This is a genomic window from Micromonospora sp. NPDC003241 (assembly GCF_053589795.1).
In genome coordinates this window covers 68,915-126,585 of the sequence record NZ_JBSFSO010000014.1, presented here as the reverse complement: position 1 = coordinate 126,585, position 57,671 = coordinate 68,915, and the positions used below count along the sequence as shown (strand labels likewise).

The following is a 57,671-nucleotide window of genomic DNA, read 5'->3' as shown; positions in this document are numbered from 1 at the left end:
ACGGGGACGGCGTGATCGACGGATTGGACATCACCGCGATGGCCCAGATCTGGTGCGACACGTACGGCGTCGCGCCGTACTCGCCGGGCTGGCGGCGGATCCACGGCGCGGCGGCCCGGATGTGGCGCGGGATGCGCGGCAGCGACGGGCCCGACGGTGAGAAGCGGGTCACGGTCTCCGAGTGGGTGGCGTGGGCCGACAAGCCGGAGTTCCCGGAGTTCGTGACGAACGCGGCGGTGCCGTTCAGCCTGGCCGTGTTCGACGTGGCCGACGCGGACCGGGACGGGCGCATCAACCACGCGGAGATGTTCGCGGCGCAGAGCAAGAGCGGCATGCGCTCGGAGGACACGCAGCGGATCTTCGACCGGCTCGACACCGACCGGGACGGCTACCTCACCAGCGAGGAGTACGGCCGGGCGGCGCACGAGTTCTACCTCAGCGCCGACCCGGACGCGCCGGGCAACGTGATCGCCGGGGAGCTCTGAGCGGCCGGACGCCCGGCCGCCGGTCCGTGTGGGCCGGTGGCCGGGCGTCAGCCGTTCAGCGGGTACGGCGGCGCGCGGTCATCGGCAGCGCGTCGACGGGCATGGTCATGGCCGGCACGGGCTTCGGCTCGTGGCCGGGCACCGGCTCCAGCCGCCAGCGGGCGGCGATGCTGGCCAGCGAGACGATCATCTCGGTCCAGGCGAACTGGTCGCCGATGCAGCCGTGCACGCCGGTGGCGAACGGCATGAACGCGCCGCGGGGCAGCACCCGGGCCCGTTCCGGCAGCCAACGGTCCGGGTCGAAGCGCCCGGGCTCGGGATAGATGCGCGGGTTGTGGTGCACGGCGTGGAAGCTGTAGAGCACGTCCGAGCCGGCCGGGATCAGGTAGCCGCCCAGTTCGGCGTCGCGGGCGGTGATCCGGTTGTTGAACAGGCCCTGGGTGCGCAGCCGCAGCGTCTCGGAGAGCACCTGGCGGGTGTACTCCAGCGCCGACACGTCGGCGTAGCCGGCGGCCCGTCCGTCGAGCACCCGGTCGACCTCGGCGTGCAGCCGCCGCTGCACCTCGGGGTCCGCGCCGACGTGGTGCAGCGCCCAGCAGAGCGTGTTGGCGATGGTGTTGCTGCCGGCGATGAAGAACGTCATCACCTCGTCGTGGACCTGCTCGTCGCTCATTGCGGGCCGACCGTCCTCGTCGTGGGCGAAGAGCATCATCGACAGCAGGTCGCCGTGCTCGGTGCCGGCCGCGCGGTACTCGGCGATGACCCGGCGGATGGTGGACCGCAGGTATTCGGCCGCGGCGTCGTAGTCGCGGTTGGCCCGGGTGGGCAGGCGGGTCAGCACGCCCGTCACGTCGGTGATCCGGCGGAACAGTCCGCCCAGCACGGTGGTGGTCGCGGCCATGAACCGGGCGCGGTCCAGGCGCCGGTCACCGGCGAAGACGACTTCGACGACATTGGTGAGGGCCAGCTCGTCCATCTCCTTCTCGACCGCGAGACGCTGGCCGTCGCGCCAGGAGTCGAGCTTGCCGGCGACCGTCCGGCTCATCAGCTCGGTGTAGTGGATGACCTTGTTGCGGTGAAAGGCGGGCTGGATGAGCGCCCGCTGCCGGCGGTGGAACTCGCCCTCGGAGATGCCCAGGCCGTTGCCGAACATGGACCGGAAGCGGTCGGTCATCGGGCCGCCCCGGACGAAGGTGTCGCCGTCGCGCAGCAGCTCCCGCATCAGGGTCGGGTCGTTGACCACGTACGCCGGGCGCTTGCCGAGCGCGATGGTGACGACCGGCTCCCCGGACTGGAGTTTGAGCAGAAACTCGGCGGGTCGTCGTTTCATCTGCAGGCCGTGCCCGAGCACGGGCAGACGGCCGGGCGCCGACGCGGGTGTGCGCAAAGTGGTGGTCATGGTGCGTTCCCTCGGTGTCGGGCCGCGCGGCTCGCCGCGCCGGCGGTGCCGGGCCGGCCCGTCGTGCGGCGGCGGCCCGGTCGGGATCAGCGGGAGAGCAGCGCGCCGGTGGACGCGGGCCGCTCGGCGGCGTGCCAGACCCGCGACGAACCGATGGTCTGGCCGTTGGCCAGGTCCTGCAGGGTGATCTGGACCCGCCAGGGGTCGAACTGGAGAACCTCGAAGCCGGCGTCGGCGGGGCCGTCGGGCCAGACCGCGTACGGGTCGAAGCCACGCTGGGTCGCCGCGGCGGCGACCATGTCCCAGACGTGGCGTTTGGTGTCGCCCGGCTCCAGCCAGGTGGCGCGGCAGTCGACGAAGACGGCGTCGTGCGCGGGGGTCCAGTAGCTGCATGAAACGTACGGGCTGCGGGCCAGGTGGGCGGTCTTGACCGGGGTGCGGGTGGTGCTGACCCAGCCGGTCGGGCCGGCGTCGCCGATCTCCCAGGAGACGTGCATGATCCGGCTGCGCGGCCGGCCGCGTCCATCCACAGTGGCAACCGCGCACCAGCCGATCTCTGTGGTGAGCCGCAGGAAGTCGTCACGGAGGTCGGCGAAGTCGCCGACCGGGGTGCTGAACGTGGAAGGCTCCATGCCGCGATGGTAGATCCCCGCGAGCACAGTTTGCTATATGATTATCAATTCTTGCGGTGCCCCTTTCGGAGCGTCACCAGGCCCTCAGGATCCGGTCTCCTGTCCCGACCAGCCGGTGCCGCCGGTGCCGACCTGCACCAACCCGCACGGCATCGCGCTGCGCGAGGACCTGCAACCGCAATCGCGGAGACCGTACGCGGCGCGCCCGGACCGCCGGGCTCACGCCGGAGCGGCCAGCCGGGGCACCACCTCGGCCGGGGACGGCAGCGCCGCGATCTCGGCCCGCACCTCGCCGGTCACCCGGCCCAGCTCCACGTCGGTGAGCAGCCGGCCGATCGCGGCGCCGTCCAGCTCGTCCACCGAGTCCAGCACGTGCGCCAGCCCTCGGGCGCGCAGCAGCTCGCCGGTGACCAGTTCGTCCGGCGAGCCGGGCAGCACCAGCTGGCGGACGCCGAGCGCGGCGCAGGTCAGCGTCGTGCCGTCCCCACCGTGGTGGATCGCGGCGGCGCAGCCGCGCAGCAACTGGTTCAGCGGCACCCAGCCGGTGGTACGCACGTTCGGCGGCAGGTCGGCCGGAGCGGCCGACTCCCCGATCGCCAGCACGAACTCGGCGTCCAGCCCGGGAGCGGCGGCGAGCACCCGCGCGATGCCGGCGACGAACCGGTCCGGCCCGCCGAGCGTGCCGAAGGTGACAGCGATCCGGGGCCGGGCGACCGGCTCCCGCAACCACTCGGGCAGGACCCCGCCGCCGTTGTACGGCACGTACCGCATGGAGATCTCGGCCGGCCCGCCCTCGACCAGGCTGGGCGGTGCGATGTCGACGGTCCGGATGCCCTCGGGCAGCGTCACCCCGTGCCGGCGCATCGCCACCGCGCCGGGCAGCTCGCGCAGCAGGTCAGGGGTGAACCGGGCCAGCCCGAGGCTGTGCGCCACCGCCGGCACTTTCAGCCGGGCGGCGACGACCGGGCCGACCGCGAAGATCGGGTCGTACACGACCAGGTCCGGCTGGACCCATTCGCCGAGCGCGACGTGGGCGTCGACGAACGGGTCCCAGGCCGCGACGATGTACGGCTTGCGTTCCTCCATCTCACCGATCGGGTCGGCGCCGATGGGCTCGAAGAGGCGCGGCACGTCTCGGACGAACTGCGCCTGCATGTCCGAGGTGGTCCGCCCAGGCACAGCGTCCAGGACCGGCAGCCCGGCCCGGGCCACCGCCAGCGCGTCACCGGCGGTGACGAAGACGACCTCGTGCCCGGCTGCACGGAACGCCCACCCGAGCGGTACCAGCGGGAACGCGTGGCCGATGGCCGGGCCCGGCATGAACAGTACGCGCATGACTCCTGCCCTCCCTATCACCCAGGCGGTACGGCCGACGCCGTACCGCCGACCCGGTGACGCCGGTCGCGTCACCTGTCGATTCGCCGCCCGGACCGGCGCTACGACGCCCGTTGACGCGGCGGCACACCGCCGCCGGCTCCCCGTCGCCGCAGTGCCGGCGCAGCTCGTCGTGCCAGACGTCGGTGACCGCCGTGCGCAGGTCGCGGCGGGGCCGCCGGCCGAGCGTCGCCGCGCGGGCAGCCCCGGCCCGAACACGTTCACCAGGCGCAGTACCACCGCGTCGACGTCACCGGCGTCGACCGCCGCCAGCACGGCGCGAGTCGCGGCGAGCTTCGCCCGGCCGTACGCGGTGTCCGGCGCGGGCGTACGGCGCGGATCGGCCGGCTGCGGGCCGAATTCCCGCTCCGAGCCGAGATGGACCAGCCGGGTGCAGCGCTCGGCCGTCCGGCCCGGGTCCGGTCCCCAACTGCTGCCGGTGGAGTCGACCACGGCGACCGGGTCCTCGGCGTCCAGGAGCCACGCCAGCGTGCCCGGGTCGGTGCCGCCGAGGTCGAGCGCGGTGAACCGGTGCCGAAGCGGGCTGGCCGGGGCGCGGCGGGCCACAGGGAGCACGTCGCGGCCGGCGAAGGCGTCCGCGACGTGACGGCCGACGAATCCGGTGCCGCCCAGCACGACCGCGCGTGGCCGGCCGCCGGTCACCGGGCACCCGCCGGCCGGGCGATCCACAGACCCCACCGGAACGGCGACGCCGTGACGTGCGCGGCGGCGAGCCCGGCCCGGGCGAACGCGGCGGCGAAGTGCTCCGGCCGGAACAGCGTCAGCTCGGTCGTCGCGGTGTCGTGCCGGATGCCCGCCTCCGGGTCGGCGTACGCCTGGTGCACAGTCATCCGGATCCGGTCGCGTGCGCCGTCGAGCCACGTCGAGTGGGACAGCCGGACCACCACCCGGTCCTGCTCCTGCACCATGTCGCGGGCCACGTAGCCGGGGACGAACGTCTCCGGCGTGTACCAGGGCTCGACCGCCAGCACGCCGTCCGGCGTCAGGTGGGCGGCCAGCCGTGCCACGGTCCGGTCCAGTTCGTCGGCGCCGCGCAGGTGCGGCACCGCGAAGAGACAGACCACCACGTCGAAGGTGGCGGCCAGGTCCAGCTCGCGCATGTCGCCCTCGTGCAGGGCCACGCCCAGCACCCGGGCGCCGGCCCGGGCGAGCATCTCCGTGGACAGGTCCACGCCGGTCACCGGCGCGAAGTGGGTCCGCAGGTGTTCCAGGTGCAGCCCGGTTCCGCAGGCCACGTCGAGCAGCGAGGCGGCGGCCGGGTTCCGGCGCCGGACCATCCGGGCGAGCGTGGCGGCCTCGGCGGTGTGGTCGCGGCCCCGGTGCCGTATCACCAGGTCGTAGATCTCCGGGAATCCGGCGCGGTAGAAGCCTCGCGCCACCGATGCCGTCACCGTACGCGCACGGTGGGCACGTAGTGGATCCACCAGCCTCCGGCGGCCCGGAAGCCGGTCTCCTTCGCCATGATCTCGTCGGCGTGGTTCCAGGCGAAGAGCACCGCGTAGTCCGGGTACGGGTCGGAGAAGGCGTCGGGCGGGCGGACCGGGATGTGCGCGCCCGGGGTCAGCCGGCCCTGCTTGGCCGGGGTGGTGTCGCAGACGTACGAGATCAGCTCCGGCCCGAGTCCGCAGTAGTTGGTGACGGTGGCGCTCTTCGCGGTGGCCCCGTAGGCGGCGACTGTCCAGCCTTCCTCCTTGAGCGAGCGCAGCAGCGCCACCAGATCGGCCCGGTTACGCGCGACGGCGGCGGCGAACCGGCGCAGCGCCTCCACCCCGGTCACGCCCTGCTCCCGTTCCTGGCGCAGCAGGTCGGCGACGGACGGGGACGGGGTACGCGCCCCGGCGTGGGCAAGCGTGTAGCGCACCTCGCCGCCGTGCACGGGCAGCCGGCGTACGTCGACCAACTCCAGCCCGAAGCGGGCTGCGGCGGCCTTCACCGAGTGGGCGGTGAAGTAGTAGAAATGCTCGTCGTAGATCTGGTCGAAGGCGGTCCGGGCGAGGATGTCGCCGAGGTACGGGTCCTCGAAGACGAAGACGCCGCCGGGGGCGAGCAGCAGCCGCGCGCCGCGCAGCACCGAGTCCAGGTAGGGCAGGTGGCAGATCGTGTTGGCGGCGTAGATGACATCGGCCGTCCCGTCGGCGGCGAGCACGTCGGCGGCGGTTCTCTCCTCGAAGAAGTCGGTACGCACCCGTACGCCCTGCCGGCGGGCGAGTTCGGCCACGCCGGTGGACGGCTCGAAGCCGAGGTGGCGTACGCCGGCCGCAGCCACGGTCCGCAGCATCACCCCATCGTTGCTACCCAGCTCGACGCAGAACGCGCCGGGCCGGGTCAGCTCGGTGGCGAGCAGTTCCCGCCCGGTGCCGGTGAAGTGCGCGCGCATCACCGACGACAGCGACGAGCGGTACGGGTAGTCGTGGTGGAACATCCGCTCGCGCGGCACCTCCTCGACGAGCTGGACCATCGTGCAGGCGGCGCACCGGCCCACCGCAAGGCGGTAGAAGAACTCGTCGTCGAGGTCGGCCGGGCGGGGGAACGCGTCGGAGAGGGGTTGGCGGCCGAGGTCGAGCATCTCGGTCACCGGGCCGCCGCAGATCCGGCAGCCGGTGACGGCGGGGGCGGTCATCTGCCTTCTCCTTCCGGGCGCCGGTGTGCCGCCGGGCGGGTCAGCGCGGCTTGTGGGTGGCGATGACGACGCAGCCGACCTTGGTGCGCAGGACGTCCAGCACGGCCGGCATCTCGGCGAGGAAGGCGTCGATCCTCTCGGCACCGTGCGCGGCGGCGAGCGTGTCGCGGCGCTGCTGCACCCGCTCGTGGTACGCGGGGAACGATCGGCTGATCTTGTCGCCGCAGCTGAGGAACTCGTCAACCACGAATCCGGCGTCGCGGACCAGGTCGAACGCGGCCATCGGCGGGCCGGGCGGAGCGAGGGTGAAATCGGTGAGGATCTGCCGGTCCCGCTCGGTGAGCGGGGCATCCTCGGCGAGGTCGGTGAGCACGAGCCGGCCGCCGGGCTTGAGCACGCGGCGGATCTCGGCGAGCCACTGCCGGCGGTCCTGCGCGTGCACCAGGGACTCAAAGGCGAGCACCTTGTCGAAGGAGGCGTCCGGGTAGCTCAGCGCGGCGGCGTCGCCGAGCTCGAAGCGGACCTGGCCGCGCAGCCCCGACTCGTTGACCCGTTCCCGGGCCCGCTTGAGGTGCTCGGCGCTGTTGGTGATGCCGGTGATGTCGGCGTCGCTGCGCTGGCCGAGCCGGATGGCCGGCTCACCGGCGCCGCAGCCGACGTCCAGCAGCCGCTCGCCGGGGCGCAGCCCGAGGCGGTCACCGACGATGTCGGTGAACCGGTTGATGGCCTCCAGGAAGGGCGTGCGGTCGTCGTCGTCCTCCCACCACCCGAAGTGAATGTTCCCGCCAAGCACCTCGACGGCCCAGGCGCCGTCGTCGTAGATCTCCGCTACCTCGTCGATTTCGGTCAGCTCGCGTGTGGACACGTCCGCTCCTCCACTCTCGGCGACACGTCGCTACTTGAGAATGATATAGATATCAACCGACGGGTGTCCATGCGACGATCACCTGGCACGGAACGCGCGTGACGGGCGGACCAAGAAGCGTGACCGAGGCGAAACGTCCTGCTACTATGTGTTTGTGAACACAATGTCGCGTACGGCTGGCTTGTCCGCACAGCAGACCGACACTCTCGCCATCGAGATCACTCGATTGTGCAAATCCTACGGCGAGGTACGCGCGCTCGACGGGATCGATCTGCGCGTGTCGGCCGGAAGCGTGTTCGGTGTGCTCGGCCCCAACGGCGCCGGAAAGACGACAATCGTCCGCACCCTCGCCACGCTCGTCCCGCCCGACAGCGGCGAGGTCCGCGTGCTCGGCCACGACGTGGTGCGCGAGGCCGGGGCGATCCGCGACCGGATCGGGCTGACCGGGCAATACTCCTCAGTCGACGAGGAACTGTCCGGCCGGGACAATCTCGTCCTGCTCTCCCGGCTGCGCGGCTTCTCCTGGAGCGCGGCCCGCCGCCGCGCCGAGGAACTGCTCGCCACGTTCGGCCTGGAGAAGGCGGCGGCCCGGCTGGTCCGGACCTACTCCGGCGGCATGCGCCGGCGGCTCGACATCGCCAGCAGCATGATCGTGACACCCGACCTGATGTTCCTCGACGAGCCGACCACCGGGCTCGACCCGCACAGCCGCAACCAGGTGTGGGAACTCGTCCGGGGCATGGTCGGCGAGGGCGCCACCGTCCTGCTCACCACGCAGTATCTCGACGAGGCCGACCAACTCGCCGACCGGATCGCGGTCGTCGACCATGGCCGGGTCATCGCCGAGGGCACGCCGGTGGAGCTGAAACGGTCGATCGGCGCGAGCGTGCTGCGGGTGCGGTTGCGCGACGCCGGGCAGCGGGAGACGGCCGAGCGGATGCTGGCGGAGGCGCTGGGCACGGCGGTGCACGCCGGCTCCGACCGGATGGAGCTGACCGCGCAGGTCGCGGCCGAGGAGGAGGCGACCCGGGCGCTGGCCGCCCTCACCGGGGCCGGCGTCGGCCTGGCCGAGTACGCCTTCGGTCACGCCACTCTGGACCAGGTGTTCCTCGCCCTCACCGGGCATCGGGCGGACGGCTCGCGGACCGAGACGGAGGAGGCGGCGTGAGTAGCATGGTGGAGGCCGGCACCGGCCGTGGCGCCACGACGCCAGCCGCGGCGCGACCGGCGCGTCCCGGCGCGCTGTCGTCCACGCTGACCTTCGCGTGGCGGGCGGTGCAGAAGGTACGCCGCGACCCGACGCAGATCCTCGAGGCACTCGGCGTGCCGGTCATGTTCACGCTCGTCTTCGGCTTCCTGTTCGGCGGCGCCCTGGCCGGTTCGACGTCGAGCTACATGCAGTTCTACATCCCGGGCATCGTGGTGTTCACCGGAATCATGATCAGCATGCGGATCGGCGCGGTGGTCAACCTGGACAACTCCCGGGAGGTGACCGACCGCTTCCGCGCGCTCGCCATCTGGCGGCCCGCCGCGATCGTCGGCACCCTGCTCGGCAACAACGTGCTCTACGTCGTCGGCTGCGCGGTCGCCGTGGCGGTCGGGCTCGCGGTCGGCTTCCGGCCCGACGGCGGCGTGCTCGGCGTCCTCGCCACGATCCTGATCACTCTGGTGTTCGTCTTCTCCTTCTCCTGGGTGTACGTCGTCTTCGGGCTCGCCCTGAAGTCACCGACCGCCGCGCTGAGCGCGTGCCAGGCGATCGTCTTCCCGGTGTCGTTCGTCAGCAACTTCTTCGTGCCGCAGGAGACGCTCCCCGGCTGGCTGCAGGCGGTGGTCAACCTGAACCCGTTCGCGTTGACGGTCACCGCCGCGCGCAGCCTGGCCCACGGCACGGCGACCGCCGGTGAGGTCGGCGCGGCGCTGGCCGGCTGCGCGGCACTCGTGACGATCTTCGCGCCGCTCTCCATGTTCCTGTACCGCCGGCGGGCCTGACCCCGCCACCGTTTGTACGCAGTGCCGATGACACGAGAAGGGAACACGGCTACCCCGTGGACAGCGACCGTTTGACTCAACCGCCTGCCGTCACCGCGCAGATGCTCATCCGCAGGCCCGCCGCCGAGGTCTTCCAGGCGTTCGTGGACCCGGCGGTGACCACGAAGTTCTGGTTCACCAGGAGCAGCGGCCGACTCGAACCCGGCGCCACCGTCACCTGGGACTGGGAGATGTACGGCGTCTCCACCGTCGTCACGGTCAAGGACGTCGAGGAGAACAGCCGCATCCTGGCCGAGTGGGACCCGGAGTCCCCCACCCAGCTCGAATGGCGGTTCCTGCCGGGCGAGGGTGACACGACGCTGGTCCGGGTCACCGAGACCGGCTTCGCCGGCAGCGCCGACCAGGCCGTGGCGAAGGCGATCGACTCCATGGGCGGGTTCACCATGGTGCTCTGCGCCTGCAAGGCGCTGCTGGAGCAGGGTGTGCTGCTCAACGCGGTCGGCGACGCCCACCCGAGCGGCTTCGGCGACTGAGGGCCGACGCGGCGGGCGGACCGGGAGCGGCCGGGTCCGCCCGCTCAGCCGGCGTCCAGCAGTCCGCGCAGGCAGGCGATCAAGCTGCGGGCCGAGACGTTCACGTAGTTGCTGTGCCGCAGCAGTTCCGAGAGCTGGTGCAGCGTCACCCAGCGGTACTGGTCGCTCTCCAGGTCCGCGTCGTCGGTCTCCACCACGAGATAGCTGCTGCGGGCCCGGTAGAGCCGTCCGCCCTCCTCGGACAGGAGCGCGCGGAACCGGACCCGCTCCGGCGGCGCGCCGAGCACCTGGTCCAGGAAGGGCGGACGTGCCGCCGCGGGCAGGTAGTCGAGCGTGGCGGGCGTGCACTGGACCGTCGGCGCCAGCTCCACCACGTCCACGAAACCCGGCTCGACCCGGGCGTGCACCAACACGTGCAGCACGCCGTCGAGGCGGGTGGCCAGGAACGCCACCACCCCCTGGCCGCAGGGCCGCAGCATCGGCTGCGACCAGCTCGCCACCTCGCGTCCCTCGGCGTCCACGTCCACGCCGATGACCTCGAAGAAAAGCCCGCTGGCGTGTCGCAGGGAGACCTCACCGAAATGCCACGCCGCCTGTCCGCGCAGCGCCGTCCGGTCGGCGCCCACCTCGGTCTGGCTGCGGACGTCGGTGATCCAGTGCAGCAGCGCGCCGGTGTGGTGCCGGCTGCCCGGCCCGGGCCGGCAGGAGCGACGCAACGCGGCCGTGAAGGCGTCCCCGGACGGTCCGGCCGCCCGGGCCGTCAGCTCCGCCGGCAGGCACGAGAGCACGGTACGGATGTCCATGTTGACCAGGTCGTCGTGGCGCAGGAGCCGGTGCAGCTGGGCGAGGCTGAGCCAGCGGAACCCGGGCGGCGGCACGATGTCCTCGTCGGTGAGGACCACCATGTTCCGGTTGCGTTTGCGCAGGAACCAGGACCCGTGCTCGGACTGACGGACGTCCACGAGCACCCGGCGCGGGTCCGGGTCACGGAAGTGGTGCAGGAACGGCACCGGGCGGCCGCCGTGCACGCCGGTCCAGTTGCTCCGGGTGGCCTGGACGGTGGGCGCGAGCTGGTGGCCGTCCTGGTTGCCGGGCTCCGCCTTGGCCTGCACCAGCACCCGCAGCGTGTCGCCGTCGAGGCGGGCGAGCATACCGAGGATGCCCACCTCCGGCTGGTGCAGCATCGGCTGTTCCCAGCGGGGCACGGCCGCGCCCGGCACCTCCACGGAGAGCCCTTCCACCCGGAAGAACCGGCCGCTGCGGTGGGCCAGGACTCCGGTGTCGGCGTCTTGGCGCCAGGCGCGCAGGCCGGCCAGGGGCACGACGTCCACGCGCATCGGGGCCCGGCGACGCCAGCCGGCGAGCCACTTGTGGACGTCGGCGTCGGGGTCGGCGGTGGCGAGCCGGTCGTGCTGCGGCAGCCACGGTGGCGCGGTCGTCTCCGTCACGCGTACCCCCTTTTGTCGACACCTACCCGCCGTTCACTTCTATATTCTATAGCGGATGGCCAGCGTAAGCGCGGGTCGAGGAAGGACGAGAGGATGACTGACGACGCGAGCGGGTCGACGCCGCTGCCGATGTGGCCGGACGGCGCCGACGCCGCGTACGTGGCGGCTCGGCAGCGCCTCGCCGAGGCCGAGCGCCGCCTGCGTGACCAGGTCGAACAGGTCGCCGCCGCCCGGCGGGAGCTGCCGCTGGGCGCACCGGTGGCCGACGTCGCGTTCACCGAGGGACCAGCCGACCTGACCACGCCCGGCCCGCTGCGCCCCGTCCGGCTCTCCGCACTCTTCGGCGCGCACCGCACACTCGTCGTCTACCACCTAATGTTCCACCCGGAGGCCGACGCCGCCTGCCCGATGTGCTCACTGTGGGTGGATGGATTCCACGGCGTCGCCCACCATCTCCAGCAGCACACCGCGTTCGTGGTGGTCGGCAAGGCCCCGGCGGCGAAGCTGCGCGCCTGGGGCGCCCGGCGCGGCTGGGCCGGCCTGCGGCTGCTCTCCAGCCACGGCACCGACTTCAACGCCGACCTGCGCGCCGAGCACCCGAACGGCGACCAGCGCCCGATGGTCAGCGTGCTGGTCCGCGACAGCGACGGCATCCGGCACTTCTACAGCCAGCCGGCCAACTTCGTCGACGGCGCCGAGCGCGGCATCGACCTGCTCTCCCCGGTGTGGAACGTGCTCGACCTGCTGCCGCAGGGCCGGGGCGACTGGTACGCCGCCAACACGTAACCCCGGGTGGCCGCCCCGACCGATCAACCCGTGTGACAGCCGAGGAGCCACGAGTACCCCACCGCACCACGACACCGCGTACCGCCGGCTGTCGCCGGGCGTACCCGGCCAGGCCGGGCGGCTCGTCGGCGCAGTCCTCACCGGGGTGGCGACCACGCTGCTGGCGGCGGCACTGCTGGATGCGGGTGCGCTTCGGCCCGCACTACGCGACGCTCCGAAACCCGGACCTCGACCCACAGCGGGTCAAGTACTACCAGTACGTCATGCATCTGGACCTGGTCGGCGGCCCGCTGCGTATCGCCGAGGGCGACTTCCCGAACCGGAAGTGGATGCTCGACGTCGCACACTTCCACCTACAGAAGGCGCTCACCTACGAGACATAACCCGACCGCGAGGCCGTCCAGTCCCATGCCGAAGTCGCCACCAGGCCCACCGACAACATCCTCATCTGGCCGCAAACCGATCGTCATGCTACGTGACCGGCGGCTGGGTAGATCGAATGCTCGGTCGTGCCGAGTTGAGTGCACGTGATGCCGGTCGCGAATCTCGCGTTGGCCTGTCGCCCGTGACTGCCGGTTATCCCGTCGGTTCGACTCGTGTCTCGGCCTTAACCATGATCGAGACCGGTCAGGCCGAATGTGTCCTTCGGATGTTGGATTCTGCGCAGCGGGCTCAGGTGGCGCTTGCGGCGATGGCCGCGTACCTGCGGTCCGGGCGGTCCGGGAACTGCTGTCGCAGGCGCTGAAGTTCGGTGAAGCCGGCCTTCGTCAGGAGGGCGACGAACTCGTCCACCGGCCAGCGGTACGCAGTGAGGACCTTGTGGTCGAACGCGGCCACCTCGTCGTCGCTGTCGAAGAACCCGATCACCAACCTCCCGGAAGGGGTCAGCATCCGGCGGAACTCGGTGAGCACGCGGTCCAGTTCCGGTGGCGGCAGGTGAATGGTCGAGTACCAGGAGAGGATGCCGGCCACCGAGTGGTCGGGGACGTCTAGTTCGGTCATCGAGCCGAGCCGGAACGCCGGCCCGGGAAAGTTCGCTCGGGCGTGGTCGATGAACTCACGGACCAGGTCGATGCCGGTCACGTCGGCGCCGAGCGAATGCAGGTAGGCGGTCCAGTGGCCGGGGCCGCAACCGAGATCGAGCACCCTTCCTTTCAGACCGGCGAGGTGGCCCCCGACGAGGGCCGTGTCATCCACGTGGGCCTGCCAGCCGCCGTCGAACAGAGCGATGTACTGCTCTGACATCGACGAGTAGGCGTCCCGTGCCGACTGTCCGCTCACCGCAACACCGTAGACCGGGCGCAGGATGCTCAGGTGCGCTTGAGTACGGCGGCTCAGGCGGCCGGCGGCGGTCGGTTCATAGGTTGACACCCATGACCTCGACCATCGAACTCGAACGCCTCGTCCGGACATCAGACCTGCACAGCCGGCGCGGTCGTCACAGCCGCCCCGGCCACTATCGGGGGTGGATCGTTGCCCTGGCCGTCGCCGCTACCTCCGCCGGGATCACTGCGGTGACCACCGCCATCGTTGCCTGAGGATGAATAGCGGTGCCGGTGCGAGGACACCGGTCGGGATCCACGTGACGCTCTGAGCTCGATCGCATTTCACTGTCATGCCGCTGGCCGTGCGCGTTGGGCCTCCGTGTAGATGGCCAGGACCTTGCGCCGCTCATGCGTGCTGGGTAGCAGGTGAGCGGTGGTGTAGGTGGTGGGGCGCCACTGCGCTGCCCTTCACGAAGGCGTTTTCGGTCGTAGTGGTGTCAGTCGGTAGGGTCGCGGGGATGACGTGGCGCGCCGATTCTGAGGCTGTCTGTCTTCCGGAGCAGCGGCGGTGGACGTGGGAGCGTTCGGGTGGCCTGCGCTGGCTGCTCCTTGGTGGCGTCGGCGTCGAGGGCTCGGACGAGGACGACATTCCGCTGGCGGTGTGCGCGGAGATCGAAGGGTTGTTTGTTGACTTGCCGCCTCGGCGGCGGGAGCGGTTCACGCTTGTCGGCTGCGTTCCGGACGGCGTGCTTGCCGACCTGCTCGATCGGCTGCCCGCTGAGGCGCTCGGCACCGAACGAGCCTGGCTGGGTGACATCTCAGTGATGGCGCTTGCGCGGCCACCAGACACGCCGCCGTCGTGGTGGGGCGAAGACCTCGGCGATGTCGTCGTCCTCGCTCAACGACCGAGTCCCACGATGCCGGAAGCCGTGGACGTCGATCTCGACGGGTTCGTCCACGTCTACGACCGCACGGACGCGGTGGTACGTCCCGGCGGCGTCAACGAATTCGCCCTTTCCGGCCGGGACGACGCGCCTTACGGTACGTGTCGGGACGTCACGGGCGTGTTCCGCGCGCAGGCCGCACCGCCGGTGCCGCAGGTTCGGCTGCTCGGTTGCCGACCGGAGCCACCATTGCTGACCGCGCTCGGTGCGGTCGGGAAGTCGCCCAGGGCGGCACTGCGTCGCCGCCGGATCCGCGCCGAGATGTACGTGGCAGGCACCGACGGTTCGGTCAGCCGGGTGATCGGCGCGGTGGTGTCCGGAACGGTCGATGAGAGCGAGCCATCGCGGCTGGGTGCGGGACTCCTCGACGTGACCGTCGACAGCGACGCACGGGAACCACTGCCGCTGGGGATCCTCGGCATCCTGGAGCATTGGCGTAGCCGACGACCCGCCGAGAAGAACTTGTGGGCCGACTACAACCGGGAGTTGCGCCACCAGTGGGCCGCAGTTGCGCTCGCACACCGGTCCGATACGGCCGACGGGCCACCCGGCACCACCTATGACCTCGACGGCCGGTTCGTGACCGACATCGAAGGGTTCTACTGCGCGATCGGCGAGGCAATCAACGGCCCCGGCGGATACTTCGGCTGGAACCTCGACGCGCTCGACGACTGTCTCAGGGGCAGGTTCGGCGCGCGGACACCGTGTCGACTGGTGTGGCACGAATCGGCCGTCGCCCGCGAGCACCTCGTCGCCGGCTATGACCGGCGTCGACTGGGTCCGGCGATCACCTTGGACGACCTACTGGCCATGCTCGCGGCGCACCACGTCAAGGTCGACTTACGCTGAGCCCGGAACCGACGCCGACTACGGCCACGTCGCCCGGCCGAAGACGACATCAACCAACGACCAAGATCAAACCGCGCAGCCAACCACGCCACTGAGCCCCCTTGACCAGGTGCACGCACATGCCGCTATCCGCTCACAAAGGGCTTGAGGGCGCCTCGCCATTGGCGAGGCGTCCCCCGGACTCGGCCCGGCTCGAACGGGCTGCCACCCTCTCCTGCTGGATCGCGGACGCGGTCATCCGGAGCCACCGCACCTTGGGCGAGGACGGGAAGAGGTTAGGGGGCGGCGACGACGCACGCACATGCCGCAAGTCGCGCGTGGTCTGGCCGAGCGGCCGGAATCTGCCGGGTGAGGAACCAGCGTGCTGCCGCAGCGGTCCAGGTGTGGGCCTGACGTCACGTTGCCGCGATCGAGTATCCATCGGCGGCGATTTCCTCGTGTAGTCCCCCAACGCACACGGGCAGATCCGCCAGCCCGGGGTCGTCGCTGACCTTTGTGAGGTGGGGAGCTCACTTATGTGTCGGGGCGGGTATCCGCCAGCCACGTGGTGAGCATCCGGCTGGTGTCCTCGCCGAGTGCCAACACCGCTTGTGCCGCCAATGCGGCGAGCTCGTCGTGCTGGGCGGCGGTGACCGACAGCTGCGGCCGAGGGGTGCGGCGCCAGGTGGTTCGTGCGCCGCCGCGGGCGAGGCAGGTCGCGTCGGCCTTGCCGCGTTCGGCCAGGCGTGGGTCCGGGTCGAGGGTGAGCATCAGGGCAGCACGCAACTGGACGTCGACGCCGTGGCCACGCAGGAGGCGGTAGCCGGCCCGACGCAACTCCACCCGGCCATCCGCCAGCAGCTCCCACGGCAAGCCCTGCGGCAGGGCACCGGTCAAGGGCCGCAGCGCGGTGGTCACCTCCCGGACCACCGCCGGCGACGGATCCCACAGCAGCGGAAGCATCTCCTGCGCGACAACTGCATCGAGGAGGCGCAGGCCCCGTACCGCCTGGGCGCGGACCTTGGCTTGCGGGTAACTCAGCAGCGGACGCAGCAGCGGGGTGTCCGCTGCCGAGCCGGCCTCGGCAAGCCCAACGATCACACCCAGCGCCGGCTCTCCGGCGCTGACCGCAGTCCGGTAATGCGCCCGGGCGTCGATGCCGATCCGACGCGCCGCGTCCCGCGCTACCGCCCGGACCAGCGGCGCGTCATCGTCCAGGTACGCGGCAACGTCACTGTCCTGACCAACCCGCACCAGCCCGGTCAGCGCCACCACCCGTACCTCAGCACGAACCGACCGGGCCAGACGATATAGAACGTCATGCCGGCGCGTCCAGACCGCCTCACGGCAGGCCGCCTCAGCTGCCCGGACCCGAATCCCCACATCCGCATCAGTTTCGGCGCAGGTCACGTAGTCGGGCAGACGCAGCCAGCCCTGAGCCACGACAATGTCGAACACGAACCGCCGCTGCCTGCGGCAACCCGATCCCAGCAGCCCACGCCACACCTCCGCCGGGCTCGACAGCAACGCCGCCTGTACCTGAGTGACGGCGAAGCCACCACGCAGCCGCGCGTCGAGGCGCAACGCCATCGGCAGCACCGCCGGCAGGTAGCGACCTGGATCGTCGGCGAGCAACAACGCCAGCCCGGCCCGCGCCCGGTCCCGTACCGGCTTGACCCAATCACCGGCACGCAGCACCAGGAACGGCATCACCTCCGGGCACGGCCGACCGACCATCGCCGCGACCGCGCGTTCCCGGATCCGCCCGTCCCCATGCATGCTCGCCAGCGCCATCGCGACAGGCCCCGACGACGCGACCGACAAACGCGCCCCGACCCGCCACAACGCGGACTCCTGGTACGGGCCATACCACGGCGCCTGCCGCGCGTGCCGGTCCAGCCGGACCACCAACCCCGCAGCTCCGGCCACCAGCATCAACGCCGAACCCGCCGTCACCTCATCGCCGGCAGCATCGACCTCGAGCAACACCTCGACCAGATGGTTCAACGCTTCCCACCGGCCCACGCCGGCACCGTCGACCGCGACCCGCACCGTCCCGAGATGTCCGCCCTCCCCCACCGTCGACCGCTGAACCCCGCTTCCCCGTCTGCCCCAGATCACGCCGACATCCTGCCCGAGCCAACACCTTCGATCGAACTCGATCCGGCCCAGTCATCCACCCCGCAGACGGCTTCGCTGCTTCCACCCGCCGTACGCCCGGCACACTGAGGCACCTGCAATGCGCCAGCACCATCCCTGCGGGGACAAGCCACCAACTGGCTGGACCGTCACGGCTACCAGATCAGCCAGCTCGACGCATCACGTTGGGAGACCGAGGACCGACGTGACACCGGCACTCGACTTCCCTGCCAGTGGATGCGGAACCTCGCCAGCCATTCGGTCGACTCCACGTCAGTCTCGCAAGCCTGTCTAACCGCCGAGCCAGAACTCGAGGACAACAACTCCGCGCGTGCCCTACCGGCCTCTCGGCACCTCGCGACTGCGACGACGCGCGCATCGTTGGGGTTCCAGTCGCCTCGAAGGTCAACACCTCGAAATCGAGCTTGACCAGGCGTGTTGGCATCAAGTGTGTGTCGGGGTCGACACAGATCAATGCCCAACGAGAAATGAAACTGTCCACGCTGAACGCTCTTGCGTAGCCAGGTCATTCAATCTTCGGACTCGTATCGATGTAACGGAGCTGTGGGCATGGCCGGTTCGCGTCGCGGACAGGCCATGCCCACCGTCTGGGCCCGCAGCGACCGTTGGAAGCCGTCCTCCGTCGATCAAGCGGCCACCGTGACTCACCCGATCGGCCAATGCCGTCCCACGGCTCGAACGCCCTCCCCAGGACAACTACCTGCTGTCGTCGCCCTATCCTCGGCGGCATGACTGCGGACGGCGTGCACCAGAGCAACTCAGCGACGCAGAACCGAGCCGAGGCTGAGATCGTCGCCGCGCTCGCGGAGTCTCTTGGAGTCGTGTTGTCCAGGCCTGGGCGGATCGCGTTGGCTAGCGGGGCTTCGATCGAGTTGGACGCGGCGACAGCTGACATGAGTGTGGTGGTCGAGGCGTACGCCCGGCAGGGCAAGCTGAAGGGCGCGCAGCCGAAGAAGATCGCTCAAGATGTGCTCAAACTAGCGCTACTAAAGCGGGAGGCCGGCAGGGAGAACACCCGGGCGATCATCGCGTTCGCAAGCCCGGCAGCACGTGACTCCATCTCAGGTTGGCTTGCACAAGCCGCTGCGGCGTTCGACGTCGAGTTGGTGGCAGTAAAGATCTCTACCGTGCTGCGCGAGGAAATCCTGGAAGCCCAGCGGCGGCAGGTCATGGTCAATACAGATCTCGCCGCAGACGACCTGACGACTCCCACCGACGCGGAACAGTGACTTCCCGGCGCACGGCGTTGACCATCGCCCTCAGGCAGACTGAGCTGGGCGCAATTGCGTTCGCTTCGATAACCTGGGTTTGGTTTCTACCGTCACGTCGCTGGTCGGCTCCTGCGGATCAGCGTTGCAGCGCGCTTCGGCGTCTGGTTCCCTCGCGAGGTGATCTTCGAAGCTCGGTGGCGGCGGCAACTGCACCAACACGGTTTGTCCAGCGCGTTCGGAGGCTGGGCGGCGACACAGGACCTGATCGTGGTCCACGAGCGTTCCAACCGGTTGGTCGCCGTCGATCCACGTGATGGCGCTGCGCTTTGGGGTGCGCCGTTCGGGACCTGGCCTCGAGCGGTGGTGATCGCCGGCGACCGGTGCCTGGGAATCGCGCAGAACGTCCCCTCGCTGGTGTGCTTCGACCTTTCGTCTGGTCAACAGGTGTGGAGCGCCGACCTTCCCGGTTTCACGGGCCATCTTGTTTGCGCCGGCGGCGTGGTGCTCGCGGGCGGCTGGCGGGGCTACACGCCGCTGATGGCGTTCGACCTGCGCGATGGGGCACCGCTCTGGCGCACTCCCGGGCCGGTCACGACCGTGGCGCCGATGGTTGTCGGCGCGCAGGTGCTGCTCGCCGACCCGGCTACCGGCGACATCCGGTTGATCGATCCCCTCGACGGCAGCCAAGTCAACACATGGACGATGCCAGAGCCGCTTGCCAGCAACGACTCTCGAACGATGTTCGCGATGCTCGGCGCCCGACGGGGGCTGGTTGCCGGCGCATCGGGAGCCCAGTGGGAGATCGATCTTGAGATGTCCCGCGCCCGAATGTTTTCCACGGCCGGAGCGGGACTGCCAGGGGCGGCGGCCCACGTCGTAGGTGGCCTCGCCTGGCTCCCATCCACCGACGGCCTGGTCGCGATCGAGCCCGACACGGGCGAGACCCGTCATAGGGTACGCATCGACAACCGGCTGGCAGGACTGATCAAAACGGACTTCGGGTTCGTAGCAGCGCATCGCACGGGCATCCTTACCGGGATCGACCGCGACGGCGACATCTGCGGCCGACTGGCCGCCGACCGGCAGATCGCCGGTCTGTACGAGCACGGGAAGGCTGACGCGCTGATTTTCGGAAAGGGCACCCTGAGCGCCGGAACTTTCTGGCCCTGAGCTGCCGCATCGGGGCTTCTAACCCACAGCCCGACGGACCACCGGCCGCCGACGGCTGCCACGTCACCGGACCGTGGACCCAACCGATCCACGCCCCCGTGGGATCCGGATTCCGGACCGCCGCACGCCCCGGACACGACGGCGTCGACCTCGCCGCCCCACGCGGCACCACCATCCGCGCCGCCTCCACCGGAGCCGTCACCCAAGTCCGCTGCAACGCCATCGACCGCCGCGACGGCAGCGACTGGGGCTGCCACCGCGACGGAAACCCCAACCACACCATCGGATGCGGCTGGTATATAGACATACAGCACGATCAAGGGATCATGACCCGCTACTGCCACATGGACAAGCCGCCCCTGGTCCAACCAGGCCAGCCCGTCACTGTCGGCCAACCCATCGGCCTCGTCGGCTCCACCGGCCACAGCTCAGGCCCACACCTGCACTACGAGATCCACACCAACGGCGATCCCAGCAGCGCGGGCGCCCAAAATCCCGTCGCGTTCATGATTGCCGTCGGCGCGCCACTGGGCGAATCCCCACAGTAGGGGGACTGGTCGCGCCGGGGAACTGGCTGGTCAGGGCGACCGCGGGACAGCCCACCCTGACCAGCAGCTCAGGAGTGGCAACAAGCGGTGCGGCGAGGCATCGCATGATCTAGCAAACCGTTGCGCCGCCCGCGAGGGCGTTTGGCGCGAGTAAGCAGGTAGCAGTCAACTCTTTGAACAGAGGTATCCGCTCGTCCCCGCGTTTCTCGGTGTTCCCGGTCTCACGGCGGTTCGAGTGAGACGGCAGCGGTCGGTCGAACAGCGAGCCTCATTCGGCAATCCTCGGCCCGTCGGCCCATGCTCTACGCCGTGCGTCGCTGCGCCGCTACGATCCGCGCATGGGTGACTGGCTCGAAGTCAGCGACAAGCTGGGCTCGGTCATCGGCGCGTTCCTGGCCTTCGTCGCCGTCACGATCACGATCGGTGGATTGCTGCGGCGGCGGCGGACGGCCCGGACGGCCCTCGCCGGGCAGGATTTGACTGCTCTCCTCCAGGCGCAGAACCACGACGCGGCCCGTCATCGCTACCGTTTCTTCGGGCACGTTCCCGCGCTCTCCGAGGTATACGTCCGGCAGCAGGTCGCCGGACCGGGGGCGGCAGACCTCACGATAGGCATCAAGCAAATGCTCGCCAGCAGCCAGCACACAATCCTGCTCGGCGGCGCTGGAGCGGGAAAGTCGGCGTTGGTCGCTGCAGCCGTGGCCGAAAGCGCCCAGGAGGCACTCCGGGGCCGGCGGCCGAAGGTGTTCACCATCGCCATCGCTGCCGCGGACCTGGTCGAGCAATCGTTGCCGGGTGCCCTGGCCCTTGCCTGCCGTCACGATCTGAGGCTCGACCTGCCAGCGTCCACCTTCGACCGGCCGCCGGCCCGCGGTGCCCGCTGGCGCATCATGATCGACGGGGTCGACGAGATCATTGATCCGGACGCGCGGTCACGGGTGCTCTGGTCGCTGCGGAGCCGGCTCGCCGAGCCATCGGTGTCGCACCAGCTCGTCGTCACGACGCGGCCGCTGCCTGAAGACGAGATGTCGGGTCTTCGGGCGCCCGGCGTGGACGTCTACGAGTTGCAACCGTTCGATCAGGACGAGCTGGACGCCTTCGCTCGGCGCTGGTTCGCCGCCCGGCGTCCCGAGATGCCTGCCGAGGCGAAAGAGTTGGCCGTACGCTTCCTGGCTCGGGTGGCGGGTGCCCGGCTCGGCCCAGTGGCCCGGGTACCGCTGCTGACGACGATCGCTGCGATGGTGTTCGAGCACGACGGCGACCGGCCGCTCCCGTCGAGCCGGGCAGCCCTCTACGAGCAGTTCGTCGGGCACCTAGTGGAGGGCCGGCGGGAGCTGCGGCAGCTGCGGGAGGTGATCGAGGCGGCGCTGGCCGACCGGGGCGAGTCCGCATCCGCGCTTGCGTCATGGTTCCGTGCCGACTTCTCCGGACGGGTGAATGGTCTGTTGAACGCTGTCGGTGACGCAAATGTCGACGATCCGGACGCCGACATGGTGGAGGCAGGGCTCGACTGGCTGCGGCGCTCGGCCGGTCACGACCTGGCCGCTCTGATTCCCAACGGCCGCTCGCTGATGTCTGATCTGCTCCAGGCCACCGGCGTGGTCGTCGCCCGGGGGCGCCGGCTGCGTTTCATCCATCAAAGCTTCGCCGAGTACCTGGCCGCTCGATGCCGGGCAGCTACCTTCGACGAGGCCAAGTGGTGCCGTCTGATGACCAATCCGAGTGGCCGCAACCTGGCCGCCTTCCAGGTTGCCCTTCAGTCGGACACCGACCGGCTGGTCGCTAGGCTTCTGAACGAGGGCCTCGAACCGGCTGCCGCGGGAGACCTGCTCGCGGACGGGATTGCGGTCGGCCCGGACACCCGCGGCTGCATCGTGCAGGCCCTCATCGACGACCTGGCCGCAGGTGAGGGTTCGGACTCGCTCCGGATCCTGCGCGAGCTCAGCGTCGACGCGGACGTGTTGCGCCGGCTCGGTGAACTCGCGGAGGACGATGCGATGAACGACTGGACCCGCGTCACCGTGGCGAGCGCGATCGCCGATGTCGATCGAGAGCGCGGGGTTCCGTTGCTGAGATCGGCTGCCGCGACTGCGGACGACGCGGCGGTTCGAGACTTTGCCGAGGACGCTCTTTTCGAGATGGGGCTGTCCGCGAAGCCCCTGCCGTGGGACGCCGGACGCTTCACCGGCCGGCACGCACTCGGCGGCATCGGCCGCCGCGAACTCACGACGAGGGCGAACAACATCGACATCGACGACACCGAGCGGGTCGCCGCGGCCATCCGCCTCGCCGACGACGGTGACGACGCGGCTCTTCGAGGCCTGCTCGCCTCGCCCGGCATCCGGGACAGCGAACGGCTCCGGGGCGCGATCGCGCTGACCGATCGAGGCGACGACACTGCCCTCAGGCTGTTCGCCGAAGGTTCAACCCAGTCGGAGTTCTACGACGGCGCGTCGACAGTGAATCAGTTCCTAAGGTTCGGCGCTCTGCGGGAGCTGCACCGGCGCGACCATCCGGTCATCGTAGAGCTATTGTCACGCTTCGTCTCCGACGCCACCGATGTACCTGCCACCTATGGGGCAGCAGCCATGCTCGGCGACCTGGGCCACTTCGATGCCTTGATCGCGCTGGCGTCCAGCCGACGGGTGCATTCCGCGCTCGCGGTGGCCGCAGCCCGCCGCTTGGCGCAGGCCGCCGTCCCCAAGACGCTGCGGCGGGCCGCCGAGGCAGTAGATCAGCCGGGTCCGGCGGCCTGGCTGGCGGCCGGTCTGGGGCTGCCCACACGGGCACGTCTGACCCGGCGGCAGCGGATCGAGCGGTGGGCGATCCTCGCGCGCCAAGGCGACGCCGAGGCTCTGCGTGAACTGCGGCGGCGCGCACGTAGCCGGATCGCGCTCGGCGTGCTTGTGGCCCTGGGTGACCCGGTCGGTGTGGCCAGAGCGCGGGCCCGCCGACGCGACCGGGTCTTCGCGGCGGCGCTGCTTGGCCGGACCGGTCAGGATCCCCGCTGGGAGACGCTGCGCGGCCTAGACAGCTCCGCGCGCCTTCGTTTCCAGGCCGGCACTCGTCTCGCCTACGAGACAGGAGACCTCGAACCGTTGATCAACCTGATCGAGGACCGGCGCACTCCGGTCCGCGTGGCTGTCCGGGCCGCCGACATCGTCGGCAGACACGGCGACTGGACCGCCCAAGAATGGAAGGACGAGGTGCGGGAGGAATTCTCGCCTCTCGGTCTAGGAATCCGCATCGAGGACCGCGGGATCGATCGGGCGTTGCGGATCTCGGCGCTCGGTATCTGGCGGCGCCTGCCCCATCGGTACGCGGCCCGCCTCGAGAAGGTGGCCGCGGCCCCAGGCACCCCAACCCGACTGGTCCTAGCCGTCACCCAGGCCGGGCTACCCCGGCAGATCTCAGGTGATCTCATCACCGCGATCGCGGTCGACCCGTGCCGGTCGGCCTGGCACCGCTTCCTGGCGGCCCGGAACCTGAGCCGCAGCGGCGATCCGCAAGGCGAGCAGATTCTCCGGAGCCTCGCCAACGACCACACGGTCCCCCGCTATCTACGGTGGCTGATCTTGGAGGATCGCAACTGGCCGGACGATTGGGACGAGTTCCGCCGCCACATCGATCGCTACGAGGAGATCGAGCAGGCCGGCGCACTCCTCCGCTTGCCGCGGCTTGGGCTAATGCTTCTCAGCCGCCCCGACCCCGACACTACGAGACAGTGACCTCGGTCGTGTGAGAGCCAGATCTCAGTCTGGCGTCAGGGTATGGCGGCTACGTCGGCCGCTTGTCCGTTCGTGGTGATGTGAAATGCAGCAGGCGGCGAGCCAGCCGGTGAGTTTCCTCGGACGGTTCTTCGTCGATTGTCTGCAGCGCTTGGGTGAGTGCGGTGAGTCGCGTTCGTACGGCTGCGGTGTCGCCGGTCTGGCTGTGGGCGGTCATCGCGAGGCGGGCGATTTCCTCGTTGATGGGGTCGATGGTGCCTGCCGTGTCGAGGAGGTTGCGGGCGCGGGCGGGATCTGTGTCGGCGATTAGAACGGTGAGGTGGGCGTGGATGTTGACGCCGACTTGTCGGCAGTGATGTTCCCCGGGTTTCTCGGTGAACCGCCCCGGATCTTGTAGAGACTCCACAGAACCCGGGGAACATCAGTGTGGGCAAGTGTTGACCTTGCCGCGCACCGTTGGGATTCGGTTTGTGTCCGAGGGGGGATTCGGACCCCCACGCGCGGCGTATGCGCCGGAAAACGGCGCAAAAGCATGGTTGCTAGCCTAACAGAACCGGATACCGCCGGGCCCTACCGCCGAGCACCCTGCAAGCAATCGCCGGCCAACAGCCGGCTCGATCGGAGAGCACCCCGAAAAAGATCGTCCGTCTACCGCAGGCCGCCCCGACATCACTGCCGCTTGACCGGCAACGAGGCTACCCGCCCCTCTCACCACAGCGGCACGTCGACAAGGGCGGTGACTACGAGACGTGCGACTACGCCCTCTACAACTGGAGGAAATAGCGGGTGCGAGTGGCGAGGATGCGTCGTGGCACGTGAGCAGGGTTACCGGTTGGTCATCGAGCACGAGGAGATCGTCGGAGTCGGCTACTCCACGCAAGGGTTGACCGAGTTCGTCGCTGTCGGCAGCCACTTCGAGCGGTGCCGCTTCGACGGACTCCGATTCCAGGACGTGGCGCTCGGTTCCGGCATGGAACTGTCGCAGTACGTCGAGTGCTCTTTCGACGGCGCGGTGCTCACCGGCACGGCTGGCTACTCGCGGTTCGTCGGCTGCACCTTCCGAAACGCAGAGATTCGAGAGCTGACGGCGGGCTATCTGGAACTCGTCGACTGCCTCTTCACCGGCAGGATCAGGTCAACGACGTTATGGGGTTCCCCACCGCCCGGCTCCGCCGAGCGATTCACGAGCAACCTGGCGTTCCTTGCCGAGCAAGGGCAGCCGGAACCACCGGGATACCGGATGCTCGCTCTGCGGGAATCCAACGAGTTCCACGGCAACGATTTCTCCGGGGCCGACCTGGTCGGCGTGGACTTCCGCTACGGCATCGACCTGAACAGGCAGCGCCTACCGACCGGTTCAGACTACCTATACCTTGAAGACGCCGAGGCCGCTCTGCATCGTGCGCTTGCGCTGCTGGTCGACCGGCCGGCAGACGACCTCACGGCTCGGGTCGAGCGGTCGCTGCGGCGGATGCTCGACCGGGAGATCGGCACCGGCCAACGACAGCTGCTGTTCCGCGAGGTGGACTACTCGAACAAGGGCGTGTTGAAGCCACACGCCCGGCTCATGTTCGACCTCCTGCGGGAGGCCGCCGCCGCATCGCCCTGATCCCCAACACGAGCACCGTCCGCTCCCGGTTAACAGGAGTGGATGCCGGCGAGGGCTGGGCTGGCACGCCAAGTGGAAACCGGGAGGCTCGCACCTGGTCGCGGTACTTCCCGGACGGTCCGCGCGGGGATACTGGTTAGCCTGGCTCCGCGTGCCAGCCGGCCATGGCCGGTGCTGGTGGCCCGCTCACGAAGATCACGACTTTGTCGAAGCATTGCGGTGAAGAGTCGTACGGCGTTTTCAGCTACGGTGCCCAGAAGTGATCAGGTTGAGCGCCGTGCTGCAGGGTGTATCCGAATCATCCGAAAAGCTCGTGGATAACTCCCATGGCTCGTGGCGAGATCGCTTCGTCGGGGTAAAAGTCGCTGCACAGACGTATAGCGTCGTCCACCGTCGCTACCTTGGCCAGCGCCGCCAGGGCGCGAAGGTCGTCCACGTCGCGGGTTCGCGCCGCGAGCGCTTTCATCGCGAAGATGTGCTCTGGAGAGGCGGCCATCACGCGCAGGCCAGGGTGGTCGAAGACTCGCCGCTTGCCCGGGTCGTCCTTGCCGGATACATAAACGCTGGCCTGCTCGTTGAGCCACCACGGCGGTAGGCCCAGTTCGTCGGCCACTGCACGCGCCTCGTCGAGGACGACTCCGTGCGGGACGAACATTGCGTCGACGTCCCTGGTCACCCGTTTCGCGTCGTAGGCGAGCGCCATCGCGGCACCGCCCACAATGAAGATGTCAGCGACGACTCCGCGGCGGACAAGCCGGTCGCCCAGGTGAGCGAACGCGCGTTCGAGTTCCGCGCGCCCCATGAGGACGCCGTCTGATCCGCTCACGCCGCGGCCAAGTCGTGAACGGAGAGGTACACACCGTGCTTCCGGAATGCAGCCGGGGCCCATGCCAGGGCGTCGGCCCGGTGGATGGCCAGTTCGGCCGGGAACCATGCCCGACGCAGCACACGTGCGTCGACCCATGCGGGCGGAGCAAGATCTGCCTGAGCTAGGAGGTGCTCCGCGAGCGCGGCAAGCAGTGCGTCCCACCGTGGGTCTCCGGTTAGCCCGGGCTCATCTTTTAACAGGTCGACCCTGGTTTCGGCGGGTTCCCAGCGGTACTCCTCCAGAAACTCCCATACGAGCTTCCAGCGAGTCTGGTCGGTGTCAGCGGATGCCAGATGCGTGGCCAACCTGGCCAGACTCATCGGTTCGTAGCTGGTACCCATCGGGCAAGCCTCACCTTCGAGCCGACGGTTTCGTCCGTTGCAGACTATCGCGGCGCCGCCCGCGAGCACCGCAGAGGTGAGGTGGCGACGAGCGCCCAATTGTGGGCGGCGCCCCCGCTCGGACCGTTCACTCAGGCTGCGCGCACGGCATCACCCTTGTGATCTTGGTTGTAGGCAGCACGGTCTGTGACGTCGCCTGCCAACTTGCAGGGGTGCATGCGACCGTGACTCTCAGTCAGGATGCTATCGAGAAGACGACGAAGTTGGTCGAGTTTCTCGCTGAGGTGACGGCCGCAGTCGAGCGGGACCCAGTGTGCGACATTCTGGAAGACCCGGACGCGCCTGATCCCGTCATCTGGCTCGATGCCCTGCCGCGGGGCGTTCACTGGATGGCTAGCCCGGCCGACGATGTGATCATGCGGCTGCGTCCGTCTCGGCCACCGGCAGAGCCGACGCCGCCGGAGGTGCTGCACGAGTGGATCGACATGGACTCCGTGGGCGGGTTCGCTGGTTCTGCGCCGCGCCTGTTGGACGCTCGGCTGAGCGGCGATGACAGTCGCGAGGCACCGCCTGGACGGATTGTGCGTGCTTTCGACGCTTGGGGCGAGCAGTGGCAGGCATGGTCCGAATCATGAGGAAGGGGCAGCGTCCGGTGGTAACGGGCTTGCATCCGGTACCTAGGTACAGGCTTACCGTGGTGGCATGACCGGGTTCGAGAGGCAAGACGATCACCAGTGGGTGCCGCAGGCGTGCACCCTGCCAACCGCTGAGCGGCCATTGCGGTTGGCGGAGTTCGACGATCTGTTCGCTGTCGCTCTGCGTGGCTGTGACCGAACCGGCCCGACCCTGTTGCGGCTGTTCTTGGATGCTCCTCCGCAGATCGAGGCCACCGCCCGGGACCTGACTGTCCGTGAGAGCGGATGCTGCTCGTTCTTCGCGTTCACCTTCACTCGCACCCCCGAGCACCTGCTGCTGGATGTGGCGGTGCCCGTCGAACAGGCGGAGGTCCTCGACGGTCTGGCGGCTCGGGCGCGCGCCGTTCTGGCGGTCAGGTCGTGACCGGGCTGCGTACCGGGCAGGTCGCGGAGGCCGCCGGGGTGAATATCCAGACGCTGCGGTACTACGAACGCCGTGGACTTCTTCCCGAGCCCCGGCGCAGTCCCGGCGGGCATCGGATGTATCTGCCTTCTGCTGTGGTGATCCTGCGGGTGATCAAGGCCGCGCAGCGGCTGGGTTTCACTCTGGAGGAGGTCGCCGACCTGATCGACGCGGGCCGGCACCGGCACGGAGCCCACGCTGATGTCGGGTTGCAGTCCCGCGCCCGCACGAAGCTCGTCGAGGTCGACGCCCGCATCGCCGACCTGCACACCATCCGCACGTCGCTGCTGTCAGCGTTGGACGCCGGCTGCGACGACCTGACCCAGTGCGCGGCGAGCCCGTGCTGCCCGTTGCCCTTCTCCGAACTCGCCCACACCGATGGAGTCCTTGATGCCTGATCTCGCCGACCGCGTCCACACCCACACTCACACCGACGCCCCACGATCGGGGCCACCGACCCGCAGCAAGGTCAGCGCCGGACTCGCCGCGCTTGCGTGCGTGGCGTGTTGCGCCCTGCCGCTACTCATCGCGGCCGGGGTCCTCACCGGCGCCGGGGCCGCGTTGACACAGAACATCCTGCTGGCAGGTGCCGCGCTGCTGTTGGCGGCAGCCGGCGGCATGTGGTGGTGGCAGCGCCGCCACGCGGCCCGCACGGGCGGCGGCTGCTCGGCTGCCGGATGCGGCTGTTGAGACGTCGGCGACATCACCCACCGTGAGGCTAACCTTCGAGTCGACTTGAAGGTTTAGGGTTACTCGGTGCTCATCTCCGACGTCGCGGCCAAGTCAGGCATACCCGCGACCACGCTGCGCTACTACGAGAGCCTCGGCCTCATCGCGGCTCGGCGCGGCCCGAACGGGTACCGCGCCTACGACGAGAGCATGCTGGACCGGCTGTCGATGATCGAGGCGGCCAAACAGTTGGACCTGTCCCTGCCGGAGATCGCGGACCTGCTCGTCGTGGTCGACGGCGACAGCTGCACCCAGGTCCGCGAGGCACTCCACCCCACACTCCGGCAACGGCTGCACGACGTCGATACCCGCCTGGCCAACCTGCAACGGTTACGCGACCGGCTCGACGCCGCCGCCCGCCGGGTGGCGACGTGCCCGGACAGCGGCGACTCCTGCCGCAGCGAATGCGCACTCCGCGACGAACAGCACCTGACACGCACGACCACCAGGCCGGCACCCGAAGGAACACGATGGCCATACGGCGCACCGTCGAATGGTGGGACGCACAGCAGATCCCGCTCTACCTCGCCGCGATCGCCGTCAGCGCGCTCGTAGGGCTGGCCGCCCCGCAGCTCGCACCCGGGCTCACCCACGCGATCAACCCGGTCCTGGCACTACTGCTGTTCGCGACGTTCCTCGGCGTGCCGCTGGTCGAGGTCGGACGAGCGTTCCGCGACATCCGGTTCCTGGGCACCATCCTCGCCGTCAACTTCCTCGTCATACCGGCCGTCGCCTACGGGCTGTCCCGCTTCGTCGCCGACGACCGTGGCCTCATGCTCGGCGTACTGCTGGTCCTGCTCACCCCCTGCATCGACTACGTGATCGTGTTCACCGGCCTGGCCGGAGGCGCCCACGCCCGCCTACTCGCCGCCGCGCCCCTGCTGATGGCCGTCCAGATGCTGCTACTCCCGGCCTACCTCTACCTGTTCGCCGGATCCGACGTGCTCGCCGTTGTCGACGTCGCGCCGTTCGTCGAAGCGTTCCTCGTCCTGATCGTCGTGCCATTAGCTGCGGCGGCACTCGTCCAGGCCACCGGCCGCCGCCACCAGGCCGGACGTACGGTCGAGAAGGTCATGGCCGCCTCAATGGTGCCGCTGATGATGGCCACCCTCGCCGTGGTCGTCGGCTCCCAGATCGCCGCCGTCGGCACCGAGACCCTCGCACTGCTCCGGGTCGTCCCCCTCTACGCGGCGTTCGTCGTCGCCGCCGTGCTGATCGGCAGGCTCGCCAGCCGCGCGGCCCGACTCGACGTACCCGCCACCCGAGCCGTGATGTTCTCCGCCGCCACCCGCAACTCCCTCGTCGTACTCCCGCTCGCCCTCGCGCTGCCACCCGCGCTCGACATCGCACCCCTGGCCGTGGTCACCCAGACCCTCGTCGAACTGATCGCGATGGTCACCCTCGTCCGCGTCGTCCCGCTCATCACCCGCGACACCCGGCCGAGGACCGAACAATGCAACACCACCTCCGAATCCCAACGCACCGATTCCGACCCGGCACGGACCGGCAACGGTTGATCGGATCAAGACCAACACCGCTCTCGTAAACAATCGTGGTCCCCGACGCGACGCTCGTGCCGTTCCTGGCTGACCGCTGCTTCTGTCCTCGATCACGGTGTGGCGGCACTCCCAGGTCCCCGCTGACGCTCGCCTTGGCTCGTGCTCGTCGGAGCTGCGCAGACCTGGTCGCGCACTTCAACGGGGGTCGAGGATGGCTCGGACAACGGATGCCGCGCTTTCGTAGAGTCACCGACGGTTCCTCGCACCCGTCCCCCCGACACCAGCGGACGAGTGCTGGCCATCACAGGCGATCTGGAAGGCATCCAGGGTGCTTGAACGTCATGCGGTGGCGGTGAGGTCACGTAGCCGCGTCAGTAGGTCGGCGGGGTCGCCGGTGGCTTTGCCCTGGGCGAGTGCGGCGTTGCCGCCGCCTCTTCCGGCGAGTAGGAGTTTGATCAGGTCGGCGGCGGATAGTCCGCGTTCGAGGCCGGTGGGGGTGACGGTGACGACGATGGCTGCGCCGGCGATGACGCCGACGACGCCGGGGCGGCGGCCGAGTCGGTCGCGGATCTTGTCGGCGAGGCGTCGGCCGTCGTCGGTGGTGGTGACGCCGACGTAGGCGACGCCGTCGAGGTCGGCGGCGTGGGCGGCGTATCCGTCGGCGTCGAGGTCCATGATTCGGTCGCGGAGGTTGTTGGCTTCGCGTTCGATCTGCTTCATGCGTGCGAGGAGGGTGGCGATCCGGTCGGGTAGTTCCTCGGGGCGGGCTTTGAGTTGGGCGGCGAGTTGGCCGACGAGGTCGCGTTCGCGGGCCAGGTACCGGAACGCTTCGATGCCGGTGACTGCTTCGATGCGGCGTTGGCCGGCGCCGACCGACGATTCGCCGGTGAGGGCGAGGGAGCCGATCTGCGCGGAGTGGTCGACGTGGGTGCCGCCGCACAGTTCGCGGGACCATTCGCCGCCGATCTCGACGACGCGGACGGTGTCGTCGTAGGTTTCGCCGAACAGGGCCAGGGCGCCTTCGGCGCGGGCCTGTTCCAGGGGCAGGTAGCGGACGTTGACGGGCAGGTCGCGGCGGATCGCGAGGTTCGCGACCTCCTCGATCTCGCTGCGGGTGACCTCGGACAGGCCGCCGCGCCAGGCGAAGTCCAGGCGCAGATAGCCGGGCCGGTTGTACGAGCCGGATTGCAGCGCGTTCGGTCCGAGAACCTGGCGCAGCGCGGCGTGGACCACGTGGGTGCCGGAGTGGGCCTGCCGGGCGCCGAGGCGCCACTGCGGGTCGACGGCAGCGTGCACCGGGTCGCCGACGGTGAGGCTGCCGTCGAGGATCCGGACGGTGTGCGCGATCAGATCCTTGATCGGCCGTTGCACGTCGATGATCTCGGCGCGCAGGTGCGGGCCGGTGAGCATGCCGGCGTCGGAGTCCTGTCCGCCGCTCTCGGCGTAGAACGGGGTACGGTCCAGCGCGACGGTGACGATGTCGCCCGCGTGGGCGGTGTCGACGGTCGCGCCCCGGGACCAAAGGGCGAGCACCTGGGACTCGGTGACGAGGGTCCTGTAGGCCAGCCAGTCGGTCGGCCCGTGGGCGTCCAGGACTGTCCGGTAGGCCGTCAGGTCGGCGTGGCCGGTCTTGCGGGCCTTCGCGTCGGCCTTCGCGCGGGCGCGCTGCTCGGTCATCAGGGCCCGGAACCCGTCGGCGTCCACCGTCAGGCCCTGCTCGTTGGCGATCTCCAGGGTGAGGTCGATCGGGAAGCCGTACGTGTCGTGCAGTTGGAACGCCTTGTCGCCGGGCAGCGAGGAGCGTCCGGCCTTCTTGGTCTCGGCGATCGCGGTGTCCAGGATGGTGGTGCCGGCGCGCAGCGTGCCGAGGAACGTGTCCTCCTCGGCGTAGGCGGCCGAGGAGATGCGGTCGAAGTCGGCGGCGAGTTCCGGGTACGACGGGGACATACAGTCGCGCGCGACGGGCAGCAGTTCGGGCAGCGCCTTGTCCTGCCAGCCGAGCAGTCGCATGGCGCGGATCGCGCGGCGCATGATCCGGCGCAGCACGTAACCGCGGCCCTCGTTGGACGGGGTCACTCCGTCGCCGATGAGCATGAGCGCGGTGCGGACGTGGTCGGCGATGACCCGCAGGCGGACGTCGTCGGGGTGGGACTGGGCGGCGGCGGGCCCGGAGTGCACGCCGTACCGCTTGCCGGTCAGCTCGGCGGCCCGGGCCAGGATGGGACGCACCTCGTCGATCTCGTAGAGGTTGTCCACGCCCTGCAGGATCGAGGCGATCCGTTCCAGGCCCATGCCGGTGTCGATGTTCTTGTTCGGCAGGTCACCGACGATCCGGAAGTCGGTCTTCGACGCCACGTCGGCGATCTCGTACTGCATGAACACGAGGTTCCAGAACTCCAGATACCGGTCCTCGTCGACCTCGGGGCCGCCCTCGGCGCCGTAGGCGGGGCCCCGGTCGTAATACAACTCAGAGCACGGGCCGGCCGGGCCGGGAATGCCCATCGACCAGTAGTTGTCCGCCTTGCCGCGACGCACGATCCGCTCGACCGGCATGCCGGTGGCCAGCCACAGGTCGTACGCCTCGTCGTCGTCCAGATAGACCGTCGCCCAGATCCGCTCCGGGTCCAACCCGAAACCGCCCTGCTGCACCGGGGTGGTCGACAGGTCCCAGGCGAGGCGGATCGCGTCGGCCTTGAAGTAGTCGCCGAAGGAGAAGTTGCCGTTCATCTGGAAGAAGGTGCCGTGCCGGCTGGTCTTGCCGACCTCGTCGATGTCCGGCGTCCGGATGCACTTCTGCACCGACACCGCCGTCCGGTACGGCGCGGCCCGCTGACCGAGGAAGTACGGGACGAACTGCACCATGCCGGCGTTGATGAACAGCAGGTTCGGATCCGAGATCGCCGGTAGTGGCGCCGACGGCACCACCGTGTGTCCGTTGGCCTCGAAGTGCGCCAGGAAGCGCCGTTTGATCTCCGCCGTCCGCACCAACGCCCCCTTATTGCCAAAAGTGTGCAACTACATGTTAGTGGCAGCAGGGTGAGGTTGTTTCTGATACCCCATGACCGAGCTTCGCCCGGGGCACTGCCGGTGCAGCGGGCGGGCAGGGAGGTCCTGACAGGTGGTGATCCGGTCGGTGTCGCCGGCACGTCTGGTGGCGCCAGCGACACCGACCGGATCACCAACCTGGTCAGTTGTCCGGCGGTGTCGCGGTGGCGGCGACGAGCAGCGACAGTTCCCGGACGAGGTCGTCCAGGGACTGGCCGCTCTGCGTACGCAGCAGTCCGAGGCTCAGGTCCGCCAGGAGGTAGAAACCGAGGGTCTTGGCCTGCTCGGAACTGAACGCGGCGAGGAGTTCCTCGGCGCCGTCGAGGTCACCGCGGTGCTTGGCCGCGATGACCCCGGCGGCGCGTTGCACCAGCTCCGCCGCGGCCGGGGTGAGGCCGGTCACGCCGCTCAGATCTTCGGCGTGGCGGCGCGGGCGGCGTCGAAGCGGGCGATCACGTCCGACCAGTTGACCAGGTTCCACAGCCGGTCCACGTAGTCGGGCCGGACGTTCTTGTACTGCAGGTAGTAGGCGTGCTCCCAGGCGTCGAACACCAGCAGCGGCGTCGATCCCTGACCGACGTTGCCGTGGTGGTCGTAGACCTGCTCCACGATCAGCCGCTGCCCGAGCGGTTCCCAGGCCAGCACGCCCCACCCGGAGCCCTGCACGCCCTTGGTGGCGGCGGAGAGCTGTCCGGCGAACGCGTCGAACGAACCGAAGTGCTCCTCGATCGCCGCCGCCAGATCGCCATCGGGACGGTCGCCGCCGTCCGGGGAGAGGTTGCCCCAGAAGATCGAGTGCAGCACGTGACCGGACAGGTTGAACGCGAACGTCTTCTCCAATCCGACCAGCGTGCCGAAGTCGCCCTTGGCGCGGGCCTCGGCGAGCTGCTCCAGACCGTCGTTGGCGCCCTTGACATACGTGGCGTGATGCTTGTCGTGGTGCAGCTCCAGGATCTGCCCCGACATCGCCGGCTCCAGAGCGCCGTAGTCGTAGGGCAGATCCGGCAGGGTGTAGACCGCCATGAGAACTCCTCCAGGGTTGCTGCCAAGATGATGCTCTTGCCACTATCTTGCAATAGAACCGACGATCGCGCGGCGAGGAGGGGCGGTTGACCACATCGGAGACCGACCGAGTGACCGCCGCCGTGCGGCGACTACGCCGTGCCGGCCTGCGCAACACCGCCGCCCGGCGAGGAGTGCTCGACCAACTCGCGCACGCGGTTGGTGATCGAGGGCACCTCACCGTGACCGAGCTGCACCACGCGCTGCTCGCCCGTGGTGTGGCCGTGGAACTGTCGACGGTGCACCGGGTGCTGCGGCAACTGGTCGAGCTGGGCATCGCCCACACCGTGCCGGTCGGCCGGACGACCACGTTCGGGCTCGCCGACGACGCGCACCACCACGCCGTCTGCGGCGCCTGCGGCGACATGCGGCAGTTGCCGGCCGAGACGGTCGAAGCCAGCCTGGCCGCCGCACGCGCCGTCGGGATCGACCCGGATCCGCCCGGACAGCCCAGTGGTGTCGTCGTCTACGGACGGTGCGCGGGGTGCCGGGCAGCAACCCGATAAGGGCCCAACCCGTCGGCGTACGGGCGGCACCGGCGACGGCGGGACCACCGCGCCCGTCCCGTGCCCGCGGCGCCGGCACGGGCAACCGCAGCGGGCTGGCCGACAGCTACCGACTGGCCCTGCGGGCGGCGGCACTGGCCAACGCGCGGCTCGACGATCTCACCGACGCGCGGACGCTGCTGGCGCAGCATCCCCCACTTCCCGCCGTCGTGGATGCCGACCTGCACAGGCTGCAGGAGGTCGGACATCGCCTGCGTCAGGTGTTCCAGAGCGTGACGGCAGGCGGTGAGCAGCAGGCGGCGGACGAACTCAACGCCCTACTGACCCGGTATCGGGTCCGGCCGATGATCTCCGGCACCTCGGCGGTCGACTGGCACATGCACGTAGCCGCACCCGGCACTCCGCGCTCGGTCGAGTACGTCGCCGCCGCCGTGTGGGGACTCTCCGTCTGGCTGTGTGAACGGGGCATCGACCGGCTCGGCGTCTGCGCGGACCCAGAGTGCCCGACCGCGTTCCTCGACGACAGCAGGAACCGGTGCCGCCGGTTCTGCTCCGACCGGTGCGCCACCCGCCACCACGTCCGCGCCCACCGTGCCAGACGCCGCGCCACCCGACCCTGACCACCGCCCGGAGCACCTCGGCCGGCCGGCGGGACCACCACGAGACAACCCTTACTGCAAACTCTTGGCAATTGCCTATGATAGGTGACTGTGCAGACTTCGACCGGCACTCCGCGCCCCATCACCCGCTACGGCACGCCCGTACTGCACCGCCGCTGCGCCGACGTGACCGACTTCGACGATGCCCTCGCCCACCTCGTCGCCGACATGTTCGCCAGCATGTACGCCGCCCACGGCGTCGGCCTGGCCGCCAACCAGATCGGCGTCGACGCCCGGATCTTCGTCGTCGACTGCCCCGACGCCACCGGCGCCCACACCGTCGCCACCATCGTCAACCCGGTCCTGCACCTACCCGAACACCGCGACCTGGTGACCGACACCGAAGGCTGCCTCTCCGTCCCAGGCCAACACGCCGAACTGGCCCGCTGCGCCACCGCCACCGTCACCGGCTACGACATCCACGGCCACCAGATCCGGCTGGACGGCACCGGCACCCTCGCCCGCTGCTTCCAACACGAGGTCGACCACCTCGACGGCCTCACCTACGTCGACCGACTCCCCACCAAACTCCGCAAACGCATCCTGGCCGCCAGCGCCGAACACCCCGGCGTCGGTGCGGGCACCGACCAGGACGACTGACCGATGCCGATCGTCCTGGGCATCGAAACCTCCTGCGACGAAACCGGCGTCGGCATCGTCGCCGACGGCGTCCTACTCGGCGACGCCCTCGCCACCAGCATGGACGAACACGCCCGCTTCGGCGGCGTCGTCCCCGAGATCGCCGCCCGCGCCCACCTGCACGCCGTCACCCCCATGGTCCGCCACGCCCTCGACCGCGCCGGCATCGGCTTCGCCGACATCGACGCCGTCGCCGCCACCGCCGGACCCGGCCTCGCCACCGCCGTCCAGGTCGGCCTCGCCGCCGGCAAGGCCTACGCCCTCAGCCTCGGCGTCCCCCTCTACGGCGTGCACCACCTCGCCGGCCACGCCGCCGTCGACGTCCTCGAACACGGTCCACTCCCTGACCGCTGCGTCGCACTCATCGTCTCCGGCGGGCACACCTCACTCCTGCTCCTCGGCGACCTCGCCCGGGATCCCGTCGTCCACCTCGGCGACACCGTCGACGACGCCGCCGGAGAAGCCTTCGACAAAGTCGCCCGCCTACTCGGCCTGCCCTACCCCGGCGGACCCGCCATCGACCGCACCGCCCGCGACGGCAACCCCACCGCCATCGCCTTCCCCCGACCGATGACCGGCCCGACCGACCCGCCCTACCAGTTCTCCTTCTCCGGCCTCAAAACCGCCGTCGCCCGCTGGATCGAGAAACACGGCGACCAGGCCGTGCCCATGGCCGACGTCGCCGCGTCGTTCCAGGAAGCCGTCGCGGACACCGTCACCCGCAAAGCCCTCGCAGCCTGCCGCGACCACCAGGCCGACACCCTGCTACTCGTCGGCGGCGTCGCCGCCAACAGCCGAGTACGCGCCCTCGCCGAACAACGCTGCGCCGCCGCCGGAATACGGCTACGCGTACCGTCACCACGACTCTGCACCGACAACGGCGCCATGATCGCCGCCATCGGCGACCTCCTCATCCGCGCCGACATCACACCCGACCGACTCGACCTCGGCGCCGACCCCTCCGCCGTCCTGCACGGCGCACTCCTGCAGGGCCTTCGCCCCTGAGTCAGGCAGGGGCACCCATCCCGGGGGCCTGTGCCGCACGGCCATTCTCGACAAGATCGATACGCCCAGACCCGTGGGCAGGACCCACGCGGCAGCCATCCGCCCCGGTCGTCGAGCAGAGCATCACGCGTGCGTAGGGACAACGCACCCGTCATGAAACGACGATCGTCCGCCTCCCTTTCAGGAAGCCGTCCTCGCCGCTGGAGTTCGACCCGGAAGGCACGAGATCAGGCGGGACGTGACCCGGATCGAGTGGATCACACCCGTTACGCCCCACTCTGGGCCACGCGTTCGTCGGAACCCCCCGCAGCCCCCTTCAGGCAGTCACAGACCAGAAAGAACGAATCCTTCGCTGGTCGGTGACCACGCTTGTCCAGAGCGTCCCGCCACACCAGCGACGCCGGCCCACAGGCCGAGATCGTTCTCCTCCCATAAAGGGCGATCCCGATCGCGGCACACGACGACGGCCGGTGCGCGACCTCCCCCTACTGTCGGCCGCCATAAGGGGCGGCGCGCACCCCCTAACCATCCTAGGAGGATCTCGGTCGCTGCCACTTCCTCGCTTCCGCCACTCGACCGAAGCCGTGGTACGGCAAGAGGCCCGAGGACCACGCCGCACCTGCCACACCACCGCCACCGAGCAGCCTCAGCGGTCAGCTGAAACCTGGCACTGGACTCCGAGCCTGTCCCAGCCCGACAGGCGCCAGCGGACTACTTGTCCGACTCGACCGCGAAGGTCCTTCGTAGAAAGGTCCGGTGTCGGGCAAGCAGAGTGACGATCTCGAGGATCCCCTGACCCAGTGGCTCAACAGCCAGCCGCAGAACGGTCCGCCACCATCCGCCCAGCGGCGGCGTGGTCTGCGATTTGCGTTCTACGGCCGGATGTCGACCGTCGAGCACCAGGACCGGGTGACGTCCCGGCACTGGCAGCGGGACTGCGCCACCGAGCTTGTCGATGGGCACGGGATGATCGTCACCGAATACTTCGACGTCGGCTGCTCGCGCCGCCGCAGCTGGCGGCAGCGTCCGAGGGCCGCCGCACTACTGGCCGCGCTCGACGACCCAGACCGCGGGTTTGACGCGATCGTGGTCGGCGAGTAGGAACGGGCGTTCTCCGCCAACCAACTGCAGCACCTGGCACCACTGCTCGAACAGCACGGCGTGCAGCTGTGGCTGCCGGAGACGGACGGGCCGGTCGACCACCACGACCCCACCCACCAAGCGCTGATCATGATGCTGGGCGCCCAGTCGAAACGTGAGGTGCAGCGCGCCCGGTTCCGGGTCATCATGGCGATGCGGGCCCAAGCGCGGGAGCAGGGGCGGTACCTCGGTGGCCGGCCGCCCTACGGCTACCGGCTCGTTGACGCCGGCCCTCATCCGAACGCAGCGCACGCCCGCTGGGGTCGCCGGCTTCGGCGCCTCGAACCAGATCCGGCCACGGCCGGACACGTGCGGTGGATGTACGCCCAACGCCTGGCCGGCCGGAGTCTCGCCAGCATCGCACGTGGCCTCAACGACGCCGGCACACCCTGCCCGTCGGGCGTCGATCGCGACCGTAACCCCCACCGCAGGGGCGACCACATGCGAGGGTGATCCCGACACCGACGCCGCCGACCACGATGACGCCGATTGCTCCCCGCGCATGCGAGGGTGATCCCGAGCGCCTCGGGGTACGAGGTGGTGAAAGAGTCTCCTCCCCGCGCATGCGGGGGTGATCCCGGGTCGTCGGCGTACTTGCCGCGCCGGGTTCCCTGCTCCCCGCGCATGTGGGGATGATCCCCGGTTCCGGTCGATGTCGACGGGGATGTTGAGCTGCTCCCCGCGCATGCGGGGGTGATCCCGAGCGAGCCCCCGACCGCAGGCACGGCCGAGGCTCTTCCCCGCGCACGCGGGGGTGATCCGGCGTGGCGTCGGTTCCGTCTGTGGGAGGACTGCTCCCCGCGCATGCCCTCGCGATCCACGAAATCGTCGACGGTGGGCCATCCTTCTACCCGGCATAGCTGATCTCGGCATCCATGACGACTAAACGAGTCGAGCGCCAAACAGGAGGGTGTGACCCCCTACTCGTCGAAGTTCATCAGGAGGTACAGGGTGGTGTGGTGTCGCCAGTGGGCAGAGATGCACTGGGCGGCAACCTGCGCCGGCTGTTCGTCGATGCGTCCGATAGGTGGTCTTAGCGGCGGCTTGTGATCGGTCGATCGCTGCGGTGCAGCAGCGCCGGGCACCGGCCGCGTTCAGGTTCATCATCTAAGCTCTTGGGTGAGTGGGTGGGCCTCGCCTGTGAGCGCCGAAAGGGCTTGAGCGACTTCGTAGATGTCGGCCCGTACGTAGGTGATGGTCGTGCTCGCGTCGGACCGGCCGTTGTGTCCGGCGAACGCGCGGGCGACGGCGTAGCCGAAGTTCCGCTCGACCCAGGTCAGGGTGGTGTGCCGGAGCCAGTGGGTGCTGATCTGCTGGACTCGCACCCACGGTAGGTGTCTTCCGATTCGTTGCCACAGGTAGTCGTACCGGCGGTGGGTGATGGGCTTTCCTGAGCGGTATCGGAACAGTTGGTCGGCGGGGCTTGCGCTCCCGCGTTCATCAGCGAGTTCGGCGAGTCGGTTGGCCAAGGTAGGCGAGATGGGCTGCCAACGGACACTGTCCCCCTTCTCGTGGAGGGCTACGACGGACTGCTCTGTGTCGAGGTCGGCCCGTGACAGGGCGAGTGCCCCACCGCGGCGGCAGGCCGTCTCTTCGTGAAACCGCAGGAGCAGCCCATCGAGATCGGGGTCGTTTCCTGTCGTGGCGGCAACGTCGTTGATAGAGCAGAGTTGAGCGTCTGACAGAGCGCGGCGGGTGCTGGGCTGGCGGCGGGGCTTTGGGACGCGTGTCGAGGGGTTGTCTGCTGCAGATATGAGCCCGTCGGCTACTGCGTGGCTGTAGAGGCACCTCAAGGCCGAGATCAGGTGTTCCGCTGCCGAGCGTCCGCCGCGCGAGTTACGTCGGAGTGTCCGCTGATCTTTCGTTGCTTCGACGAGTTGTCGGATCTCAAGTGGAGTAGCTTCGTTGAGCCGCCTACTCCCCCACGCATCTCGCACCTTGTTCCAGTAGCTACCGTAGACTCGAAGGCTTCCAGGCGAGACCGATCTCGATACACGGTCGATGTATTCGTCAAAGGTCGGAATAGATTTAGGCATCATAGCTAGGTTGATCAGTTGCTCTGGAGAGACACCCAACCGCGCGAGAAGGAGGCGGGCAGCTTCGATTTCAGCGCCGCCAGTGTCTCGTTCACTCATGACTGCGCCGCCTCGTCAGCCTGACCTCCCGTGAGGTGACACCCTGGTAGCAAATTGATAATCGACAGAACCATTTCGCCCTGCGCGGTGTCGACGTACGCTATCAGTCGGTCCTGTTTCTGAATTTGGAGGCGTCGACGGACGGAGGCGGGTATCCGCAGATGGCCGCGGTTTCCTATAGTTGAGTCGCCGCTGTGATGGCGTTTAACGGCCACACGACGTCCCTGCCATTCGATTTGGACTCGACAGCCCACTGTCCAGCCAATCGCGCGTACCATCCCGCGATTGGCGAGACGGCCACTGGAGTCGATGGACGATATCACCCAGCAGGTAGACGCCCGCCTTGCACGTCGAGCTACATCAGGAAGCGGTAGGCCGCCATGAACGAGCGCCCCACCGGCACCCTCGTCATTCGACGAGAGCCAGGCCGGCCTTGACGATCCGGACATGTTCAAATCTGGCACATCCAACATTCGGCCACTCCAACCGTCGCCTGAAGTTGTCGCAACAGAGCCTGAACACCACGACCCTGATTCACCCAGAGCCCTTGCCTCTTGAGGCGACGCAACAGGGCCACCCACAGGCTCAGGAATGTGAGGTCAAGTAGCTTTGATTCCAGCACTCTGCCTCGCCCAGGAAGCCGAGCCCCTACGCAGTCCCTCAGTTCACGTACACTATTTCCTGCCGGGCACAGTTATCAACAGACGCAGCTATCGTTGTCCGGATCATGAGGGAATGGCAGCCGATCACCCTCGCCTCAAGCTTGCGGGGTCGTCTGACGTTCAGGTCACAGGTTCGAGAGCCGGCTTCGTCTCGCGTTCGCCGGTAGTCAGTGCCAGGCCGGCAACCCGCCGACCCACCCTTCGAGAAGATCTGTTGCAACGACGGTCGGTATCGGATGGATCGCTACAGCGGTGGGTGTCCGCTCAGCCCCGTGCGTCGTCGGATGGCAGTCAGCATGGTCTCGATGTCGTGGCGGGCGAGCGCCGCTGGGTCGACGGCGGGGGGTGAAAGTGCCTGCTGGGCGGCGGATTGTGGTACGCCACCGACAGTGTGCGTGGCGGATCGAAACTCCGGATTTGGCTACCGCGAAGTCGTACCAGATCTCCAGCACATCGGTAGCGCCTGCCGGGGTGCCCTCGGCATAGCCGGCCGCCTAGAGAATACCCGCGAAGTGCCGGTTGAGGTTGGTGCGCAGGTTCTTCATGGCCGTGAACCCCCTACCGGAGGCCGCGCTATCTAACGATCACCGGCCGCCGCCTACAGCAACAAGCCCCGAGAGTCGGGGTGGGCTAACGTAAGTCATGATCTCGGGAGTCGATCGTTACCTCGTCCGGCCGGGCAGGGTCTCCCAGTCCGGAGCCGTGTGGGACACCGCGTCGGGCGATGACGGGTGCGATGCCGCGGGTGCGTAGCTGGCATCGGTACTTGTCGAAGTCGTAGCCGCGGTCGGCGTAGATCCTGTCGGGTCTGTGCCGGGGCCGGCCTCGGATGCCCTTGATGGGTGGGATCTTGTCGACCAGGGGCAGCAGTTGGGTGACGTCGTGGCGGTTGCCGCCGGTCAGCGCGGTGGCGAGGGGGATGCCGGCCGCGTCGGTGATGACGTGGTGTTTCGAGCCTGACTTGCGGCGGTCGACCGGGCTCGGACCGGTTTTGGGCCGCCCTTGAGCGCCCGGATGTGGGAGCCGTCGATCACCGCCCTGGACATGTCCAACTGCCCGGCGGCGCGAAGTTTGCCCAGCAGGACCTCATGCAGTCGTTGCCACACGCCGGCGTCGTTCCAGTCCCGCAACCGGCGCCAGCAGGTCATGCCTGAGCCGAAGCCGAGTTCCTGGGGCAGGTACTCCCAAGGGATCGCGGTGTAGAGCACGAACAAGATCCCGCACAACACCTTGCGATCATCGAGAGGCTTACGGCCCGGGAACCGATGACGCCGAGGCGGACGAGGCGGCAGCAGCGACGCGATCTCGGCCCACAGATCGTCCGAGACGATCCACGGCGGCTGCCCACCCCTCCTCACACCCAGACAGAACGACCCTCGCGTCCCGAGGACACGCCCACATCATTTCGTTAGGAGCTCTTAGTACTGCAACGGCAGTAGGCGAATCGAGTTCGGCTCGCGTTCGTTGGTCTGCCTGTGACGGATGTTGATGTCGATCGGTGGCATGGGGAGTTGGACCGGTTGCATGCGCGGATCGGTGTGCGTTTTCGTCGGTCGGAGCCTCGTCGGCGGGCGCGTCAGTACTTGTGCGGGTTGGTCTCGGGTCTGGGTCGTAAGAACGGGTGGACTCTGGCGGAGCAGGCCGGTGATGTGTCGCCGGACGGGATGCAGCGGTTGTTGCGGTGGGCGGACTGGGATGTCGACGCTGTTCGCGACGATGTGCGGGATTACGTGGTCGAGCACCTCGGTGATCCGGCTGGGGTGCTGATCGTTGACGACACCGGTTTCCTGAAGAAGGGCATCCGGTCGGCCGGGGTGCAACGCCAGTACTCCGGCACCGCCGGGCGGACGGAGAACTGCCAGGTCGGGGTGTTCCTGGCCTACCGCTCCAGCAGGGGCCACGCGTTGATCGACCGGCAGCTCTACCTCCCGGCATCGTGGACTGATGACCGGGACCGGTGCCGGGCAGCGGGGATCCCCGACGAGGTCGAGTTCGCCACGAAGGTGCAGATGGCCCGCACCATGCTGGCCCGTGCCCTCGATAGCGGGGTGCCGGTGGGGTGGGTGACGATGGACGAGGCCTACGGGCAGTCGAAGTCGCTGCGGGTGTGGCTGGAACACCGGGATGTGGGCTATGTGGTCGCGACCCGCCGCAACGACGACATGATCACCACCACGATGGGGCGGGCGCGTGCCGACGACCTGATCGCCGCTCTGCCTGCTCAGGCGTGGTGTCGGCTGTCCGCCGGCCCGGGCGCCCACGGTCCCCGCGAGTACTGGTGGGCACGAGTGCCGGTGCGGATCTGCTGGCAGCCCGGTCGCGGGCACTGGCTGCTGGCCCGGCGCAACATGAGCACCGGGGAGATCGCCTACTACGTCTGCTACGGCCCTCGCCGCACCCGCCTTGTCGACCTGGCCCGCATCGCCGGCACCCGCTGGGCGATCGAGGAGTGCTTCCAACAGGCCAAGAACGAAACCGGCCTTGATGAATACCAGGTCCGCGACTGGCGAGCCTGGCACGCCCACATCACCCTCGCGATGGCCGCCCACGCCTGGCTGGCCGTCGCCCGGTCCCTCACGACAAAAGGGGAACCGGTCCCGGCGACGACACGATGATCGGCTACACCGTACCGGAGATCCGAAGACTACTCACCGCACTTGCAGTGCGATCGACCCACCTACCCCAACAGGTCTGGGCCTGGTCCCGATGGCGACGACGCCGCCAACACCAAGCCCGAACCTGCCACTACCGACAACGCGGCTACCCCTAACCAACTGCCGTTGCAGTATTAGGCATCACGCGACGACTTTGCGGGTCCCTGCGTTTACCCCTTAGAGACGGTGGAGATTCCACCCAGAGCGAGCGCGAATACGTTCGCCAAGACCTCCCCCACCTCCGCATCCCTATCAATACGTGCTAACGCCTCGAATTTCGCCGGAGAGACGTCGATCGTCGCTACTGCACCCCGACCCCCACCACTTGCTAGAGGAAAAAGGATGGCGCATCGGTAAGAACGAATGATGCCACTTCTCACCTCCCGAATCAGCGGCAAAATCAGAGAGTCACCCTCTTTTACTTGAGCGCGTAAAGCGTCAACAGAACTCCACCGGGTGGCAAATCCACTGCTTTCTGCATCCCGCTGAATTTCCAACAATGACTCAAAACCAATGTGGCATACACGAAAATCCGGGTCCTGCCGCCCAACAATTGACATAGATGCCCACAAACCCCTTGCGATCAGCCCCGACAATACGCTGGGGCCGACATGTGACAGAATTCCATGTCGGCCCGCCGCGCTCTAGTTACACGAGCATGGATGGTGTTGAATAAAAATCGGTGTATCAGGGTCCAGGCGGCCATCTTTCACGCGGCCAACCACCTCATCCACCCTGTGATGCCCGCCAAGGATGCGCCCATCTGGCGACACGAAAATCCCATCGCCATGCCCAGCTTTGTTGATCCCATCCACAAGATCACTATTGTCTAGCATTTCGTGATACCACTGCGAAGCCGGGTCACGACTCGTCTGGCCCTGAGTATACCTGCCTTCAAGATCCTTGGCCTTGATCGTTTCGCCACAGTTGTGCACCAGAACCGGGGCCGTGCCGGCGAGCACATAGTACGTGTGGATGTCGGCGACGGTGAGGTTGTAGACGCGGGCGGGTTGAGTCCAGTGGCGTACGGTTCCGATCTTCGCGCGGCCGTCGGTGGGTGTGCGGAGCCACTGGCCTGCTTGGAGGTCCGCGGCGTCGACCCATTCGTCGAGTTCGGGGACCCAGAATGGGTGCTTGTCGGTGGCCACCAGGGTCGCAGTTGAGGGTGAGGGGCCGGTGCTGCTGTCGATCGTGACGGCGACGAGGTTCTTGTCTCCGTCTCCGGTGATCGTGTCGGTGACCTGCTTGGATGCGGTTTCGTTGTTCTCGGGGTCAGTGGCGAGGACCACGTCGCCGATGGTGATCTTCTCGATCGCTTTGGTGGTGCCGTCGGCCATGAGGACGGGGGTGCCGGGTGCAAAGCTGTTGGGGCATCCACGTGTCTTGAGCTTGGGTACCTTGGCGGGGATGGCCATGGTGCCGATGGTCAGTCCGTTGGTGGTGGCGGCGTAGGCGACGCCGCCCCAGTCGCCGCCACGGGCGGATTGGACTCCCGACCACCAAGTGCCACCGACGCCGACGACTGCCCCGTACAAGGACAGATAGACACCGGTGTAGCCGGAGTAGAACATGCCACCGAGATTCTTGAGTCGGTTGCCTGCGCTTCCCCAGTTGCCGTGCCATGCGTCGGAGGCGGCTCGTCCGGCTTCCGACCAGCCGCCGGTGACGTGCGATACGAGTCCCTTGGCCGCATCGAGGGCTCCGCGGCCAAAGTCCTTGGCGGCGTCGCGTACCCCTGCTCCGACGGACTTGGTGGCCTTTGTCGGGGTCGGCTTCTTCGGTGCCGGCTTCTTGACGACGGTCCACTTCTTCTTGGTGACGTTGTAGGTGACCTTCTGGCTGGACCCGCTCCAGTAGCGCGTTTCTTCGGATCCGCCGCCGGTGGCGAGTGGTCGGAGTCCGTCGGGGTCGCTGAAGCTCGTGGGGTTGCCGTTGGCGTAGCTGTAGCCGTGTGAATGCTGGGAGTCGAGGTGGTCGATGAGTGGGTCGATGCTGATGAAGCGGCCGATGCTCGCGTCGTATTCGCGTGCGCCGAGGTGGGTCAGGCCGGTGTCGTCCTCGGTGCCGCCGACGAAGCCCTTGGTGCCGAGCCAGGCTGTGGGGGCTGTGTTGCGGTGTTCGCCGTAGGGCAGGGCGCGGCGGCGCTGGCTGGCGAGGGTGGTGGGGTCGATCTGGACCTGGCCGGTGCCTTGGTGGTTGTTGATGACCCATTTGAGGTCGACGGTGTCGCGGACGGCGTAGTCGCCGTAGTAGCGGGTGCCGTCGGCCTGGGTGCCGCCGGTGGCCAGTTCGAGTTCGGTGCCGCCAAGGTAGAGGGTGGTCTTGTCGGGGGCGCGGGCGATGAGCCGGTTGCCGTCGGCGTCATACAGGTAGCTGGTGCTCTCGCCGTCCTCGGTGAGTGTGGCCAGGCGGCCTTCGGTGTCCCAGGTCAGGGTTTGGGTGTCGCCGGTGGTGGTGGTGCGGGTGAGGGTGTTGCCGGCGTTGTCGTAGGTGAACGACCGGGTGGGGGTACCCGCCTGAGGACCGACGGCGGTCACGTTGGTGACCGAGTGGGGCTGAGGTTGTCCTGCTGCGGGGCTGGTGTAGGTCCAGGTGGTGTCGGTGCCGCCGGGCTGCTTGTCGGTTTGGGTGAGCCGGTTGCCGATGGCGTCGAAGGTCCACTGCCGCCAGTAGGCGTCAGCACCGGTGCGTTGGGGTGTGACGCAGTTCCAGGTGGCTTCGGTCCACGCTTCGGTGAGGCGTTGGAGGTAGTCGTGGGTGAAGCACTCGACCTGGTCACGTACGCCTCCGGTTCTGCCGGCGATGACGCTGATCAGTCCGTTGTCGAGGTAGGCGTACTGGTTGGTGAACTTGTCGTCCCACGTGTTGGGGGTGGTCTGGTTCTCGGTGTCGGTCTGAGCGACGAGTAGGCGGCGGTCACTGGTGCCGTGCTGGGTGGTCAGTCGGATCCGCTTGCCGGTGTCGCCGAGGTAGGTGCGGTAGGGCAGGCCGTCGTAGGCGTAGTCGACGTTGTTCAAATAGGTCTGCGATCCGGAGGCCGTCGAGGTGAGCAGGCCCTGATCGAGGTAGGTGTAGGTCAGTGTTTCGGCGGGCAGGCCACCGACGCCGGGATGGCTGACGGTCGCGGGCGCGCCGTTGGCCTTGTAGGTCATCGAGGTGGTGTAGATGCCGGCGAGGGCGCCGTTGGCGGTGGATGGGGGGATCGTGATCGTGGTGGAGAGTGGCCGATAGGCGTCGTCGTAGGAGTCGACGCTGGTGGTGTAGGCGAGCCCGTCGGTGTCGTAGCGGGTCGACGCGGTCAGTTGCCCCTTGGCGACGGTGTCGTAGGTCCAGGAGGTCATGACGCGACCGGTGGAGGAGTCCTCGCGGGCCTCGGTGCGGCGGTTGAGGCTGTCGTAGGCGTAGTAGCGTCGCTGGCCACGTCCGTCGGTGGTTGCCTTAAGCGTCCCGTCGGTGTGGTACTCGCTGATGGTGGTGCCCGCGTCCGGGTCGACCGCCTGGGTTTGGCGGCCGAGCAGGTCGTAGGCGTAGGTCCACTGGTTGCCGTCGGAGTCGGTGACCGAGGTCAGTTCGTCCTGCAGGCTGTATCCGTAGGTGGTCTTGTCATAGGCGCCGTTGGTGTTCGACGTGTGATACTGGCGCTTCTCCACGACCCGGCCGTGGTCGTCGACGATCTCGCGGCTGGGGAAGCCACCCGCTGGTGGGGTGACGGTGGTCGAGTTCCAGGTGTAGGCGGTGGTGGTCTTCCACTTGAAGGCGTTCAGGGACCACGTCTCCGCTGCGGTCTGCCGGTCCCGGCCGTCGTAGGCGCGGCGGGTCTGCCGCTCGATCACCGCGTCAGCTGCGGTGACCAGGGTCGACGTCGGCGCGGAGTCGGTGTTCCAGAAGGCGGATTCCTTGACCGTCAGGCCCCGTTCGTCATAGACGCGTTCGGTGATGACCCGTTTACCGTCGGCGGCGGTCGCCTGGGTCTGCCGGTGCCTGAGCAGACCGTCGTAGATGTCGTACGAGTCGATCTGGTTGGCGTTCGGTCCCAACACGCGGGTACGGGTCCACGACGGTGCGGTCTGCGAGACGGTGTAGGTGTAGGCCGCGTCGGGGATTCCGGTGGTGTTGCCAGGGCTGGTGACCGTCAGGAGTCGGCCCAGGGCGTCGTAGGTGCCGGTGGTGACCTTGTCGTTGGCGTCGGTGACGGTCAGCGGCAGACCACGGGCCACGTCGATGCTGGTGGTCGCCTTGTGGCCGGCAGCGTTGGTGACCTGCATCTGGGTGGTCAGCCGGTCGCTGTTCTCGGTATAGCTGGTGGTGGTGCTGCGGTTCCATGCGTCGGTGGACGATGTGACCTGACCATGGGGGTCATAGGCGACGTTCTGCGCGGCGACCTGCCAGCCGCCGTCGACGTAGTTCTCCGTCTTGGTGACGTTGCCTCGTCCGGGCGCGCCGCCGTGGGTCAATCCGTCGTAGTAGTAGCGGGTGTCGCCGAGCAGGGCGCCGGGGGTCTGTCCGCAGCTGCCTGCGCGGACGGTTTCCTGTTTGACGAAATCGTACCGGTGGCCCGTCGGGTTGTCGGCGTAGGTGTAGGTGGTGCAGGTTTGGTCATCGGTGGCGGGGCCGCCCTCGTCGGAGACGGTCAGTGCCCGGCCGTAGGTGGTGTCGTAGCTGGTGTTGACCAGAGACCGCTGGGACCAGGCGCCGTCGACCAACTCCCACCGGATCTTCAGCTTGGTGCGGGTGATGTAGGACCTGTGGACGTTCGGCTCCGCCCAGTTCGTGGACAGGGTGCGGGTGCCGGTCGTGACAGTCCACGGGTCGTGTTTGAGGATCTGCACCACGCTGCCGCCGGCCCGGTCGTAGACCCGCTCGTTGAGCAGGTGCCCTCGCCGGTACTCGGCGTCCCCGGCCGCTCCCCCACCGACGACCGAGTCGAAGGGGGTCACCGTCACGGTGCGGGTACCCGAGTCGGTGCGGTCACCGCTGAGTCCCCGCAGGTACAGGTAGTCGACCTGGGAACGGGTGCCTGAGGTCGGGTTACCGACCCGCACGGTGACGTTGGTGTAGCCCGCCCAATCCGACCATGACCGCTTGTCCAGCGGCGCACCCCACACCGAGGCCCCGTTCTGGTGCGCCCACAGCACGTTGCTGGAGGAGTTCGCGGTGGAGTAGCTGTACTCGGTGGTGATCGGCGCTGACCCGCCGACCAGGTCGGACTCGACGACCCTGGTCACGATCCGCTTATGCCACCACGCCCACCCCGACTGCCCAGACGGGTTGGTGTAGTACTGCGGGAAGCACCGCCGCGGGTTGTTGTGCGGGACGGGGAAGGTGCCTCCGAATGCGCAGCCGGTGTCGTTGCCGGCGTAGGTGACATCGACCTGCCCACCGGTCTCGGTCCGCAGCCGCGTGATGCGGTACTTCTCGTGCGACTGCATCGTCGCGTTCGGGTCGTAGTCCGCCCGGTTCTGCGTCCTGGTCCCATACGTCAGCAGCTTCGGCAGGCTGATCGACCCGCCGGCGGTCTTACCGGTGTGCTCGATGCCTGACAGCCACAACACCGGTGACGGCGCCGACGGGAACGAGTGGTCGATCGCCCACTCGTCCACCACCGAGTACGCACCGTTCTTCAACACCTGCGTGGAGATCTTCGACACGCGGGTGCTCGACCAGAAACTCGGCGTCAGGTTGTTCGCGCACGGCGCGGCCGAACACTCCAGGTCCCACGGGGTGTCCGGCCAGTTGGCCTCGTTGCGGGTGCCACACGAGGTCGTCACGCACCGGTCGGAGTTCGTGAACACCACCCGCGCCGGCGCCGACACCGTCGCCGCGTCCGACCGGTGCGTGCCGTACTCGATCCGGTTCAGATGTACCGCCCGGTGGTAGGCGGCCGTGTTCGACGCCGAGTTCCTCAACCCGGTCCGGTTCTGGTGACGGCTGTACCAGTACGAGACCTCGTTGCCGTTGCGGTCGACGACGTAGTCGAGCATCCACCGCCAAGCCTGCTGACACCGCGACGCCGTCACCGACGCGCTGCTGAAACACGGCTCACCCGAGTGGTTCGCATACACCGGCACTACCGCCGTGGAGTTCGTGTCTCCCTTGCCGTTAGGCATCGTGTGTCGACCGAACCAGTACTCCGTGCCGTCGGTCGTGGTGACCTTCCAGTGCTCACCGTTGTTGTCGCTGTTAGCTCCGCCGGTCAGCAGCTCCACCTTCGACCCGTCGTCGTCCGCGAGTCGCCACTTCCCGTCACTGGCCAGCACGATCTCACTGGAGACGCCGTTGAGCATGATCTGTGCGTTCTGCTGCCGCCAGCACAGGTCCCCGGTGGACGCCAGAGCCGTCCAGTGCGGCGAGAGCACGCTCTCCGAGTCGTCCGCGCACGGACGATATGTCCGCTCGACGAACCCCGGGGTGTAAGTCCAGCCCTCACCGAACGTCGACGGCTGCATGTTCGACCCCGCCGTCTGCCCATCCACCGCACCCGAGCTGTACCCCATAGCGATGTCCGGCATCAACTCGCCCGGCACCGGCGGCACCGGCACCGGATAGGAGTAGGTGAAGTCACCCGAGTTGCCCGAGACCGCCCATGACGACGACGCCTTCAGGTCCGTCTTTCCGAAATCCCCCGCCTGCGACGACGAACCACTCGCCGCCAACACCATCACCTGGCCTGCTTCGACCGTCCGGGATTCGACGAGCCCCTCAATGCGAGCGTCCCGCGCCACCCTCGCCGGACCCGACAGGTCCACCTCGGCAGCGATCACACCACTCTTGCCGTCGTTGACGGCATCCAGCCACGTGACTTGACCACACGACTCCGCCTCCGGCGTGGTCAGCACGCACGCCGGCATCATCGCCAACCGCAACCGCCACGCCCAATCACCCCCATAGGCGTGCGCGAACCCCGAATAGTCCACCCGCACCTCAGCACGCCCCGACCCACCACCGTCGGTACGCTCCACCCGCATCGCCAGCGCCACACCGGCCCGCTGCGCGACCCCCCGATCGAAAACCTCAATCCGCACCTCGCTGGGCAACTCCGTCGCGTCCGCCAACGCCCGCCCCGACGACACACCCGCGACGTCGTCCACCGCCATCACCGTGACCGGCAAACCACCCGGCTTCGCCGTGCCCTGCAACCGCCGCGACCGATCCGTCGACGACGGCAAACCCACCACCGCCGACCCCGCCGAGGGCCACACCACCGGCTCACCCTCGAACACCGGCATCTCCGGGAACGGGTCCGGCTTCGTCGCCGCCTCCGACACCGGCACCGGCCGTTCCAGCCCATCCGGCTCGGCCGCCACCGCAGGGGCAGCCGCAGGAACCCACCCCACCAAGGTGGCAACCAGGACCCCCACCAGAAGAGGAGACAGGCGACGGATACGACGACGGGCCACAACGGCACGACGGTCAGCAGACACGCGAACTCCCGGGGGCAGGATGATCAACGAGGTGCGGCGAGTATCAGAGCAGCTCAGAGAGCTGTCAAGCCACGCATCAGATCAGCCGCATTCGAACCAAAGCAGTCACCCCGGCAGCTATCCAACACATGCAGTTATGGGGCCGAAACCCTGGGCAAGGGAGCATCTGTCCGACTTTGGGGGCTCGCCGCCCAGCCAGGCCGAAACATCCCCCGACAATCTGCGCCAAGGCGTGCATAAGGACTCAGCCGTGGCGTCCCTACTGGTCGGGTGCGTGGGCACCGCCAGTTGGCGTGCAGTAGAAGCTGGCGTCTACTGACCCGCTACGGGCACCCCAGATGATGACAACTCTGCTCGACGCGTCCACCGCCCGGACGCGTACCGCGCGCGCGGCGATCGTCTCCGCCGCCCGACGGCGGCCACCCAGCCCCCGCCTGGCGTTGACCGTCCTGCCGCCGCGCCAAGCCCCTGCGAACGTTGATTCGGGAAATGGAATCCGTCGACAGCAACCCCGAAATGGCAGCCCTCGATCGACAGACAGGAAACTGATGCCATTCGATTGGCGGGCGGGCGAGCCCGAACATCGTGCTGGCGCCAACCGCCACGAGAGTCGCTGCCGACACCCCCGACGGTTCGATTCTCATGGGCGCCCGTCTTTACAACCCGACGTATGGCCGTTTCCGATCGGTGGATCAGATTTTTGGGGGGTGGAACGCTAACTCGTACGAGTACTGCGTAGGAGATCCAGTCAACTGCGCCGACATGAAGTGCAAGGCAGGGCGATATCCGAACTGGAGTTGCAACTTCGCGGCCAAGTGGGGGCATGTAGAGCCACAATCGCTCCGGTGGTATTCGAGTGCCTCCGCGCTTGCGTCAGAAATTTTGGCGATCATAGCCGGACTAATCGGGAAAGGGCCCGGACTGGTGATTGGACTCCTAATCTGGGCACTCGGAAAGGCCCACATCTGGATCAAGAGCCGGATACTCAAGAATCACTGCGTCACCCACTCTGGCGCCTTCGGTATAAACTTGTTCATCCATGGGGCGGGTGTGACCGTCAACCTTCAAATGCAAATAAGGGGAGCTGCTGATGCGGACTCGACGAAAGGCGATCGGCTGGGGCCTACTGGCCCTCGCGCTTCTCTGGTTCGCAGGATCGGCTTTCACACTGGCTCGCGGTGAGGGGTGGTACTCGCCAACCTCCGGCTCTCTACAGTTCTTAGCCGGAGCGGCATTCACCTTTTCAGGAGTTCGCGAGTTCCGGAAAACGAAGCAATAAGGGGACGCGAATGCTAGTCAATCTGAACTAAGGACGTCTCGTAACTGGGCGAAGGCGCTGCCCGGCGCCGCGGCGGTGGTCAGCCGGCGAGGATGATGTTGTGGAGGTTGGCGATGCCGGAAGCGGCGTCGGCAAGTGTGTGGGCGGCGCGGCGGTAGTCGCGCAGGATCTTGAAGCACTTCATCCTGGCCAGGGCGTGTTCGACTCCCGCTCTGACGGTCCGGTGCTCGACGTTGAGGGCTTCTTTCCAGGCGGGTAGCGAGCTGCCGTCGATGGGTTTGCGGTACGGCATGATCACCTCGGGGTTGCCGCGGTAGCCGCCGCCGGCCATCACGGGCCGCCCGTCCAGCTTCTCGGCAACGCCCGAGGTCCGGTAGGCGATCGTGTCGGGGCGGTTGCCCGGCTGCGGGTCGCCGACGGCGATGACCAGACGGGTGGAGGCGTCGATGGCGACCTGCAGATTCGTCGAGTATCGGTAGTTCTTACTCCGGGCCGCTAACCGGTGGTCACGGGTCGGGACCAGAGTCCCGTCGACGATCGCGATCTGCGCGACCGGCCGCTTCCGCAGCGGCGCCAGTGCCAGCAGCGGCGCGAGGGTGTCGATCACCCGGTGCGGCCGCGGAGTGCGACACCCCGAACAGCGGACCGATCTGGCGCATCGTCAGGTTCGTCCGCCAGTACACCGCCACCAGCAACACCCGATCCGGCAGGTCGAGAGCCCATTGCCGGCCCGGCCGGCGTCAGCGATGCCGCACCGCCACGCTCGGCGACCAGCCGAACCAGCGTGCGGAACTGAGCAGGCTGCAGTCCGGTGAAAGGAAAGATCCACTCCGAGCGAGCTGCCGAGATCACCTGCACCCCGGCATCCTGCCCCACCATCCTCAACAGACAGACTCCCGGGGCTACGAGGTCCCGCTTCGCAGAGTTTTCGTCAGTCAGCAGTCCGCGCCTGCGCCGGCCCGCCTTGCATAGCCACAAACGTCGTGCACCCAGTAGTCCAGATACTTGGCCACGGCCTCGCGATCGGCAAGGTCCAGCGATAGCCACTCCCGCGCCGCCCGGACCATCTCAGCTGCGGCCTGCTCATGCTCGTCAGGCTTGAGCTCCACCCAGTCGGTAAGTTCGCCCCAGATGAGGTACACGTAGCCGGCCGGATCCACCTCGATCGACGCATGCGCAGACACCCCGTGGATGTCCAGCGCTACCTCGTAAGGATCCTCCGCAGCGATGAGACTCTCGGCCAGCACGGTGACCTCCCGCATGTAAGCCACCTCGGCGTCATCCTGCGCTGCGCCCGTCATGCCCCGAGGATCGCATCCGGACGCGAACCCCGCTCGGATTTACGAGACGTCCCTGAGAAGCGCTTGGGCGCCTGCGCCGCCATGCCCGAGCCAAACCTAGCCCTTCGCACCAGGGCGGGGTGGACAGCCGGGCTTCAACCCAGCGTCCACCCCGTCGGCGGTATAGGCGCCAGGAACAGCACCACCGGCAGGTTGCAACCCCAGGCAACCGGAAGCATCCAGCGACATCGAGGCAAATCGGTGGATGGCGGCAACGTCATCCACCGAGGTCCGAGACACCCTTTAGTCTGTCGCCATGACGGCGAGCCATGAAGTCATCGATCTGGATATGCCTGGCGCTAAGCTTGGTGACTCGGATGGGGGCCGCTCCGCCGGATTAAGGCCCGGACGGAAGGGCGCTGTCTACATCGTCGTTGCCTTGGTAGTCGGCTTGGCGCTCGGTAGCGTCGGTGGTGCCGAAGTGTGGAGTTCTCGCGAGGAAGGTACCGAGGCCAACACCGTAACACTGGTGGCCTTGCCAGGCTCGTCCAACAGTTGGGGCCGCTTGAACGGCGTCGGGACGGTGCGACTCGATGCGCAACTGGTGTTGGTCAACGCCGGCCAGGCACCCGTCATAGTGCAGGTAGATGAGGCACGGAAACCGGGCGTCCTGGTACGTGGTACAGGCCAGTCCTGGCTGGTCCGCCCGGGCGGAACGAGCTGGATCGACGTCGAGGTCACGCTCGAATGCGCAACTGCCTTCACGCCGGAGCCGCTGTCCGTCAACTTCTCCGTACAGACAGCCGACCAGCGGATTCGACGGACAAGTTATCCCCTCGCTCTACAGAGCAGCCCATGGCAGCGAGCGTGCGAGCCTCCACCCCGTATGGTGCCGGGTCCGCTCACAGCCACTCGTTGATCGCGGCGATGTGCACGGTGGCTTCGTAGCGCACGGCGAGCTTGTCGAATCGGGCGGCCACGGCGCGGTTGCGTTTGAGCCGGCTGATCCCCGCATTCCACGGCGTGGCGTTGCTTGTCCCGCTCGCGGTCGAAGGCCGGTGGCCGGCCGCCCTTCGACCCCCTTTTACGCCGGTTGGCGTCCTGATCGGCCTTCGACGGAATGGTTGAGTTCCCCACGCTCCCGCCGGTGCAACCGACGGGTCCTCCGCCCAGCCCTCCACGCTCAGCACCTCCAGATGCTTTGGAAGAGGTCGCAATTCAGCCCGAACCACGGGCGTCAGCTTTCAGGCGGAGCAGACACCGGAACTCGCTTGCGAGCATCGTGTCCCGTGGTCAGGCAAGGTTGCCCAGATCTACCAGTGTGCCACTGCGCTACCTCGGACGGACTGGTGGCGACGGTCGCTGGGACGGGTGTTTCATTCGCAGCGGTCCTCGGCGCCTCTACCGTGTGATTCGCAGCAGTCGGGGCGGTGCCGGTAGACCCGCAGGTCGTGTCCCTGGCGGTGGGCGACCTCGGTCGTGATCTGGTACAGGCAGGTCCGCCAGACGACGGTTTCCCCGCCGCCCACGACCATCCGTCGCCAGGTCCACCGCGCAGCAGCAGCCTCATGCCACCCACCGTAGTTACCCTGAGCCCCTGAGCGGAGCCGCGGACGTGAGGCCGGCACCGCAGGATCATCCGGCACCGATGGGGAGCTCGGCGACCGAACGTGTCAGTGAATCGCGTACGGCATCACGTGCGTGTGGCGGCCCAGGTCGGCACCGCCGTCACATGGCCCCGACCGCGGCGCGGTCGAGGCGCGGGCAGGTGTTGGCGTGGGTGGTTTACCTGCCGGCCTTCGCGTGGTACTCGTCGACGATCTCCTGCGGGATTCGTCCTCGGTCGGAGATGTCCTTGCCGGCCTTCTTGGCCCATGCACGGATCGCTTTGTTCTGCTCACGGTCGGTGCTGACGGTGCCGTGGCCACGCGCGGCGCGGCCACCGACTACCAATCCCCCTCGGCCGACCTTCGTACCGTGGGTGACATAGGGGGCGAACAGTTCACGCAGCTTGTCGGCGTTGCCGCTCGACAGGTCAATTTCATACTGCACGCCGTCGAGAGCGAACTTGACGGTCTCCTCGGCGTCTCCGCCGTCCAAGTCATCGATCAGCTTCTGAATGATTTGCTTCGCCACGGTGCGGCACATTCCCTTCGGGCAGGGTGGTTCTACGAACGTAGAGACACGGTATCCTGCGCGGCGTTTGCCGCATCAACCAGATGGACTCGGCACGGTTCGCGTCGCCTGCCTGGGCCTTCCGAAAACCACCCCTCGACCTGCCGCACCCTGGCTTCGGGTAGGTGAAGGGGTGACCCTGGTTGGCCTGGTCTGCGACTTATTGGAACGAGGGGCGACCTGTATTCAGTGGGCGGCCGGCTCGGCCCTCGGGTCTGCTGCACCGATAGGTGACATCTGAGTTGGCTTGCCCTGACGGTGAGCTGGAAGGATGTCGCTGTGCCCAAGCCCTACCCCCGAGAGTTCCGCCATGACGTTCTGCGGGTGGCCCATGACCGGGACCAGGGCGTGACCGTCGAGCAGATCGCGAAGGACTTCGGAGTCCACCACATGACGCTGTTCAAGTGGCTGCGCCAGGCTGACCTCGACGCGGGAGTCAAGCCGGGTGTCAGCGGCAGCGAGTCAGCCGAGCTGCGGGAGGCCCGCAAGCGGATCAAGCTCCTCGAACAGGAGAATGAGGTCCTGCGCCGGGCTGCGGCGTATCTGTCGCAGGCGCATCTGCCGGGAAAGGCTCTGCCCGCTCGTGAGCGAGCTGGCCGCCGACGGGATCGGCGTGGCGGTGACGTGCCGGGTGTTGAAGATCGCTCGTCAGCCCTACTAACCGTGGCGTGCCCGCCGTGTCACCGATGCTGACCTGGTGGCGGCGTATCGGGCGGGCGCGTTGTTCGACGCCCACCGTGATGATCCGGAGTTCGGCTGCCGCTTCCTGGCCGATGAGGCCCGCGCCGCCGGTCAGCCGATGGTCGAGCGCATCGCTTGGAGAATCTGCTCGGGCATGGGCTGGTGGAGTGCGTTCAGCAGGAAGAAGCGTCGGGGCAAGGGCGGTAAGGTCGGTACGCCGGTGCACGACGACCTGGTCCGGCGGGACTTCACCGCCGACGGCCCGAACCGGCTGTGGCTGGCCGACATCACCGAACACCACACCGACGATGGCAAGCTCTACCTCTGCGCGATCAAGGACGTGTGGTCCCACCGCATCGTCGGCTACTCCATCGACTCACGGATGACGTCGAGACTGGCCGTCGACGCCCTGCACGACGCCTTGGTGACGTGGCCGGCTGCGTGCTGCACACCGACCGCAGATCCCAATTCCGGAGCCGGAAGTTCGCCCATGCCCTGAGCCAGCACCAGATGATCGGGTCGATGGGCAGAGTCGGCGCCGCCGGCGACAACGCCGCCATGGAGTCGTTCTTCGGCCTGCTCCAGAACAACGTACTCGACCGCCGAACCTGGACAACCCGACAGCAACGTCGGACCGCGACCGTGACCTGGATCGAACGCACCTACCACCGCCGCCGGCGACAGCGGTCGTTGTCCCGGTTGACCCCCATCGAGTACGAGACGATCATGACCCCACCGGCCAGTCAGGCCGCCTTGACCTGCGAAGGTGAAGTTGTATTTGCTCGATGTGGTCACCAATGCCGGGAATTAGTAGAACCATGTCCCTGCGACTGGGACTCGTATAGGAAGAGGTAGACGCCAGCGTCTCCGCCTATGAGGAGCTTCTCGGAGTCGGGCAGCCATGTGCAGACGTACGTCATTGCGTTGACACGGACAGCTGCAGCTGCGACACCCCCCACTGGGTCCCATACACGGACCGACCCGTCCCAACCCGTGGTGGCTAGCCATGTGCCGTCCGGGGCGATGGCGCATCCGGTTACTCGGTCGGTGTGGCCGCGCAGGGTGTAGTTGATGGTGCCGGTTTGGGGGTTCCATATGCGGGCTGTTCCGTCGTTGCTCGTGGTGGCTAGCCATGTGCCGTCCGGGGCGATGGCGCATCCGGTTACTCGGTCGGTGTG

General features: G+C 68.3%; 46 protein-coding genes and 8 pseudogenes (1 of these 54 cut by a window edge). 28 read left to right on the top strand and 26 right to left on the bottom strand.

The genetic code is table 11. The features are described 5' to 3' along the window. Positions 1-485, top strand: partial view of an EF-hand domain-containing protein gene (locus tag ACWDVW_RS14505; RefSeq protein ID WP_449948338.1) — the 3' portion only. Its footprint begins 58 nt before the window's first position; 485 of the gene's 543 nt are visible here — the last part of the coding sequence; the start codon falls outside the window, past its left edge; its stop codon occupies positions 483-485. A gap of 55 nt (positions 486-540) precedes the next feature. Here the strand turns inward: ACWDVW_RS14505 and ACWDVW_RS14500 are convergent, their stop codons facing one another. The 6 genes from ACWDVW_RS14500 to ACWDVW_RS14475 form a co-directional block, all read right to left on the bottom strand. Further along, positions 541-1,884, bottom strand: coding sequence for a cytochrome P450 (locus ACWDVW_RS14500; protein WP_449948335.1), 1,344 nt, complete (start codon positions 1,882-1,884; stop codon positions 541-543). Positions 1,885-1,970: 86 nt separating this feature from the next. Next, on the bottom strand, positions 1,971-2,516 hold the full coding sequence (locus tag ACWDVW_RS14495) for a pyridoxamine 5'-phosphate oxidase family protein (protein WP_449948332.1): 546 nt from the start codon (positions 2,514-2,516) through the stop codon (positions 1,971-1,973). Between the two features lie 219 nt (positions 2,517-2,735). Further along, on the bottom strand, positions 2,736-4,553 hold the full coding sequence (locus ACWDVW_RS14490; protein WP_449948329.1) for a nucleotide disphospho-sugar-binding domain-containing protein: 1,818 nt from the start codon (positions 4,551-4,553) through the stop codon (positions 2,736-2,738). After that, positions 4,550-5,290 (bottom strand): class I SAM-dependent methyltransferase, encoded by a 741-nt coding sequence (locus tag ACWDVW_RS14485; protein WP_449948326.1) that lies wholly within the window; start codon positions 5,288-5,290, stop codon positions 4,550-4,552. The genes ACWDVW_RS14490 and ACWDVW_RS14485 overlap by 4 nt, the downstream gene beginning before the upstream one ends. A gap of 8 nt (positions 5,291-5,298) precedes the next feature. Then, entirely contained in the window at positions 5,299-6,531 is a 1,233-nt protein-coding gene (locus ACWDVW_RS14480) for a methyltransferase domain-containing protein (RefSeq protein ID WP_449948323.1), read from the bottom strand. A gap of 40 nt (positions 6,532-6,571) precedes the next feature. Beyond that, positions 6,572-7,396, bottom strand: a complete 825-nt coding sequence (locus ACWDVW_RS14475; RefSeq protein ID WP_449948320.1) for a methyltransferase domain-containing protein — start codon at positions 7,394-7,396, stop codon at positions 6,572-6,574. Positions 7,397-7,559: 163 nt separating this feature from the next. On the opposite strand from ACWDVW_RS14475, the gene ACWDVW_RS14470 reads away from it, so the two are divergent. The 3 genes from ACWDVW_RS14470 (at position 7,560) to ACWDVW_RS14460 (ending at position 9,918) form a co-directional block, all read left to right on the top strand. After that, a complete protein-coding gene (locus ACWDVW_RS14470; protein ID WP_387264482.1) occupies positions 7,560-8,564 on the top strand; it encodes an ATP-binding cassette domain-containing protein in 1,005 nt (334 codons plus the stop codon). 5 nt (positions 8,565-8,569) lie between these two features. Continuing rightward, positions 8,570-9,385, top strand: coding sequence for an ABC transporter permease (locus ACWDVW_RS14465; RefSeq protein ID WP_449948371.1), 816 nt, complete (start codon positions 8,570-8,572; stop codon positions 9,383-9,385). A gap of 101 nt (positions 9,386-9,486) precedes the next feature. Continuing rightward, on the top strand, positions 9,487-9,918 hold the full coding sequence (locus ACWDVW_RS14460; RefSeq protein WP_174537660.1) for an SRPBCC family protein: 432 nt from the start codon (positions 9,487-9,489) through the stop codon (positions 9,916-9,918). A gap of 44 nt (positions 9,919-9,962) precedes the next feature. On the opposite strand, the gene ACWDVW_RS14455 is transcribed toward ACWDVW_RS14460, so the two are convergent. After that, positions 9,963-11,366, bottom strand: coding sequence for an NDP-hexose 2,3-dehydratase family protein (locus tag ACWDVW_RS14455; RefSeq protein ID WP_449948317.1), 1,404 nt, complete (start codon positions 11,364-11,366; stop codon positions 9,963-9,965). A 93-nt stretch (positions 11,367-11,459) separates the two neighbouring features. On the opposite strand from ACWDVW_RS14455, the gene ACWDVW_RS14450 reads away from it, so the two are divergent. Further along, positions 11,460-12,152 (top strand): DUF899 family protein, encoded by a 693-nt coding sequence (locus ACWDVW_RS14450; RefSeq protein WP_449948314.1) that lies wholly within the window; start codon positions 11,460-11,462, stop codon positions 12,150-12,152. Between the two features lie 179 nt (positions 12,153-12,331). Beyond that, positions 12,332-12,535 (top strand): hypothetical protein, encoded by a 204-nt coding sequence (locus ACWDVW_RS14445; RefSeq protein WP_449948311.1) that lies wholly within the window; start codon positions 12,332-12,334, stop codon positions 12,533-12,535. 289 nt (positions 12,536-12,824) lie between these two features. On the opposite strand, the gene ACWDVW_RS14440 is transcribed toward ACWDVW_RS14445, so the two are convergent. Continuing rightward, positions 12,825-13,433, bottom strand: coding sequence for a class I SAM-dependent methyltransferase (locus ACWDVW_RS14440; protein WP_449948308.1), 609 nt, complete (start codon positions 13,431-13,433; stop codon positions 12,825-12,827). Between the two features lie 92 nt (positions 13,434-13,525). On the opposite strand from ACWDVW_RS14440, the gene ACWDVW_RS14435 reads away from it, so the two are divergent. Together ACWDVW_RS14435 and ACWDVW_RS14430 are read left to right on the top strand one after the other, a co-directional pair. Next, positions 13,526-13,690, top strand: coding sequence for a hypothetical protein (locus ACWDVW_RS14435; RefSeq protein ID WP_449948306.1), 165 nt, complete (start codon positions 13,526-13,528; stop codon positions 13,688-13,690). 245 nt (positions 13,691-13,935) lie between these two features. Further along, entirely contained in the window at positions 13,936-15,210 is a 1,275-nt protein-coding gene (locus tag ACWDVW_RS14430; RefSeq protein WP_449948303.1) for a barstar family protein, read from the top strand. Between the two features lie 513 nt (positions 15,211-15,723). Here ACWDVW_RS14430 and ACWDVW_RS14425 read toward each other — a convergent pair. After that, complete coding sequence (locus ACWDVW_RS14425) at positions 15,724-17,034, bottom strand: hypothetical protein (protein WP_449948300.1); 1,311 nt, start codon at positions 17,032-17,034, stop codon at positions 15,724-15,726. A gap of 1,043 nt (positions 17,035-18,077) precedes the next feature. On the opposite strand from ACWDVW_RS14425, the gene ACWDVW_RS14420 reads away from it, so the two are divergent. The 4 genes and pseudogenes from ACWDVW_RS14420 (at position 18,078) to ACWDVW_RS14405 (ending at position 24,006) form a co-directional block, all read left to right on the top strand. Next, entirely contained in the window at positions 18,078-18,578 is a 501-nt protein-coding gene (locus tag ACWDVW_RS14420; RefSeq protein WP_449948298.1) for a hypothetical protein, read from the top strand. A gap of 159 nt (positions 18,579-18,737) precedes the next feature. Then, positions 18,738-19,730, top strand: coding sequence for an outer membrane protein assembly factor BamB family protein (locus tag ACWDVW_RS14415; protein ID WP_449948295.1), 993 nt, complete (start codon positions 18,738-18,740; stop codon positions 19,728-19,730). 53 nt (positions 19,731-19,783) lie between these two features. Beyond that, positions 19,784-20,278, top strand: a pseudogene (locus tag ACWDVW_RS14410) (M23 family metallopeptidase); the annotation flags it as partial. A 338-nt stretch (positions 20,279-20,616) separates the two neighbouring features. Continuing rightward, a complete protein-coding gene (locus tag ACWDVW_RS14405; RefSeq protein WP_449948292.1) occupies positions 20,617-24,006 on the top strand; it encodes an NACHT domain-containing protein in 3,390 nt (1,129 codons plus the stop codon). Positions 24,007-24,055: 49 nt separating this feature from the next. Here ACWDVW_RS14405 and ACWDVW_RS14400 read toward each other — a convergent pair whose 3' ends face one another. Continuing rightward, entirely contained in the window at positions 24,056-24,412 is a 357-nt protein-coding gene (locus ACWDVW_RS14400) for a bacterial transcriptional activator domain-containing protein (RefSeq protein WP_449948289.1), read from the bottom strand. Positions 24,413-24,838: 426 nt separating this feature from the next. Between ACWDVW_RS14400 and ACWDVW_RS14395 the strand changes: the two genes are divergently transcribed. Next, positions 24,839-25,615, top strand: coding sequence for a hypothetical protein (locus ACWDVW_RS14395; RefSeq protein ID WP_449948286.1), 777 nt, complete (start codon positions 24,839-24,841; stop codon positions 25,613-25,615). Positions 25,616-25,913: 298 nt separating this feature from the next. Here ACWDVW_RS14395 and ACWDVW_RS14390 read toward each other — a convergent pair whose 3' ends face one another. Together ACWDVW_RS14390 and ACWDVW_RS14385 are read right to left on the bottom strand one after the other, a co-directional pair. Further along, positions 25,914-26,441 (bottom strand): DUF6036 family nucleotidyltransferase, encoded by a 528-nt coding sequence (locus ACWDVW_RS14390; RefSeq protein ID WP_449948283.1) that lies wholly within the window; start codon positions 26,439-26,441, stop codon positions 25,914-25,916. After that, entirely contained in the window at positions 26,438-26,824 is a 387-nt protein-coding gene (locus ACWDVW_RS14385) for a hypothetical protein (protein WP_151493061.1), read from the bottom strand. The genes ACWDVW_RS14390 and ACWDVW_RS14385 overlap by 4 nt, the downstream gene beginning before the upstream one ends. A gap of 224 nt (positions 26,825-27,048) precedes the next feature. On the opposite strand from ACWDVW_RS14385, the gene ACWDVW_RS14380 reads away from it, so the two are divergent. The 6 genes from ACWDVW_RS14380 (at position 27,049) to ACWDVW_RS14355 (ending at position 30,168) form a co-directional block, all read left to right on the top strand. Beyond that, positions 27,049-27,459, top strand: a complete 411-nt coding sequence (locus ACWDVW_RS14380; protein WP_449948279.1) for a hypothetical protein — start codon at positions 27,049-27,051, stop codon at positions 27,457-27,459. A 67-nt stretch (positions 27,460-27,526) separates the two neighbouring features. Further along, positions 27,527-27,883: a hypothetical protein gene (locus ACWDVW_RS14375; RefSeq protein WP_449948276.1), complete on the top strand. Its 357-nt coding sequence runs from the start codon at positions 27,527-27,529 to the stop codon at positions 27,881-27,883. Further along, positions 27,880-28,320 carry a MerR family transcriptional regulator gene (locus ACWDVW_RS14370; RefSeq protein ID WP_449948273.1) on the top strand — a complete coding sequence of 147 codons (441 nt, stop codon included), beginning with the start codon at positions 27,880-27,882 and terminating at the stop codon, positions 28,318-28,320. Before ACWDVW_RS14375 ends, ACWDVW_RS14370 begins: the two co-directional genes overlap by 4 nt. Further along, positions 28,313-28,612: a hypothetical protein gene (locus tag ACWDVW_RS14365; RefSeq protein ID WP_449948270.1), complete on the top strand. Its 300-nt coding sequence runs from the start codon at positions 28,313-28,315 to the stop codon at positions 28,610-28,612. Before ACWDVW_RS14370 ends, ACWDVW_RS14365 begins: the two co-directional genes overlap by 8 nt. Before the next feature lie 66 nt (positions 28,613-28,678). Beyond that, a complete protein-coding gene (locus tag ACWDVW_RS14360; protein ID WP_449948268.1) occupies positions 28,679-29,206 on the top strand; it encodes a MerR family transcriptional regulator in 528 nt (175 codons plus the stop codon). After that, complete coding sequence (locus ACWDVW_RS14355; protein WP_449948265.1) at positions 29,122-30,168, top strand: arsenic resistance protein; 1,047 nt, start codon at positions 29,122-29,124, stop codon at positions 30,166-30,168. The genes ACWDVW_RS14360 and ACWDVW_RS14355 overlap by 85 nt, the downstream gene beginning before the upstream one ends. Before the next feature lie 321 nt (positions 30,169-30,489). Here ACWDVW_RS14355 and alaS read toward each other — a convergent pair whose 3' ends face one another. The 3 genes from alaS to ACWDVW_RS14340 all read right to left on the bottom strand — a co-directional run bounded on the left by alaS (position 30,490) and on the right by ACWDVW_RS14340 (position 34,218). Next, complete coding sequence (gene alaS, locus ACWDVW_RS14350) at positions 30,490-33,135, bottom strand: alanine--tRNA ligase (protein WP_449948263.1); 2,646 nt, start codon at positions 33,133-33,135, stop codon at positions 30,490-30,492. Between the two features lie 202 nt (positions 33,136-33,337). Then, positions 33,338-33,598 (bottom strand): superoxide dismutase, encoded by a 261-nt coding sequence (locus tag ACWDVW_RS14345; protein WP_449948260.1) that lies wholly within the window; start codon positions 33,596-33,598, stop codon positions 33,338-33,340. Positions 33,599-33,603: 5 nt separating this feature from the next. Further along, the gene (locus tag ACWDVW_RS14340) at positions 33,604-34,218 is read right to left on the bottom strand and encodes a superoxide dismutase (protein WP_449948258.1); all 615 of its coding nucleotides are present in this window, start codon (positions 34,216-34,218) and stop codon (positions 33,604-33,606) included. A gap of 86 nt (positions 34,219-34,304) precedes the next feature. On the opposite strand from ACWDVW_RS14340, the gene ACWDVW_RS14335 reads away from it, so the two are divergent. The 6 genes from ACWDVW_RS14335 (at position 34,305) to ACWDVW_RS14310 (ending at position 38,659) form a co-directional block, all read left to right on the top strand. After that, positions 34,305-34,763 (top strand): Fur family transcriptional regulator, encoded by a 459-nt coding sequence (locus tag ACWDVW_RS14335; RefSeq protein ID WP_449948255.1) that lies wholly within the window; start codon positions 34,305-34,307, stop codon positions 34,761-34,763. Further along, positions 34,742-35,383: a CGNR zinc finger domain-containing protein gene (locus tag ACWDVW_RS14330; RefSeq protein WP_449948252.1), complete on the top strand. Its 642-nt coding sequence runs from the start codon at positions 34,742-34,744 to the stop codon at positions 35,381-35,383. The genes ACWDVW_RS14335 and ACWDVW_RS14330 overlap by 22 nt, the downstream gene beginning before the upstream one ends. A 90-nt stretch (positions 35,384-35,473) precedes the next feature. After that, positions 35,474-36,022: a peptide deformylase gene (gene def, locus ACWDVW_RS14325; protein WP_449948249.1), complete on the top strand. Its 549-nt coding sequence runs from the start codon at positions 35,474-35,476 to the stop codon at positions 36,020-36,022. 3 nt (positions 36,023-36,025) lie between these two features. After that, positions 36,026-37,066, top strand: coding sequence for a tRNA (adenosine(37)-N6)-threonylcarbamoyltransferase complex transferase subunit TsaD (gene tsaD / locus ACWDVW_RS14320; protein WP_449948247.1), 1,041 nt, complete (start codon positions 36,026-36,028; stop codon positions 37,064-37,066). Positions 37,067-37,822: 756 nt separating this feature from the next. Continuing rightward, a complete protein-coding gene (locus ACWDVW_RS14315; protein ID WP_449948245.1) occupies positions 37,823-38,167 on the top strand; it encodes a hypothetical protein in 345 nt (114 codons plus the stop codon). A 60-nt stretch (positions 38,168-38,227) separates the two neighbouring features. After that, positions 38,228-38,659 (top strand): hypothetical protein, encoded by a 432-nt coding sequence (locus ACWDVW_RS14310; protein ID WP_449948243.1) that lies wholly within the window; start codon positions 38,228-38,230, stop codon positions 38,657-38,659. Between the two features lie 650 nt (positions 38,660-39,309). On the opposite strand, the gene ACWDVW_RS14305 is transcribed toward ACWDVW_RS14310, so the two are convergent. Both ACWDVW_RS14305 and ACWDVW_RS14300 read right to left on the bottom strand, forming a co-directional pair. Further along, a complete protein-coding gene (locus ACWDVW_RS14305; protein WP_449948240.1) occupies positions 39,310-40,341 on the bottom strand; it encodes a tyrosine-type recombinase/integrase in 1,032 nt (343 codons plus the stop codon). A gap of 1,349 nt (positions 40,342-41,690) precedes the next feature. Continuing rightward, positions 41,691-42,334, bottom strand: a pseudogene (locus ACWDVW_RS14300) (IS5 family transposase); the annotation flags it as partial. A 144-nt stretch (positions 42,335-42,478) separates the two neighbouring features. On the opposite strand from ACWDVW_RS14300, the gene ACWDVW_RS14295 reads away from it, so the two are divergent. Further along, a complete protein-coding gene (locus ACWDVW_RS14295; RefSeq protein ID WP_449948237.1) occupies positions 42,479-43,618 on the top strand; it encodes an IS701 family transposase in 1,140 nt (379 codons plus the stop codon). A gap of 683 nt (positions 43,619-44,301) precedes the next feature. Here the strand turns inward: ACWDVW_RS14295 and ACWDVW_RS14290 are convergent. The 3 genes and pseudogenes from ACWDVW_RS14290 to ACWDVW_RS14280 form a co-directional block, all read right to left on the bottom strand. Then, complete coding sequence (locus ACWDVW_RS14290) at positions 44,302-44,634, bottom strand: hypothetical protein (protein WP_449948368.1); 333 nt, start codon at positions 44,632-44,634, stop codon at positions 44,302-44,304. Between the two features lie 9 nt (positions 44,635-44,643). Further along, positions 44,644-44,934: pseudogene (locus ACWDVW_RS14285) on the bottom strand (polymorphic toxin-type HINT domain-containing protein); the annotation flags it as partial. A gap of 470 nt (positions 44,935-45,404) precedes the next feature. Next, positions 45,405-51,018: pseudogene (locus ACWDVW_RS14280) on the bottom strand (RHS repeat domain-containing protein); the annotation flags it as partial. 645 nt (positions 51,019-51,663) lie between these two features. Here ACWDVW_RS14280 and ACWDVW_RS14275 point away from each other — a divergent pair. Further along, positions 51,664-52,260 carry an RHS repeat-associated core domain-containing protein gene (locus ACWDVW_RS14275; protein WP_449948235.1) on the top strand — a complete coding sequence of 199 codons (597 nt, stop codon included), beginning with the start codon at positions 51,664-51,666 and terminating at the stop codon, positions 52,258-52,260. Between the two features lie 176 nt (positions 52,261-52,436). Here ACWDVW_RS14275 and ACWDVW_RS14270 read toward each other — a convergent pair. From ACWDVW_RS14270 to ACWDVW_RS14250, 5 genes and pseudogenes are all read right to left on the bottom strand, one after another. Further along, positions 52,437-53,215, bottom strand: a pseudogene (locus ACWDVW_RS14270) (transposase family protein). A 77-nt stretch (positions 53,216-53,292) separates the two neighbouring features. Then, a complete protein-coding gene (locus tag ACWDVW_RS14265; protein ID WP_449948233.1) occupies positions 53,293-53,658 on the bottom strand; it encodes a hypothetical protein in 366 nt (121 codons plus the stop codon). Positions 53,659-54,539: 881 nt separating this feature from the next. Next, a pseudogene (locus tag ACWDVW_RS14260) lies at positions 54,540-54,759 on the bottom strand (IS5 family transposase); the annotation flags it as partial. A 254-nt stretch (positions 54,760-55,013) separates the two neighbouring features. Next, positions 55,014-55,207, bottom strand: a pseudogene (locus tag ACWDVW_RS14255) (hypothetical protein). Positions 55,208-55,422: 215 nt separating this feature from the next. Beyond that, a complete protein-coding gene (locus ACWDVW_RS14250; RefSeq protein ID WP_449948230.1) occupies positions 55,423-55,773 on the bottom strand; it encodes a histone-like nucleoid-structuring protein Lsr2 in 351 nt (116 codons plus the stop codon). Positions 55,774-56,091: 318 nt separating this feature from the next. Here ACWDVW_RS14250 and ACWDVW_RS14245 point away from each other — a divergent pair. Continuing rightward, positions 56,092-57,243 (top strand): annotated as a pseudogene (locus ACWDVW_RS14245) (IS3 family transposase); the annotation flags it as partial. Positions 57,244-57,284: 41 nt separating this feature from the next. On the opposite strand, the gene ACWDVW_RS14240 reads toward ACWDVW_RS14245, so the two are convergent. Continuing rightward, the coding region (locus ACWDVW_RS14240; protein WP_449948228.1) for a WD40 repeat domain-containing protein at positions 57,285-57,671 on the bottom strand (387 nt) is incomplete at its 5' end.

Bases quoted from the DNA above. Each gene is read 5' to 3' on its own strand.
- ACWDVW_RS14365 (WP_449948270.1), top strand. From the start codon at position 28,313: ATGCCTGATCTCGCCGACCGCGTCCACACCCACACTCACACCGACGCC.
- ACWDVW_RS14355 (WP_449948265.1), top strand. From the start codon at position 29,122: ATGGCCATACGGCGCACCGTCGAATGGTGGGACGCACAGCAGATCCCG.
- ACWDVW_RS14500 (WP_449948335.1), bottom strand. From the start codon at position 1,884: ATGACCACCACTTTGCGCACACCCGCGTCGGCGCCCGGCCGTCTGCCC.
- ACWDVW_RS14470 (WP_387264482.1), top strand. From the start codon at position 7,560: ATGTCGCGTACGGCTGGCTTGTCCGCACAGCAGACCGACACTCTCGCC.
- ACWDVW_RS14450 (WP_449948314.1), top strand. From the start codon at position 11,460: ATGACTGACGACGCGAGCGGGTCGACGCCGCTGCCGATGTGGCCGGAC.
- ACWDVW_RS14480 (WP_449948323.1), bottom strand. From the start codon at position 6,531: ATGACCGCCCCCGCCGTCACCGGCTGCCGGATCTGCGGCGGCCCGGTG.
- ACWDVW_RS14420 (WP_449948298.1), top strand. From the start codon at position 18,078: ATGACTGCGGACGGCGTGCACCAGAGCAACTCAGCGACGCAGAACCGA.
- ACWDVW_RS14495 (WP_449948332.1), bottom strand. From the start codon at position 2,516: ATGGAGCCTTCCACGTTCAGCACCCCGGTCGGCGACTTCGCCGACCTC.
- ACWDVW_RS14435 (WP_449948306.1), top strand. From the start codon at position 13,526: ATGACCTCGACCATCGAACTCGAACGCCTCGTCCGGACATCAGACCTG.
- ACWDVW_RS14340 (WP_449948258.1), bottom strand. From the start codon at position 34,218: ATGGCGGTCTACACCCTGCCGGATCTGCCCTACGACTACGGCGCTCTG.
- ACWDVW_RS14465 (WP_449948371.1), top strand. From the start codon at position 8,570: ATGGTGGAGGCCGGCACCGGCCGTGGCGCCACGACGCCAGCCGCGGCG.
- ACWDVW_RS14430 (WP_449948303.1), top strand. From the start codon at position 13,936: ATGACGTGGCGCGCCGATTCTGAGGCTGTCTGTCTTCCGGAGCAGCGG.
- ACWDVW_RS14265 (WP_449948233.1), bottom strand. From the start codon at position 53,658: ATGACGGGCGCAGCGCAGGATGACGCCGAGGTGGCTTACATGCGGGAG.
- ACWDVW_RS14385 (WP_151493061.1), bottom strand. From the start codon at position 26,824: ATGGGTACCAGCTACGAACCGATGAGTCTGGCCAGGTTGGCCACGCAT.
- ACWDVW_RS14405 (WP_449948292.1), top strand. From the start codon at position 20,617: ATGGGTGACTGGCTCGAAGTCAGCGACAAGCTGGGCTCGGTCATCGGC.
- ACWDVW_RS14305 (WP_449948240.1), bottom strand. From the start codon at position 40,341: ATGAGTGAACGAGACACTGGCGGCGCTGAAATCGAAGCTGCCCGCCTC.
- tsaD (WP_449948247.1), top strand. From the start codon at position 36,026: ATGCCGATCGTCCTGGGCATCGAAACCTCCTGCGACGAAACCGGCGTC.
- ACWDVW_RS14375 (WP_449948276.1), top strand. From the start codon at position 27,527: ATGACCGGGTTCGAGAGGCAAGACGATCACCAGTGGGTGCCGCAGGCG.
- ACWDVW_RS14460 (WP_174537660.1), top strand. From the start codon at position 9,487: ATGCTCATCCGCAGGCCCGCCGCCGAGGTCTTCCAGGCGTTCGTGGAC.
- ACWDVW_RS14445 (WP_449948311.1), top strand. From the start codon at position 12,332: ATGCGGGTGCGCTTCGGCCCGCACTACGCGACGCTCCGAAACCCGGAC.